This window comes from Alkalibacillus salilacus (genome assembly GCF_030812915.1).
In the GTDB taxonomy this organism is placed as follows: domain Bacteria; phylum Bacillota; class Bacilli; order Bacillales; family Alkalibacillaceae; genus Alkalibacillus; species Alkalibacillus salilacus.
This window is the reverse complement of record NZ_JAUSTQ010000016.1, coordinates 1-43614: the sequence shown is the minus strand read 5'-3', so window position 1 is coordinate 43614 and position 43614 is coordinate 1. Positions and strand designations below refer to the sequence as shown.

General features: G+C 36.4%; 48 protein-coding genes and 1 other RNA gene. 42 read left to right on the top strand and 7 right to left on the bottom strand.

Going from position 1 to position 43614, the window contains the following annotated elements:
• Positions 1–123: 123 nt before the first annotated feature.
• Positions 124–987, bottom strand: a complete 864-nt coding sequence (locus J2S77_RS13425) for a YitT family protein (RefSeq protein ID WP_306978159.1) — start codon at positions 985–987, stop codon at positions 124–126.
• A gap of 174 nt (positions 988–1161) precedes the next feature.
• On the opposite strand from J2S77_RS13425, the gene J2S77_RS13420 reads away from it, so the two are divergent.
• From J2S77_RS13420 to nth, 16 genes are all read left to right on the top strand, one after another.
• Positions 1162–1500 (top strand): nucleotide pyrophosphohydrolase, encoded by a 339-nt coding sequence (locus J2S77_RS13420; RefSeq protein ID WP_306978157.1) that lies wholly within the window; start codon positions 1162–1164, stop codon positions 1498–1500.
• Positions 1497–2300 carry a 4-hydroxy-tetrahydrodipicolinate reductase gene (dapB, locus tag J2S77_RS13415; RefSeq protein WP_306978154.1) on the top strand — a complete coding sequence of 268 codons (804 nt, stop codon included), beginning with the start codon at positions 1497–1499 and terminating at the stop codon, positions 2298–2300. Before J2S77_RS13420 ends, dapB begins: the two co-directional genes overlap by 4 nt.
• 13 nt (positions 2301–2313) lie before the next feature.
• On the top strand, positions 2314–2730 hold the full coding sequence (gene mgsA / locus J2S77_RS13410) for a methylglyoxal synthase (protein ID WP_306978152.1): 417 nt from the start codon (positions 2314–2316) through the stop codon (positions 2728–2730).
• Positions 2723–3853 carry an N-acetyl-alpha-D-glucosaminyl L-malate synthase BshA gene (gene bshA / locus J2S77_RS13405; protein ID WP_306978150.1) on the top strand — a complete coding sequence of 377 codons (1131 nt, stop codon included), beginning with the start codon at positions 2723–2725 and terminating at the stop codon, positions 3851–3853. The genes mgsA and bshA overlap by 8 nt, the downstream gene beginning before the upstream one ends.
• Before the next feature lie 6 nt (positions 3854–3859).
• Positions 3860–5065, top strand: coding sequence for a CCA tRNA nucleotidyltransferase (locus J2S77_RS13400; protein WP_306978147.1), 1206 nt, complete (start codon positions 3860–3862; stop codon positions 5063–5065).
• Entirely contained in the window at positions 5041–6018 is a 978-nt protein-coding gene (locus tag J2S77_RS13395) for a biotin--[acetyl-CoA-carboxylase] ligase (RefSeq protein WP_306978146.1), read from the top strand. The genes J2S77_RS13400 and J2S77_RS13395 overlap by 25 nt, the downstream gene beginning before the upstream one ends.
• 21 nt (positions 6019–6039) lie before the next feature.
• Positions 6040–6873 (top strand): 3-methyl-2-oxobutanoate hydroxymethyltransferase, encoded by an 834-nt coding sequence (panB, locus tag J2S77_RS13390; RefSeq protein ID WP_306978144.1) that lies wholly within the window; start codon positions 6040–6042, stop codon positions 6871–6873.
• On the top strand, positions 6870–7766 hold the full coding sequence (gene panC / locus J2S77_RS13385) for a pantoate--beta-alanine ligase (RefSeq protein WP_306978143.1): 897 nt from the start codon (positions 6870–6872) through the stop codon (positions 7764–7766). Before panB ends, panC begins: the two co-directional genes overlap by 4 nt.
• Entirely contained in the window at positions 7744–8127 is a 384-nt protein-coding gene (gene panD, locus J2S77_RS13380; RefSeq protein WP_306978141.1) for an aspartate 1-decarboxylase, read from the top strand. The genes panC and panD overlap by 23 nt, the downstream gene beginning before the upstream one ends.
• A 72-nt stretch (positions 8128–8199) precedes the next feature.
• On the top strand, positions 8200–10833 hold the full coding sequence (locus J2S77_RS13375; protein ID WP_306978140.1) for a helicase C-terminal domain-containing protein: 2634 nt from the start codon (positions 8200–8202) through the stop codon (positions 10831–10833).
• Positions 10834–10894: 61 nt separating this feature from the next.
• The gene (locus J2S77_RS13370; protein WP_306978138.1) at positions 10895–11653 is read left to right on the top strand and encodes a hypothetical protein; all 759 of its coding nucleotides are present in this window, start codon (positions 10895–10897) and stop codon (positions 11651–11653) included.
• 88 nt (positions 11654–11741) lie between these two features.
• Positions 11742–12260 (top strand): cell wall elongation regulator TseB-like domain-containing protein, encoded by a 519-nt coding sequence (locus tag J2S77_RS13365; protein ID WP_306978136.1) that lies wholly within the window; start codon positions 11742–11744, stop codon positions 12258–12260.
• A gap of 16 nt (positions 12261–12276) precedes the next feature.
• On the top strand, positions 12277–13458 hold the full coding sequence (locus tag J2S77_RS13360; RefSeq protein ID WP_306978134.1) for a pyridoxal phosphate-dependent aminotransferase: 1182 nt from the start codon (positions 12277–12279) through the stop codon (positions 13456–13458).
• Between the two features lie 12 nt (positions 13459–13470).
• Entirely contained in the window at positions 13471–14763 is a 1293-nt protein-coding gene (asnS, locus tag J2S77_RS13355) for an asparagine--tRNA ligase (RefSeq protein ID WP_306978132.1), read from the top strand.
• A 62-nt stretch (positions 14764–14825) separates the two neighbouring features.
• The gene (locus J2S77_RS13350; RefSeq protein WP_306978130.1) at positions 14826–15482 is read left to right on the top strand and encodes a DnaD domain-containing protein; all 657 of its coding nucleotides are present in this window, start codon (positions 14826–14828) and stop codon (positions 15480–15482) included.
• 15 nt (positions 15483–15497) lie between these two features.
• Positions 15498–16151 (top strand): endonuclease III, encoded by a 654-nt coding sequence (gene nth / locus J2S77_RS13345; RefSeq protein WP_306978128.1) that lies wholly within the window; start codon positions 15498–15500, stop codon positions 16149–16151.
• Between the two features lie 31 nt (positions 16152–16182).
• On the opposite strand, the gene J2S77_RS13340 is transcribed toward nth, so the two are convergent.
• Both J2S77_RS13340 and recU read right to left on the bottom strand, forming a co-directional pair.
• Positions 16183–18822, bottom strand: coding sequence for a transglycosylase domain-containing protein (locus J2S77_RS13340; protein WP_306978126.1), 2640 nt, complete (start codon positions 18820–18822; stop codon positions 16183–16185).
• Positions 18823–18824: 2 nt separating this feature from the next.
• Positions 18825–19442: a Holliday junction resolvase RecU gene (gene recU / locus J2S77_RS13335; protein WP_306978124.1), complete on the bottom strand. Its 618-nt coding sequence runs from the start codon at positions 19440–19442 to the stop codon at positions 18825–18827.
• A 96-nt stretch (positions 19443–19538) separates the two neighbouring features.
• Here recU and J2S77_RS13330 point away from each other — a divergent pair, with 96 nt between their 5' ends.
• The 11 genes from J2S77_RS13330 to J2S77_RS13280 all read left to right on the top strand — a co-directional run bounded on the left by J2S77_RS13330 (position 19539) and on the right by J2S77_RS13280 (position 26784).
• Positions 19539–20498 carry a DUF2515 family protein gene (locus J2S77_RS13330; RefSeq protein WP_306978122.1) on the top strand — a complete coding sequence of 320 codons (960 nt, stop codon included), beginning with the start codon at positions 19539–19541 and terminating at the stop codon, positions 20496–20498.
• Between the two features lie 108 nt (positions 20499–20606).
• A complete protein-coding gene (locus J2S77_RS13325; RefSeq protein ID WP_306978121.1) occupies positions 20607–20738 on the top strand; it encodes a hypothetical protein in 132 nt (43 codons plus the stop codon).
• 50 nt (positions 20739–20788) lie between these two features.
• Positions 20789–21151: a DUF1798 family protein gene (locus J2S77_RS13320; RefSeq protein ID WP_306978119.1), complete on the top strand. Its 363-nt coding sequence runs from the start codon at positions 20789–20791 to the stop codon at positions 21149–21151.
• A 50-nt stretch (positions 21152–21201) separates the two neighbouring features.
• Positions 21202–21609: a cytidine deaminase gene (locus J2S77_RS13315; RefSeq protein WP_306978117.1), complete on the top strand. Its 408-nt coding sequence runs from the start codon at positions 21202–21204 to the stop codon at positions 21607–21609.
• A gap of 65 nt (positions 21610–21674) precedes the next feature.
• Positions 21675–22241, top strand: a complete 567-nt coding sequence (locus J2S77_RS13310) for an SLOG family protein (RefSeq protein ID WP_306978114.1) — start codon at positions 21675–21677, stop codon at positions 22239–22241.
• Positions 22242–22255: 14 nt separating this feature from the next.
• Positions 22256–22558, top strand: a complete 303-nt coding sequence (gene gpsB, locus J2S77_RS13305) for a cell division regulator GpsB (RefSeq protein ID WP_306978112.1) — start codon at positions 22256–22258, stop codon at positions 22556–22558.
• 83 nt (positions 22559–22641) lie between these two features.
• Positions 22642–23026: RNase P RNA component class B (rnpB, locus tag J2S77_RS13300), an RNA gene on the top strand.
• A gap of 92 nt (positions 23027–23118) precedes the next feature.
• Positions 23119–24261 carry a THUMP domain-containing class I SAM-dependent RNA methyltransferase gene (locus tag J2S77_RS13295; RefSeq protein WP_306978111.1) on the top strand — a complete coding sequence of 381 codons (1143 nt, stop codon included), beginning with the start codon at positions 23119–23121 and terminating at the stop codon, positions 24259–24261.
• A 105-nt stretch (positions 24262–24366) separates the two neighbouring features.
• Positions 24367–25422: a type III polyketide synthase gene (locus J2S77_RS13290; protein ID WP_306978110.1), complete on the top strand. Its 1056-nt coding sequence runs from the start codon at positions 24367–24369 to the stop codon at positions 25420–25422.
• Between the two features lie 9 nt (positions 25423–25431).
• Positions 25432–25935, top strand: a complete 504-nt coding sequence (locus tag J2S77_RS13285) for an isoprenylcysteine carboxyl methyltransferase family protein (protein ID WP_306978163.1) — start codon at positions 25432–25434, stop codon at positions 25933–25935.
• A gap of 15 nt (positions 25936–25950) precedes the next feature.
• Positions 25951–26784, top strand: a complete 834-nt coding sequence (locus J2S77_RS13280) for a sulfurtransferase (protein WP_306978108.1) — start codon at positions 25951–25953, stop codon at positions 26782–26784.
• Between the two features lie 59 nt (positions 26785–26843).
• Here the strand turns inward: J2S77_RS13280 and J2S77_RS13275 are convergent, their stop codons facing one another.
• On the bottom strand, positions 26844–27044 hold the full coding sequence (locus J2S77_RS13275; protein WP_167260455.1) for a cold-shock protein: 201 nt from the start codon (positions 27042–27044) through the stop codon (positions 26844–26846).
• Between the two features lie 246 nt (positions 27045–27290).
• On the opposite strand from J2S77_RS13275, the gene J2S77_RS13270 reads away from it, so the two are divergent.
• Positions 27291–28148, top strand: coding sequence for a DUF72 domain-containing protein (locus J2S77_RS13270; RefSeq protein WP_306978105.1), 858 nt, complete (start codon positions 27291–27293; stop codon positions 28146–28148).
• Here J2S77_RS13270 and J2S77_RS13265 read toward each other — a convergent pair.
• A complete protein-coding gene (locus tag J2S77_RS13265; RefSeq protein WP_306978103.1) occupies positions 28142–29134 on the bottom strand; it encodes a C40 family peptidase in 993 nt (330 codons plus the stop codon). The two genes, J2S77_RS13270 and J2S77_RS13265, sit on opposite strands and share 7 nt — an antisense overlap.
• 96 nt (positions 29135–29230) lie before the next feature.
• On the opposite strand from J2S77_RS13265, the gene J2S77_RS13260 reads away from it, so the two are divergent.
• The 6 genes from J2S77_RS13260 (at position 29231) to J2S77_RS13235 (ending at position 32293) form a co-directional block, all read left to right on the top strand.
• Entirely contained in the window at positions 29231–30190 is a 960-nt protein-coding gene (locus J2S77_RS13260) for a thymidylate synthase (RefSeq protein ID WP_370871854.1), read from the top strand.
• A gap of 11 nt (positions 30191–30201) precedes the next feature.
• Positions 30202–30687: a dihydrofolate reductase gene (locus J2S77_RS13255; RefSeq protein ID WP_306978102.1), complete on the top strand. Its 486-nt coding sequence runs from the start codon at positions 30202–30204 to the stop codon at positions 30685–30687.
• Positions 30688–30784: 97 nt separating this feature from the next.
• Positions 30785–30967: a twin-arginine translocase TatA/TatE family subunit gene (locus J2S77_RS13250; protein WP_306978100.1), complete on the top strand. Its 183-nt coding sequence runs from the start codon at positions 30785–30787 to the stop codon at positions 30965–30967.
• 20 nt (positions 30968–30987) lie between these two features.
• Positions 30988–31203 (top strand): twin-arginine translocase TatA/TatE family subunit, encoded by a 216-nt coding sequence (gene tatA, locus J2S77_RS13245; RefSeq protein WP_306978099.1) that lies wholly within the window; start codon positions 30988–30990, stop codon positions 31201–31203.
• 87 nt (positions 31204–31290) lie between these two features.
• Positions 31291–32052 carry a twin-arginine translocase subunit TatC gene (tatC, locus tag J2S77_RS13240; RefSeq protein ID WP_370871853.1) on the top strand — a complete coding sequence of 254 codons (762 nt, stop codon included), beginning with the start codon at positions 31291–31293 and terminating at the stop codon, positions 32050–32052.
• 16 nt (positions 32053–32068) lie between these two features.
• Positions 32069–32293 (top strand): YozE family protein, encoded by a 225-nt coding sequence (locus tag J2S77_RS13235; RefSeq protein WP_306978096.1) that lies wholly within the window; start codon positions 32069–32071, stop codon positions 32291–32293.
• A gap of 48 nt (positions 32294–32341) precedes the next feature.
• Here the strand turns inward: J2S77_RS13235 and J2S77_RS13230 are convergent, their stop codons facing one another.
• Entirely contained in the window at positions 32342–32431 is a 90-nt protein-coding gene (locus tag J2S77_RS13230; RefSeq protein WP_167260439.1) for a YjcZ family sporulation protein, read from the bottom strand.
• 148 nt (positions 32432–32579) lie between these two features.
• Between J2S77_RS13230 and J2S77_RS13225 the strand changes: the two genes are divergently transcribed.
• The 4 genes from J2S77_RS13225 (at position 32580) to J2S77_RS13210 (ending at position 34920) form a co-directional block, all read left to right on the top strand.
• Positions 32580–33242, top strand: a complete 663-nt coding sequence (locus J2S77_RS13225; RefSeq protein ID WP_306978093.1) for a uracil-DNA glycosylase — start codon at positions 32580–32582, stop codon at positions 33240–33242.
• Between the two features lie 61 nt (positions 33243–33303).
• On the top strand, positions 33304–33720 hold the full coding sequence (vrrA, locus tag J2S77_RS13220) for a VrrA/YqfQ family protein (RefSeq protein ID WP_306978092.1): 417 nt from the start codon (positions 33304–33306) through the stop codon (positions 33718–33720).
• An 18-nt stretch (positions 33721–33738) separates the two neighbouring features.
• Positions 33739–34698, top strand: a complete 960-nt coding sequence (msrA, locus tag J2S77_RS13215; protein WP_370871852.1) for a peptide-methionine (S)-S-oxide reductase MsrA — start codon at positions 33739–33741, stop codon at positions 34696–34698.
• Between the two features lie 18 nt (positions 34699–34716).
• Positions 34717–34920, top strand: coding sequence for a DUF6501 family protein (locus J2S77_RS13210; RefSeq protein ID WP_306978089.1), 204 nt, complete (start codon positions 34717–34719; stop codon positions 34918–34920).
• A gap of 434 nt (positions 34921–35354) precedes the next feature.
• On the opposite strand, the gene J2S77_RS13205 is transcribed toward J2S77_RS13210, so the two are convergent.
• Complete coding sequence (locus tag J2S77_RS13205; protein ID WP_306978086.1) at positions 35355–36254, bottom strand: M14 family metallopeptidase; 900 nt, start codon at positions 36252–36254, stop codon at positions 35355–35357.
• 166 nt (positions 36255–36420) lie between these two features.
• Between J2S77_RS13205 and J2S77_RS13200 the strand changes: the two genes are divergently transcribed.
• The 4 genes from J2S77_RS13200 to J2S77_RS13185 all read left to right on the top strand — a co-directional run bounded on the left by J2S77_RS13200 (position 36421) and on the right by J2S77_RS13185 (position 43499).
• On the top strand, positions 36421–36657 hold the full coding sequence (locus J2S77_RS13200; protein WP_306978084.1) for a ferredoxin family protein: 237 nt from the start codon (positions 36421–36423) through the stop codon (positions 36655–36657).
• Between the two features lie 85 nt (positions 36658–36742).
• Complete coding sequence (locus J2S77_RS13195) at positions 36743–37786, top strand: GGDEF domain-containing protein (RefSeq protein ID WP_306978083.1); 1044 nt, start codon at positions 36743–36745, stop codon at positions 37784–37786.
• A 31-nt stretch (positions 37787–37817) separates the two neighbouring features.
• Positions 37818–41375 (top strand): dynamin family protein, encoded by a 3558-nt coding sequence (locus J2S77_RS13190; RefSeq protein ID WP_306978081.1) that lies wholly within the window; start codon positions 37818–37820, stop codon positions 41373–41375.
• Between the two features lie 132 nt (positions 41376–41507).
• Entirely contained in the window at positions 41508–43499 is a 1992-nt protein-coding gene (locus tag J2S77_RS13185) for a S9 family peptidase (protein ID WP_306978079.1), read from the top strand.
• Positions 43500–43614 lie beyond the last annotated feature (115 nt).

The window sequence follows — 43614 nt, the reverse complement described above, 5'->3', positions numbered from 1 at the left end:
CATTTTCCAAATTAAATTGCCACAGCCCTGTTGAATATAGGACTGCGGCAGCATAGGTGTTTTTTCTTGTCTCATTTCCCTGGGTCAGTTCATTAATGAAACTCTAACGTTCGGAGGATTTTTTTAATCAATTGGTTTTTTATTTTCATCTAATGTAAAGCCTTCGCCATGCACATCATGTACTGAGGAAATGGATACGAAGGCATGGGGGTCAACTTCTTGTACAATGGATTTTAATTTAACGATTTCATTTCTTCCTACAACACAATATAATACAAGCCTCTGCTCATTAGAATAGTAACCTGTTGCATGTAGTAAGGTTACACCGCGGTCCATTTTAGTCGTGATATTTTGTGCGAGTTGATCACTATGATTAGTAATAATAGTAGCACCTCGTGCAGCATAGGCCCCTTCTTGAATAAAGTCGATGATTCTGGCTCCTACGAAGACTGCCACTAATGTGTACATACCCTCAACTTCGTCTAAATAAAAAATAACAGAAGAGATAATGACAATCGCATCAAATAAAAACATCGTTCGCCCCATACTCCAACCTATGTATCGATTAACCAATCGAGCGATAATATCGACTCCACCAGTGGTTCCACCGAAACGAAAGATGATGCCTAAACCGACCCCGATAAAGGTACCCGCAAATAACGCAGCCAAAGTCATATCTTCTTGTAATGCAAAGGCAGGGTAAGCTTGAAATATCCATAAATATATAGATACAGCGAAAGTTCCAATTACCGTATATATAAATGTTTGACGACCTAATAATTTTAATCCAATTAAAAAGACTGGGATATTTAATACAATATTCATGACTCCTGGGTCCCATGAGAATAAAAAATATAATAATAATGTAATCCCAGTGAACCCACCTTCAGTTAAATTGTTTTGCATATTAAAATTAACGATCCCAAAGGAAAATATCGCCGAACCAATTAGGATAAACAGTATATTTTTCAACTTAACTCCTTGCACAGTTATGACCCCCTCTATGCCTATATAATTTGACACGCATTCATTATAGTTAATTTTCTACAAATAAACAATTCTATAAACGGTACTCAGTCTGAAAATTGGTATAAATCATTTGTCAAAACATGAATTGTTAGCTAACATTATGTTAGATTATAAAGAAGGTGTGTGCTAAAAATGAGTCATTCTAATACAACACAAGAGATGCAAGATAGAGTACATAAGTTTATTAGCCAATTTGAAGAAGGTTATTTTTCACCACTTACTATGATGGCAAGACTGACAGAGGAGCTCGGTGAATTATCACGAGAAGTTAATCATGTTTACGGAGAAAAACCTAAGAAGTCATCTGAGGCAGATAAAGCATTAGAGGAAGAGTTAGGAGACCTTCTTTTTGTTATCATGACGTTTGCTAATTCACTAGACATTGATATAAATGACGCATTTGAACAAAGTATGTCAAAAATAGAAACACGTGACCAAAATCGTTGGACAAAAAAGGAGAATAAATCATGACTAATACGATCAATCTTATGTTAGCTGGACCACGCGGAAAAATGGGAAGTGAAGCACTGAAATTAGTAGAAAGAACAGATCATTTTCAGTTAGTTGCTTGTCTTGACCGAAAGCATGACGGGATGAATATTAATGATATTGATGGATTGCCTAATTTGGATGCCCCGATTTATACAGATGCTAATCAAGCGTTTGATGAGGTGAATGCTGATGTGTTAATTGACTTAACCAATCCTGAAGTAGGATATGAACATACACGCTTAGCCTTATTACACCGTGTACGTCCTGTGGTAGGTACATCAGGTTTTACCACTGAGCAACTAAATGAAATTAAACGGTTAAGCGAAGATTACCAAACAGGTGTTGTGATTGCACCTAATTTCGCAATGGGCGCTGTATTAATGATGCGATTTTCACAAATGGCTGCAAAATATTTTCCAAATGTCGAGATCATTGAAAAGCACCATGATCAAAAATTAGATGCACCATCTGGTACTGCTGTTAAAACGGCTCAAATGATTGAAGAAGCACGAGAGTCACAAAAACAAGGTCACCCAGAGGAAAAAGAAACGATGTCAGGTGCTCGTGGAGCCGATTATGATGGCTTTAAGATTCACAGTGTTCGCTTACCAGGATATGTGGCTGAACAAGAAGTTACATTTGGTCAAGCTGGACAAACACTTAAAGTAACGCATTCATCTACTGATCGTTATTCATTTATGAGTGGGGTCCATTTTGCAGTTGAACAAGTAATCGAGCATGATGAGTATATTTATGGCTTAGAAAATTTAATGGAATAGTGGGGGAGAAAGATTGAACATCGCACTAATTGCGCATGATAAGAAAAAACAAAACTTATTAAACTTTGTTACGGCATATGAACCTATTTTTAAAGAGCACTCGTTGTTTGCTACAGGGACAACTGGACAAAGAATCATTGATGAAGTCGGGTTGGATGTTTATCGATTGCAGTCAGGTCCATTAGGAGGCGATCAGCAAATCGGTGCAAAGATTGCAACCAATGATTTAGATTTAATTATCTTTTTCCGTGACCCTTTAACGGCTCAACCACATGAACCCGATGTAACAGCTTTGTTACGTTTGTGTGATGTATACCAAATACCAGTCGCTACAAATGCGGCAACAGCAGAAATTATAGTTAGAGGTTTATCAAATGGTTGGTTAGACTGGCGTACGCTTCGAGATTCGGTAGGGGAATACCATGACTAGGCGTATTGGTATTGTTTGTTATCCAACGATTGGTGGTTCTGGTGTTGTCGCAACAGAATTAGGAATTTATTTGGCTGAACAAGGTTATGAAGTTCATTTTATATCGACGACGATGCCATTTCGCTTAAAACGGTTATATCCTAATATTTATTTTCATGAAGTAGAAGTAGCTAATTATCCAGTGTTTAAGCATCCACCTTATGATTTATCATTAGCTAACAAAATAGCCGAAGTGGCTGATCGTGAAGAATTAGATATCATTCATGCTCATTATGCTGTACCTCATGCGATTTGTGCATTATTTGCTAAACAGATGATGAGCCGTGACGTGAAGATTGTGACGACATTACATGGAACTGATATTACGGTATTAGGAATTGATGATAGCCTACAGAATATGATTCGTTTTGCGATTGAACAATCTGATGCAGTAACAGCTGTTTCCAATAGTTTGAAACAGCAAACAGAAGAAGCTTTTCAAACGAAGGCCAATATACAAGTTATTCATAATTTTATAGACCTAGGAGATCGTTTGTCTCAAACGAGCGACAATCTTAAAGAAGAATTAAATATTCCAGAACATGAAAAAGTCATCATTCATATTTCTAACTTTCGAAAAGTCAAACGAGTAGAGCAAGTCATTGAAGCCTATTATTATATAAAAGAACAAGTGCCATCTAAGCTATTATTAGTTGGAGATGGCCCTGAATATAGTCGAGTACGTCAAAAGGTCGTTGATTACAACTTAGATCAAGATGTTATTTTTCTTGGTCGACAAGATAACATCCAAGATTTAATTAAGGTTAGTGATTTGAAGATACTGTTATCCGAAAAAGAAAGCTTTGGACTAGTGCTGCTTGAAGCTATGAGTCAAGGTGTCCCCTGTATCGGAACGAATGTTGGTGGAATTCCTGAAGTCATAGAAGATGGCAAGAATGGTTTTCTCTGTCCATTAGGTGACTTAGAATGTGTTGCGACTAATGCAATAGCGCTTCTACAAAATGACGCCTTATGGGAAGCGCAATCTTTACACGCTCAACAAACAGTAGAAAACCATTTTCAAACGAAACATATTGTTAAGCAGTATGAAGAACTTTATGATCACGTTTTGAATAAGGAATGACATGATATGATTAATCAGGCGTTTATGAAGGCAAAGCCCATTATTGATACATTTGAAAAGTACGGCTATGAGGCTTATTTTGTTGGTGGGGCTGTACGCGACTATTTATTAGGTGAACCGATTGGCGATATTGATATTGCCACGAATGCGACACCAACTGAAACCCTGTCCATATTCGAAAAAACAGTGCCTGTAGGGATTGAACATGGAACAGTTTTAGTATTGCATGGAAATGAAGGATATGAAGTGACAACTTATCGGGTTGAAAGTGATTATTCTGATTTTCGTAGACCTGAATCTGTGACATTTGTTCGAAGTTTAACGGAAGATTTAGCACGTCGAGATTTTACAATTAATGCGATCGCTATGCATCCATCTGAACAACTCATTGATCCTTTCAATGGACAAGCAGACTTACATAATCAATTGATAAGTACAGTGGGGCTTGCAGAGGAGCGCTTTAGTGAAGATGCACTTCGGATGATGCGGGCGGTTCGTTTTTGTAGTCAACTAGACTTCACGGTGACTGAAACTGTAAAACAAGCTATTAAAACGTATCACCATTTACTTCAAAATATTGCAGTTGAACGCATTCAAGTTGAATGGTTTAAACTATTTGCTGGTAAAAATGTGAAGCAAGGTTTAGATATGTTGCTCGAAACGAAAATGTATGAATCATTACCATTATTAAAGGACGAGCATAACGTTATTCAGCGATTAAGTGATCATGTCAAATCTTCTATTAAACACCCGGAAGTTGTTTTAGCTTTATTATCTCTACTATCAGATTCTTGGACGTTATCAGATTGGGTCAAAGCTTATCGTTGTTCCAATCAGCAGAAGCGCGAAGCAAATGAGTTGGTTAAAGCATTTAAGATCTATCAAATAAACGGAATAACAAATCAGTTATTATATCAATTAGGACGGAATCGTTTCTCGCAATTTTTAGAACTACTACAACAATTCGAATTCTATGAATGGTCATTAAAGGGGCTAGAGTCTATGTACAATCAATTGCCTATTCATTCAAGAAAAGATATGGCAATCGAGGGTAATCAATTATTGAATTTACGACCAGATAAACAAAAAGGTCCGTGGATTGGTGAATATTTACAATTAATTGAACGAATGATTTTGAGTGGAGAACTATTAAATCAATACGAGGCAATTGAGAGACAGGTGAAACAATGGAAGACACAAGAAAACGACTAATTGAACTACTCTATAATCAAACAGGTGATTATATATCAGGTCAAGAGCTGTCTAAACAGCTTAACATATCACGCTCAGCTATTTGGAAGCATATGAATGAGCTGAAGAAAGCGGGCTATCAAATTGAAGCTATTACAAATCGAGGGTATAGAATTGTCAGTGTACCCCATGAAATGTCTGAAGCTTCGTTAAGATGGGGGCTAGATACGACTTGGTATGGCAAAGAGATTAATTATTTACCATCCGTAACGTCAACACAATATCATGCTCATGATCTAGCTCGAGAAGGATGTGACCATGGCACAGTAGTAATTGCTGGCGAACAAACAGCTGGTAAAGGGCGTTTGAAACGATATTGGGATTCACCTGCAGGTTTAGGTCTATGGTTTAGTGTTGTCTTGCGCCCTACAGAATTGACACCTAAAGCTGCGACTCAATTAACATTAGTAGCAGCTGTAGCTTATGCTAAAGCGCTTAAGAAATGGTCAATTCCAGTTAAAATTAAATGGCCGAATGATTTATATATTGGTGATCAAAAGCTAGCCGGAATCTTAACAGAAATGCAAGCTGAACAAGATGAAATTGACTATATCGTCTTAGGAACGGGGATTAATGTTAATCATACAACCGACGACTTTCATCCATCAGTTCAACATACAGCGACTTCACTTAAGCAATTTTTAAATAAAACTGTTGACTTGAATGCTCTCTTTAGAGATATGGCTTCGAATTTTGAAACAGAATATGATCACTTCCTAAACAATGGTTTTCAGTCCATTAAGGAAGACTGGGAACAATTAGGGTACAAAATTGGTGAATGGTTAACCATTCGAACCAACACTGAATGGTCTGGGAAGTTAATTAGCTTAAATGATGATGGAGCTTTAATTGTTGAGGACGTATTAGGTGAGCAGCATATATTATATTCAGCAGAAATCCTGTGGCGCTCATAAACCTTATTAGGAGGCGATTCGATGACGATCAAACGCATGTTAATGGATAAAATGAATAATCAAGAGCCAATTGCAATGGTGACAGCGTATGATTTTCCTTCAGCTCAAATGTGTGAATCAGCTAATACAGATATTATTTTAGTCGGTGATTCATTAGGAATGGTTGTATTAGGCTACTCTTCTACGATTAAAGTAACCATTGAGGATATGATTCATCATGGGAAAGCTGTAAAAAGAGGGGCTCCTGGTACATATACAGTGGTAGATATGCCTTTTATGTCTTTTAATGTCTCAGAACGGGATGCAATCATGAACGCTAAAGAATTATTTCAAGCAATTGAACCTGATGCGTTAAAAATTGAAGGTGGTGTGGACGTGGCACCAACAGTTGAACGAATCACAAAAGCTGGAATTCCAGTTGTTGGCCATGTTGGTCTAACACCCCAAAACGTCAACGTCTTAGGTGGTTACCGAGTGCAAGGACGTACTGAGGCAGAAGCCAAACAACTTGTTGAAGATGCTAAAGCATTAGAAGAAGCAGGGGCTATTGCTGTAGTCTTAGAATGTGTACCAGCTAGACTAGCTGCTAAACTAACAGAGGAATTGTCTATACCAACTATAGGAATTGGTGCAGGTGTTGAATGTGACGGTCAAGTTCTCGTCTATCATGACTTACTACAATATGGGGTATCAAGATTACCCAAATTCGTTCAGTCCTATGCCAATTTTAATCAAGATGCATCTGAAGCTGTTAGTCGCTATGTTCGAGATGTTAAAAACAAGACCTTTCCAGCCGAAGAACACACCTTCCAAATAAAAGATGAGGTTTTAAAAGGGGTGTATGGAGGCAAATGAAAACAATTAAGACGATCCAAGCTATGCGAGAAGTAGCAAATGATTATCATCATCAGAATCAGACTATTGGTTTTGTACCAACAATGGGGTATTTGCATGATGGGCATTTAGCTTTGGTTAAAGAGGCTAGAAAACAAAATGATATTGTCGTTGCTAGTGTTTTTGTCAATCCATTACAGTTTAACCAATCAACAGATTTAAACCATTATCCAAGAGATTTTGATCGTGATGAAAGATTACTAAAAGCTGAAGCAGTCGATTATATATTTTATCCTAATGTTGAGGAAATGTATCCTAAAGAATTATCAACCGAACTTAGTTTAGCAAAACGTGGCGATGTACTCTGTGGTGCGACAAGACCTGGCCATTTTGAGGGGGTATTGGTCGTCCTAACTAAATTATTTAATATTATTTCACCTCATCGTGTCTATTTTGGACTAAAGGATGCTCAGCAAGTTGCAGTTGTTGACGGATTGATTGAAGATTTTAACTTCTCTACAGAACTAGTTCCAGTTCCAACGACTAGAGAATCTGATGGACTAGCTTTAAGTAGTCGAAACGTCCGATTAACTGAGGATGAACGGTTAGAGGCGCCAATCATTTATCAAGCCTTACAAGCTGGACAATCTTTAATCGTGAATCATCAGGATTGGAAGCGGGACGATATACTGCATCTGATAAATGATTATCTTCAAGATATCCAAGGAACGATTGATTATATTGACTGTTTGTCTTATCCTGGACTATCAAGTGACATTCAAGCAGAACATGATATAATTATAGCGGTTGCAGTTCAGTATCAAGATGCAAGATTGATCGATAATGTTATTTTGAGGCCTGATGGAAAGTTTAAATATGGAGGCGAAATGAATGCAACGGAGAATGCTAAATAGTAAGATACATTGTGCAACAGTTACAGAGGCGAATTTAAATTATGTGGGAAGTATTACAATTGATAAGAAAATCTTAGAAGAAGTCAATATTCTACCACACGAACAAGTACATATCGTTAACAATAATAATGGTGAACGTTTTGAAACATATGTGATTGCAGGAGAAGCTAATAGTGGTGTCATTTGTTTGAATGGGGCGGCTGCTAGACGTGTTCAACAAGGTGATATCGTGATTATTATGTCTTATGTGACTCTATCAGAAAATGAGTTATCCCATCATCATCCTAAAATAGCATTTATGGATGAAAATAATGCTGTTCAAGAAATCGTGACGAAGGAATCGCCGATGTCTCTAATGTAACTCCCTTATTAAACAAAAGGGGGTTCTTTTTGGTCTTAATTGAACTGAAGCGATAAAGAAAGGTGAGCGAATGTGGTAGAACGTTATATCGTTGTTGACTTAGAAACAACAGGGCATGCTGTGAGTAAAGGCGCAGAGATTATCGAAATAGGAATTGTGATTTTTGAAGGGAAAGAAATTGTTGATGAATTTAAGTCAAAAGTAAAGCCAAATGACAATGTACCATCCTTCATTTCACATCTAACTGGTATTTCTAACGAGGATCTAGTTGATGCGCCCACTTTTGAAAATATAGCTCCAAAACTGCATAAAATGTTACAAAATGGTTATTTTGTTGCGCACCATGTTCCTTTCGATTTCGCCTTTCTTAATGAATCATTTGAACAAGTTGGGATGGAACCTTTAACTTGCCATACTATTGATACTGTTGAATTGGCAAGGATATGTTTTCCGAAAGCTCCAAGTTACAAATTATCGGAAATAGTTGATTATTTGGGGATTGAACATTATTCACCTCACCGAGCTTTATCAGATGCCTATGTAACTGGGCAATTATGGCTAAATATACGAGAAAAATTAGAAACATTACCTTATTACACTTTACAGCAACTAAAGCCTTTTATTCCATCATTGCATAGTCGACTAGAATCTTGGTTTGATAACTTATTGGAAGAACGACGCTATAATTACACAAACGATTCTTTTAATGACTATCATTTGTATGATCAAAAACAGGAAAAAAGGATAATAAACTCAAATTTTAATGACTGGTTAGAAGCTAAAGAAAGAACCTTACCTTATGAGTTAAGAAACCAACAGAGAGAGATGGCTAAGACCATCTATTCACATGTTCATGAAGCGTCTCATTTGGTTGCTGAAGCGGGTTCAGGATTAGGAAAAACTCGGTCCTATTTATTACCAATTATTTACAATGGTCTTAATGGGTACAAAACGCTGATTTCAACAAGCACCATCCAATTACAACAACAAGTTGTCCATGAAGCTAACTTAATGACTCAACAGCTTGAATTACCATTAAAAACGGTTTTGCTAAAAAGTCCTAAACATTATATTCATAATAAACGTTTTCAAACCTATCTAGATCATTTTGAAGATTATTCTAATTATGATGCGGTTTTAACTGCGTCGATGTTGGTTGTATGGCTAACTGAAACTCAAACAGGCGATGTTGATGAATTAAATCTTCCTACTAACGGACAACAAATATGGCATTATATTAATTGTGAGAATCCTCATACATCAAAAGAAGGTTCTTATTTCCATGATGCCTTGAGAAATTGTGAACAGGCTGAATTAATTATAGTTAATCATGCTTTTCTAATTCGTGATGCGATTCAAAGTCAACAGCTTCCTAAACATGATTCAATCATAATCGATGAAGCTCATCAATTAGAGAATACAACACGTCACCAATTAGCAAGACAATTAAATTATGTTCATATTGTTCACTTATTGCAAGATTTACAACCAATCTTGCCCTTCGATTTAATCGAACAAGCTAGACAGAGTGCAGACACATTCTTTAGAGCAATCTATCTTGCTGTTGATTTCTTGCACGAAGACGACATGTTAACGGATACTGGAAAAGCTCAGCTAATCTTAGATGAATCAAATGAGATGCTATTAACTGAAGGTGATATTAAAGAACAGTTTCATCATTTATCAACAATTCTCGGCCAAATTATTGATTTTACAAATCAACATGCCCTACAGAAGGATTGGCATCAACTGCTAATACACGAAGCAATCCAACAAATCACACGGTTCAAACAGACACTTAAACAATTTTTTGAAAGAGCTGAAAGCCATATAAAATGGGTTGAAACCAATCAATATGGAGCTAAGAATGCTGCAACTCTTCACATTGAACCAGTTTCAGTTAGTGAAACACTTCAATCGTTGTTATTCAATAAACAACCTGTTGTATTAACAAGTTCGACGTTACAAATCAATCATGACTTTAAACCTTTTTTAGTACAAACTGGTTTGCCTGAGCAAACAGCATGTGTTGAATTTAGTGCACCCTTTGATTATCAAGCACAAGTAAGAGTGCTAACGCCTAATCATTTACCAGATGTTACTAAAACAGATTTAACAACTTATACATCTGGCGTTTCTGATTTTATCATTCAATACATGGATACTATTCAGCAAAAAATGCTGATCCTATTTACGTCATTTGATATGTTGCGATTAGTTTATAAGCAACTCAAACGATCTAATACATTAGAACATGTCACAGTAATTGGACAAGGTGTCACAACTGGTAGTAGAGAAAAGTTAAAGAAAATGTTTGAAACAACAGATCTTATCATATTACTTGGTACTCATTCGTTTTGGGAAGGATTTGATGTTAATGATCAATCTTGTAAGACAGTTTGTATGGTGAGACTTCCGTTTGAAACACCGTCTAGTCCTATGATGCAAGCTAAACGAAAATCCCTTTCCGATCAAAATACAAACACATTTTATCAATTAGCATTGCCTATTGCCGTACAACGTTTTCGCCAAGCTTTTGGGCGTATGATTAGAAGTGAACAAGATCGAGGTGTTTTTTTAGTGCTTGATCAACGAATTTATACAAAACGGTATGGCCATACATTTTTAAATGGATTACCACATGTCGAGTCGATTCATGCAACGCCTGAACAAGTGATTAATGATGCAAAAATATGGCTAACATAAACGCTAACACTTTGTAACAACCTAAGCGTTAGATTACATAACGGTTAGGTGTTGAGTATCAATGAAAATGACTTCGATATTTATGGCTTTGTTGCTTATGCTACCAACGAGTATCTCTGACAGTGAAAAAAGTGAGTGGGTGTTTACTTCCACTGAAGCTGGTGATACTGTGTTGTTACAAACAGACGAAACAATGGCTTTAATTAATACAGGAAATCCTCAGGAATTTGAAGAATTGAATAAATCAATTGAGCTAACAAATCATGATACGATCAAGAGTGTTGTGATGACCTCTGCAGAAGCGAACAGTTGTGATAATTTAACTCAGTTAATTGACAAATATGAGGTGCAATATGTTTATATGGTTCCGACTTTTGATGATAAATGTTTAGATGAAATTGAAAATGTAAACGACATTACATTGCAACAAGAATCAACTTTCACTTTAAGTCGACGTTTATATATACAATATCGAACGTTGGATCATAACCAAGGGAATGTGTATATTTCAAATGGTGCTATTTCTATGTATTGGTATGAATCAGCAGACGATTACGACATTACACATGCAGACATTTCTTATTTTCCTTCATACTTGGAAAAAGAGGATATTGATTTAAAGACGTTATATAAAATTGAACCTGAGGTTGCTATTATTAATGAAAACAATGATATTCAGCCCAATTCATCTATTTATCAACACCTTCAAGAGCTTTGGGTTGATACGTATTTTTTATCAGATGATATAGCAATCCATGTATTAGATGATAATCAAGATTTTTCGGTGAAATTAGAAAAGTTAAAACAAAATGATTCATAAATTTTTTGTAAATGGTTCCCTCATGCAGGTGAAAACTTGTTATAATATAAAGCATGTATGGGATGAATTGTATGTAGGAGCTGAGAATGTGTCATTAAAAGAATGGTTCCAACAAAAATGGGTGTTGCTCTCCCTGTCAATCATGATGACTGTGTTAATAGTGTTTATTGTTGTTTCATCTTTTTTATATTATGATATTCAAGGTGGGCAAGGAGAGCAACAACAAACTTATATAGATATCGCGTTAGAGACTGCGCCAATCGAACAAGTTGAAACTGATTACGTTTATCACGGGGATGAAGCCTATACAGTAGTGTTAGGACAATCTGAAGAAGAATCTTTGTATGTCTTTGTACCTCAAAAGGATTCACTTAACCCAGATGATGTTTCCTGGACTTCAGCCAATGATGTTATGTCAAAAGAAGAAATTCGCAATAAATGGCAACAATCTTGCTCTAATTGTGATTTGTTAAGCATCACACCCGGCATGATGAATGGCCGTTATATTTGGGAACTTATTTATGAGGAAAATGACAGTATGGTCTTCAGAACCTATACGTTTGAAGAAGGAGACGTGTACGATTCAATATCCTTTAGTCAAAACTAAGATAGGAGCGATACATATGGAATTAGCCGATCGAGTTCAATCATTAACGCCATCTAGTACTTTGGCCATTACTTCTAAAGCTAAAGCGCTAAAAGCAGAAGGTCATGATGTCGTAGGATTAGGAGCAGGTGAACCTGATTTTAATACACCATCATATATATTAGATGCTGCTAAGCAAGCAATGGACGAAGGAAAGACGAATTATACACCAGCTGGTGGTTTACCAGAACTAAAACAGGTGATCAGTGATAAGTTCAAACGTGACCAAAACTTATCATATGACTTAGACCAAGTTATTGTTACAACTGGTGCTAAACACGCTTTATATGCTTTATTTCAAGTGATATTGAATCGTGGTGACGAAGTGGTTGTACCAAGTCCTTATTGGGTGAGTTATCCAGAACAAATTAAGTTGGCAGAGGGTCAGCCTGTCTTTGTAGCAACTAAAGAATCCAATCAATTTAAAATGACACCAGAACAATTAGAAGAGGCTGTCACAGACTATACTAAAGCTGTGATTATTAACTCCCCTAGTAATCCGACTGGTGTGCTTTATTCAGAAGATGAATTAAAAGCACTAGGTGAAGTTGCTTTGAAGCACAATCTTTTAGTTGTATCTGATGAAATTTATGAAAAACTGATATACGGTGCTAAAGAACATGTATCGATGGCTCAATTGTCTGATCAATTGAAAGATCATACGGTTGTCATCAATGGTGTCAGTAAATCTCATGCCATGACAGGTTGGCGCATAGGTTATGCAGCTGGGAATAAACAAATCATTCAGGCAATGTCTAATTTAGCATCCCATGCTACTTCGAACCCAACTTCTATTGCGCAATATGCTGCAATAGCGGCTTATACTCACGATGAAAAAGAAGTCATCAAAATGAATCAAGCTTTTGAAGAACGTCTAGAGACATTGTATAATTGGTTATTGGACATTCCCAAGTTAACATGTGTTAAACCTGATGGAGCTTTCTATTTATTCCCTAATGTTCGACAAATCGTAGATGATTCACCTTTCGATTCTGTTGATGAATGGGTCAAACAATTACTTGAAGAAGAAAAGTTAGCGATTGTTCCAGGTTCAGGTTTTGGGGCTGAAGATAATGTACGATTATCATATGCAACATCTTTAGACGATTTAGAAGAAGCAACGAAACGATTAAAACGTTTTGTTGAGAAGTATAGTTAGGAGGCAACAAACGTGAAAACAACTATAGCAAATGTACACAAGCATTTAAATGAAACAGTCACAATTGGAGCGTGGCTACATAATAAACGTTCAAGTGGCAAGATCTCATTTTTACAACTACGTGATGGCTCAGGATTTATCCAAGGTGTTGTTGCAAAGGCTGCAGTATCTGAGGAAGAGTTTGAGCTATCAAAAGAAATATCACAGGAATCATCTCTTTATGTGACGGGTACAGTTGTAGAAGATAGTCGCAGCCCACTTGGTTATGAATTACAGGTTACTGGTCTTGAACTTATTCAAGAAGCTGTTGATTATCCAATCACACCGAAGGAACATGGTACTGAGTTCTTAATGGATCATCGCCATTTATGGTTACGTAGTAAGAAGCAACATGCGATCATGAAAGTCCGTAATGAAATCATTCGCTCAACTTATGAATTCTTCAATAATGAAGGATTCGTTAAAATTGACCCGCCAATCTTAACAGGGGCATCAGCTGAAGGAACGACTGAATTATTCCACACTAAATACTTTGACGAAGATGCTTATCTCTCACAAAGTGGGCAATTATATATGGAAGCAGCAGCTATGGCTTTAGGACGAGTCTTTTCATTTGGTCCGACATTCCGAGCTGAAAAATCAAAAACACGTCGTCATTTGATTGAATTTTGGATGATTGAGCCAGAAATGGCATTTATGGACCACGAAGAAAGCTTACAAATGCAAGAAGAGTACGTCGCATTTGTCGTTCAATCCGTCTTAAAGAACTGCCAAGTTGAACTAGACACACTAGAACGTGACAGATCTCAACTTGAAAAAATCACGGCTCCATTTCCGCGTATAACATATACCGATGCGATTCAATTATTAAAAGACCAAGGCTTTGATGATATCGATTGGGGAGATGATTTCGGTGCACCACATGAAACAGCTATTGCCGAATCATTTGATAAACCTGTATTTATTACACACTTCCCATTACACATTAAGGCATTTTATATGAAACCTGATCCTGATAATCCTGATGTTGCTTTATGTGCTGATTTAATTGCACCAGAGGGATATGGTGAAATTATTGGCGGTTCTGAACGTATTGATGACTATGAATTAATGGCTCAACGTTATAAAGAACATGATTTAGAAGGACCTGCTTATCAGTGGTATTTACAGTTACGCCAATATGGTTCTGTTCCTCATTCCGGTTTCGGCTTAGGCTTAGAGAGAACTGTTGCTTGGATTACAGGAATTGAACATATTCGTGAGACAATACCATTTCCACGCTTATTAAATCGTTTATACCCATAGGAAATAGATGACTCATTCAGTGGGTCATCTTTTCTATTCTTGTTATGAAGGGAGTGGATAAAATGGAAGTACCGTTTTCTTATCAGAAATTATTAGCTGATCAACTTAGCATTCCGTCCCAGTTGCTAGTTGATTATAAATCATTATCATTGAACGAAACTGACGTGATTGTCATTATGCAAATCATTCATATTCAACAAACTGGAACGCTATTGCCCACATTTGATCAAATTGCCCAACGTATGACGATTAATGCGAATGAAGTAGCTAATGTCCTAAAAAAACTACGCAATCAATCCCTTTTAAATATTGAACATGTTAAAGATGAAGACGGCCAAGAACAAGAATGGTACTCATTATCCCCTTTATTTTCCAACTTATATGAACAAGGGGAACCGTCATCAAGAGAGGAAGAGGGGAAACTGTTTCAATTATTTGAGCAAGAATTTGCTCGTACATTATCACCAATTGAAATTGATACGGTGAGTCATTGGTTAGATGATGACCAGTTTAAACCAGCACTGATTAAAGCAGCTTTAAGAGAAGCTGTCTTAATGGGGAAATTAAACTTCCGTTACATTGATCGCATTTTAAATGAATGGAAGAAAAAAGGCATCAAGTCAGCACAAGATGCTAAACAGGAATCACCGCAACAAAATCGTCAGGCACCGAAAGAAAAAAGAGATACTTCTGTTTACTATAATTGGTTAGAAGAGTAGGGGAGGAGAGAACTGGTGTTAACCAAAAAAGACATTCGATATGTATTAGATACATTGCAAGACATGTATCCAGATGCTGATTGTGAGTTAGATCATGAGAATGAGTTAGAATTACTCATAGCTGTTGTCCTATCAGCTCAAGCAACTGATGCTTTAGTCAATAAAGTAACACCTGATTTATTTGCAAAATATAAAACACCAGAAGACTATATTAATGTCTCACTTGAAGAATTACAACACGACATCAAGCGAATTGGCTTATATCGTAATAAAGCGAAAAATATTCGTAAACTATGCGCGGATTTAATTGAAAAACATGATGGTGAAGTCCCAAACAATTATGAGTCGCTTATTAACTTAGCAGGGGTAGGGCGAAAAACAGCCAACGTTGTTATGTCTGTTGCGTTTGGTATGCCAGCCATTGCTGTCGATACCCATGTCGAGCGCGTGTCTAAACGCTTAGGTCTATGCAGATGGAAAGATTCTGTATTAGAAGTAGAGAAGACACTCATGCGAAAAATACCAGAAGAGGAATGGAGTGCGACCCATCATCGCATGATCTTTTTTGGCCGCTATCATTGTCAGGCTAAAACACCTCATTGTCCAGAATGTCCGCTGTTATCCGTTTGCCGAGAAGGTCAAAAAAGAATGAAAAAACAGGATGTCTAAATTTAGACATCCTGTTTTTTTATGATTTTATTTAGTTGGAGTCTTGGTTGTTGTCATCAGAGTCTGATGTATCTTGATTATCATTCGTATTATTTGAGTCATCTGTACTGTCGTCATTGTTATTACTGTTTTGGCCATCATCATCAGTTTGACCGTCATCACCTTCGTTACTGCCAGATTCACCATCGTTATTACCTTCTGAATCATCGGCATTGTCAGACTCGTTATTATCACCATCAGATTGATCATTTGATTCTTCGTTATTTTCGTTGTCCTCATCGCTTTCGTCTTCATCTTCGTTGTCTTCTTCTTCATCCAAGAACTCTTCCCAGAAATCTGAATCTTCTGCAGGTACTTCGACTGATCCTGTTACTGGGTCACTTTGATTATCAGAATTTGATTCATCGTATGCTGTAATTTCAAAGGTATACGTTTGACCCATTTCAATATCATTGAAAGTATAACTTGTATCGCCGTAGCCACTAATCGAATCAACCTCTTGATCGTTAGCTGAAATACTAATATCAAACTGGACATCACCGCTTGATGGGTGGGACCAAGAAGCTTCAATGTTTTCTTCTTCAGCGTTAAAGTCAACTTCTAATGACTCAATTGGATCGATTTGTTCGTACTCATCAGATGTTTCTGATGGTTCATTACCTTCGACGAAGAGTTCAGTGATAATCTCGCTTTCTGGTGTGTATTCACTTGGTAACTTAGCAGGACGAGATCCTTCTTCAACCCCAATCTCTTTGACTGAATTAGGTTTTGTAAAGTCTGCTGTATCTTCGCCTTCTGATAATTGAGTCATTAACGTTTCAAAAATTGTGAAACGTGGATTAGTGTTATCAATAGTATTCTGTTCGTCATATCCAGTCCAAACAGAAATCGTATAGTTTGTCGAATACCCAACAAACCAAGAATCAGACGTATCATTAGTTGTACCTGTCTTACCAGCAACTGGAAGAGAACCTAAATTGAGTCTTCCTGCGGCTGTTCCGTTAGGATGTTCAATCGTGTCTTTAAGCATGTCAGATATCATATAAGCAGTGTAATCTTCCATCGCTGGTGTGCTTTCACGATCTGGTTCCATTGTCCGGCCATCAGGAAATTCTATTTTCGTGATGGTATGTGGCTCATTGTACATCCCCTGATTACCGAATGCTGCAAATGCACCTGCCATTTCATAAGAATTTGTTTGTACTTCGTTAACACCGCCAAGTGGCATTGATTCTGTAACTTCATTTTCAATGGAGGAAATGCCTAAGTTACGAGCAAACTCTCCAGCAGCACTTTTATCAAATTCTTCACGAGCATTCATAACAGCTGGAACGTTTAACGAGCGATATAAAGCTTCACGCATCGTCACCCAACCGTAATAGTATCCATCACCATCACCATAGTTTTGAAAGGCGCCATCGCCGTCTGACCATGAATAGTAAGTTTCAGACTTACTGTCATTATATTGATGATAGGTAGAAAACTGGTTTTGTTCTATAACAGGACCGTAACTAACGATTGGCTTGATCGCTGAACCAGGGCCACGCTCACTATCCGTTGCATAATTATGGTTGAATGGTTGTGTTCGATTACGACCGCCACCAATGGCAAGCACTTGACCTGTTTTTGTATCAAGAGCAGTTACACCTGCTTCTAATTCATTGTTTGGAAAGGCAGAGCTATCATGACTTAACAATTCTTCAACTTGTTGCTGAGCATCTTGATCTAAACTCGTGTGAATTGTTAATCCTGCTGTGTGAATATTTAAATCTTCTTGATCAATTAATTTTTCAGCTTCTTCATAAACTGTTTCAACAAAGGCAGGATAATTTATTTCACTTGATTCATTATTCTCTTGAACCATGTCTGATACATTTACTTGTTTCGCTTCTTCCGCTTCTTGTTCAGTAATTTTATCGTGGTGAACCATTAAATCCAGTACTGTGTTTCGGCGTTCCTCTGCATACTCAGGATTCTCTAACGGATCATAACCATTAGGTCTTTGAGGTAAACCTGCTAATAAAGCCGCTTCAGAAAGAGTTAAATTATTTAAGTCCTCTTTGCCATAATAAAATTCTGATGCTTGTTGAATGCCATAAATTCCGTTACCATAATAAATTTTATTCAAATACATCATTAAGATTTGTTCTTTAGAATATTCTTGCTCTAATTTGAGCGCTAAATATTGTTCTTGTACCTTCCGCTCAAGAACTTTTTCGTTCGACAGCAAAAAGTTTTTAATGACTTGTTGGGTAATCGTACTAGCCCCTTCTGCTCCAAATCCTTCAGTAATATTTGCAATGACAGCACCTCCGATTCGTCGCAAGTCAATGCCACTATGCTCATAAAAGCGAGCGTCTTCTGTTGCTATTACTGCATCTTCAACAACAGGGGACAGGTCGCTATATTCAATAACGGTACGGTTTTCAGTTGCTAAGTTCGCAATTTCTTCACCATTACGGTCTAAAATCGATGTTCCTGCTGGTACTTGTAATTCTTCTTCATTAAGCTCAGGTGCATCGCTAATATATGAATAAACGACACCAGCACCAACTAAGGTCATGACTAGTCCAATGATTAATAATGTTAAAAAGACTTTTTTCCAATTGATTTTTCTATTTTGTTTTTTCTTTTGTTTATTGGCTTTCCGACTCTTGACTTGATCACTCATAATTATTCTCCTCCGTAAATATAAACGTCATCAATTATTTGTAAATAATCAACTTTGGCTTGTAGGCGGAATGGGATGACGAAACCATGCTCAGCAATGTAGTGATATGGGATTGATTTTCGACCACCATTTCCTTGTTCATTCCAAATAGATAAAAAAGGAGATAAAGGTAATAAATACGTCTCGTTCATATTTGAAAAGCGAACAATTAAAAAAGAAATTCCGCCATGATCATGAATACGTTTCATGTGTTCAACTTGGTGGTTATGAATATTACTTAAAGGTAATGATTGTTTATTTTTAGTTTCTTTAGCCTCAAAGTCAATATGACGTCCTTTATAGAGTCCGTTGAAGTCTGTTGTGGATGGTTTACGGTAATAAGCCTCTTTAATAACAGCTGCGCTGCGTTTAGGGTAATCAACATCCACGACTTGGATTGGTGTTGGTTTTTTATGGATGACAGCTTTTTCGGACTCTAAATAATATTTATTCGTTTCATTAATATCTTTTTCGAGGGTCATCCCTCGGTTGGCATAAGCGTCTTTAGTTTGGCGTTTTTGATTATGATTTCTTTTCCGTTTAATTTGAGATGACTGACGACTGCCCTTAGGATATTTCAAACTTAATTCCTCCTCAGCATTTATTATACCAAATTTTAAAGTAAAAAGAATTGGATATACTGTGAATATGTTGAATACTGATAAAGGAATGATGATATGCGACCTTTAGTCGTTTATGACCTCGAGGAACAGACAGCTAACTCTAACATTGATAATATAGCTCGAACCTATGCATATTGGCAGTTTTATGTGAATCATCCCGAAATAAAATGGTCATTCTTAGCATCTATTGTATCTCGCAATGCTGGTTGGAATATGACGGATTTAACATTACCAGTTTATAAAACATTACTGTCGGACCAAGATCGTAAAGCGTTATTTTTGACCTACGAAAGTATTAATTGGTTTATCTTTCGTGATGCTTATCCTCAGCTTCTAATTTATGAACAATCAAAACTACAAGGGAGACCCTTATTCTTTTTACTAAAATACTTTGGTGTTTCTTCATTTATGGAACAAGAGTGGTATCACTTTTACCAAACTAAAGATACTGAAAGACTATTAACTGCTCAAATTATTAATGAGCAACAATTAATTCAACAGCCGATTATAAAAAACAACCCTTATCAACGTAAAGTATTTAAACAATTACCATACTATATACAATCAATCTTACATCTTAATTCGATTTTAATTCCTACTATGCAAGGAAAAGTATATGGACTTAATGTTCCACCGTTTCAAAATGTAACAAATCGCATTCGATTCGGAAAACAAGTAGCGAATATCTTATTCTATCCTTATTTATATCCATTGTTTTATGATTTCTCTAACCAAGTTGGAATTATAGGCAGTCGTAAGGCCTATGAACAATTTATATTATTCGATGAAGAAACAGTGAGTGAACCACTACGTGATTGTTATACCCGAATTGAACATTCTATAACATATGACATGAGTGATTGGGTAAAAAATACGAAAATTAAACGTAAATGGTGGAAAGAAGAAAAGAAAGTTAATATTAAACCTTTCTATAAACAGTTTGTCCATAAAAGACAGCTATTGGCTCAAGTGGCGAATATCTCAGAACCTCAAAAGACACATATTGTCAATTAAGAATGTTTTACTTCTAGTTTTGTCTATTAGGTTCGATTATCGTCAAACAACAAGGATTTCCCGTTTGTAATCATGAATAACATGATAAAGTAGAAAGGGGGAAAAGGTATGGAACAGTTAATCACGAATCCATATGTTGATAAAGGTGAGCTATTATTGTCACTAGATGAATTAGAACAAGCATTAGATCAATTAACAAATCAAATAGAGGATAAAATTCAGAAAAAAGGAACTGAATAATAGAATTTACTTATATTTCATGATACATTAGAACAAGAAAGGTGGATATTATGCAAGCGTTTTTCGATTTGACGAAAGAATTAAGACATCAGTTGTTAGAAAATTGTTTAGATCGATATGAAAACGGTTATAAATTCAATCGTAAAATATACGATGAGTTTTACCAGGTTAAAAATGAATCACTTACACAATTTGAAAAGATTGAACAATGGGAAGAGGATGCAAACGCGATCGTTCATCAAATCCCGTTATTTCCTAACCAGATCAAAAATACAAAAGATAACTTAGAAATTATGATATTGCATAGCTATTTTCATGATGTACGGAAGAAACGATTTATGGAACTCTATCAATCGGTTATGTATAACTTAGATTTAGTTTTAAATGACGTTAGTATTACAGATCATTCTTAAGTCGTTTTCCTAAAAATAAAGATATAGATGCATAAAGAGGAGAGGTCAAGATGGAGAAAGAGCAACTAGTAAATGCAGCGCAAGAAATGTTATCAAAAGCGTATGTGCCGTATTCTAAATTCCCAGTGGGTGCGGCATTGTTAACAAAGGACGGGGAAGTTTTTCAAGGCTGTAATATTGAAAACGCTTCCTATCCAGTAACATGTTGTGGCGAGCGCGTCGCTATTTTTAAAGCTGTATCTCAAGGCGTGCGTGATTTTGAAGCTTTAGCTGTTATGGCTAATACAGACCGTCCAGTACCACCTTGTGGCGCTTGTCGTCAGGTCATGAGTGAATTCTTTGAACCGTCAATGCCTGTTTATATTACGAATAAGGATCTAGAAGTGAAAGAAACGACAGTTCAAGAATTGTTACCGTTCTCATTTACACCAGCGGATTTAGAGTCTGGTCAAAGTTAATATAACTTTAATGTTTTTTTGAAAGAGCTAGTTAACACTAGCTCTTTTTTTGATATACTAGTATTATGAATTCAATTGCAATTATAGGATATAAACCACATGAACTGAATATATTTAATGAACAAGACCAAAAAATCACTGTCATTCAAGAGGCGATTAAACGCCAACTAGTGCCTCTAGTTGAACAAGGATTAGAATGGATTGTGATCTCAGGCCAACCAGGGGTAGAAATGTGGGCATTTGATGTTGTTCAGCAACTTAAAAATGACTACGACCTAAAAATAGCGGTAATTCCGCCATTTCAGAACCAAGATCAAGTATGGAATGAAGAAAAACAGCAAAAATATCAAACAATGCTGTTAAAGGCTGACTTCTCACAACCATTAACCCAAAAATCTTATGAAGGGCCTTCACAATACCAAACCCGAGACAAATGGATGCTTAATAAGACGGATGGTTGTTTGATTGTCTATGAAGATGAATATGGCGGTTCTCCTAAATATTTTCATCAACTTGTATTACAGTATCAAGAAAAAAAAGATTATGAGATGTTCCAGATCAATGCGTTTGATTTAGAAGAAATAGCCCGTGATATGCAAGAATCTGGACAATTCGAATATGATCAATCGTAGGAGGGTATTTATTTATGTATAAACCACAGCTTACTAATCAAGACATTTTAGATAAGGAATTCAAAACATCGATGCGCGGATACAATCAGGATGAAGTCGACGAGTTTTTAGATATTGTGATTAAGGATTATGATTACTTCGAAAAAGAGATCAGTCGCTTAAAAGAAGAGATGGAACGGATTACAAACGCTTCAAGTGGTTCACCACAATTTGAAACAACAACAAACCAAAGCCGTTCTCAAGTCAATGCTGATGTTCTACAAAGGTTATCTAATTTAGAAAAAGCTGTATTTGGTCGTGGTGGGCGAAGTGAGTAAGAATAATTTTGTTAATATTTACAGTCGAATTATTTAGTATGATGTGTTAAAATGTTTTGTTCAGGCATAAATAAGGAAGATCAATGTTAAAGTAATTGCTCAAGTACAGCTTGAGAGGAAAGTCCATGCTCACACTAGCTGAGATGCTAGTAGTGTTCGTGCTTGACGAAACCATAAGTCAAGGTAGTTACCTTATAGGTAGCTAACGGCAGGGCTGTAACCTACGTCATTACGATAGGGTTACAATACCTTTAAAGTGCCACAGAGACGAGCTCGATTGGAAACAATCGAGGTGGAACGCGGTAAACCCCGCGAGTGAGCAACCCAAACAATGGTAGGGGCACTTCTTGCAAGGAATTCAACTTAGCAAGAAGACAAGCATTTATTGCTTGTAGATAGATGATTACACTCGGCGTACGAGGTTGACCACCGTTAGCAGTACTAAGAGACAGAACATGGCTTACTAAACATTGATTGGTCACCTTATTTATGCCTTTATTTCATTTAATTTTAATAAATCGTACATAATATAGTAAGATATTTAATGGTTTGTGAAAGGAATGACTCTCGTGACAAATCAACTCACTTTAATAGCGACAGCGGCTATGGGCTTAGAAGGTCTTGTTAAGCAAGAATTACAAGATTTAGGCTATCATGACTTACAAACTGAAAATGGGAAAGTTATTTTTAAGTCAGACTTTTCGGGAATTGCACGCACCAATCTTTGGTTAAGAACGGCTGATCGCGTCAAAGTTCTAATCGAGGAGTTCAATGCCTATAGCTTTGATGAATTATTTGAACAGACAAAAGCTTGTCCCTGGGAAGATTGGCTACCAGAAGATGCTTTTATTCATGTTGTTGGTAAATCACATAAGTCTAAACTCTATTCAGTGCCTGATTGCCAATCGATCGTAAAGAAAGCAATTGTTTCTCGTTTGCAAGAGCAATATCACATTCATTCACGTCTAGAAGAATCAGGTGTGCGTTATAAAGTGGAAGTCGCTATACTTAAAGATCGCGTGACACTTTCACTTGATACAACAGGGGCTGGTTTACACAAACGTGGCTATCGAATAGATCAAGTAGAGGCACCTCTGAAAGAAACCCTAGCTGCAGCATTAGTCAAGTTGACGAATTGGACACCCGATAAGACATTGGTCGACCCGTTCACAGGTTCTGGTACTATACCAATCGAAGCCGCGTTAATTGGTCAGAACATTGCACCTGGGTTTAATCGTGATTTTTCTGCACAAGAATGGGACTTCCTACCACAATCCATCTGGGATGAGGCTTTAGAAGAAGCGGAGGACATAGCCAATTATGATCAACCATTATCCATAACGGGTTCAGATATCGATCATAATGCGATTGAAATAGCGACCAATAATGCACTTGAAGCAGGGTTAGCTGATTTAATTGAATGGAAGCAAATGAATGTTAAAGATCTTCGTCCCAAATCTGATGTAGGCTATCTTATAGGTAACCCACCATACGGCGAACGACTAAATGATCGTGATGAAGTTGAATCCCTTTACAGCAGTTTAGGGGGTATCATGAAGGATTTCCCTAAATGGAATGTTTATATCTTAACCGCTCATGAAAAGTTCGAAAAGCATTATGGAATACAAGCTTCAAAGAAACGAAAATTATTTAACGGCTTTATAAAAGCAGACTATTATCAATTTTTTGGTAAAAAATCTTAATAAACATTAACCATCTAGTGCGAGCGCTAGATGGTTTTTCATAATCAGAGATGATTAGAGGGAGCGAATAAAGGGGATTATAAGAATAAAAAGGTGGTTACACTTATGGCTATAATTTCATCAGTTGGTACAAGTTTCCCGCGTCACCGATTTAATCAATCAGAAGCAAAACAATTCGTCTCACAATATACGAATGAATCATTACAAAAATATCTAGCTGTGTTTGATCAAGCAGAGATTGATACACGTTATTTTGCAGCTGGTCGAGAATGGCTTCATAGTGAGAATAAATTGAGTGATCGGCATCAATTATGGATTGAAGAAGGTTTGAATCTTGCTCAAGAAGCAGTTGAGAATTGCCTTCGTCATTATGAACATCCCTATGAAATTGACGCCATAATTAGTGTGACTAGCACAGGCATATTAACGCCTTCATTTGATGCTCATCTCATTAATGAACTACAACTTTCATCGTCTATAAAGCGCATGCCTATGTTTGGATTAGGTTGTGCAGGAGGGGCTATTGGTTTAGCAAGAGCTTATGATTATCTAAAAGCTCATCCAGATGAATCGCTTTTATTAGTGTGTTGTGAGTTAGCATCGACTGCATTTCATCCAAGAGATTTAACGAAAAAGGATATAGTCGGGGCTGCAATCTTTAGTGACGGGGCAGCCGCTGTACTATTATTAGGTGCTAATCATGAGCTCGTAAAACAATCTGATGGCTGTAATGTTCAAATCAACACGACTGACTCAAAGTTACTACCAAAATCTCTTGATGTTATGGGTTGGGACGTTAAGGATGATGGTTTTCATGTGGTGTTTAGTCAAAAGATTCCGAGGTTGGTGAATTCTTTTTGGGCACCTCAGGTTCAAGAATTTTTGGAACGAAATAATTTAACCCAGGATGATTTGAATTTTGTTATTGCGCATCCAGGTGGCAAGAAAATCATTGAACAATTAGAAGGTATAATACATGATTCACTTAAACTAGATACAGCAAAATCCGTCTTAAGACAATTTGGTAATATGTCTTCACCCACTGTATTATTTGTATTACAAACCTATCTCAATCAGGAGATAAAACAAGGTGAGAAGGGCCTCTTAACTGCTCTAGGGCCAGGATTTTCTTCAGAAATATTACTGTTGGAGGTCATATAATTGTTTTATGTGAGTATATTCATTTATCTGATCGTAGTAAGGTTATATGAATTAGGATTGGCCCGCAAAAATGAAGCTTATCAGTTGAAGCATGGAGGAATTTTGATTAGTGACCCTTATTACCATTGGATTGTATTTATCCATTTGTTATTTCTAATTAGTTTAATTGTTGAAAGTTATACCTCGCATCAGTGGCAACAATCAACCCCTTGGCTATTGTTCGCTATATTTATAGTTTTACAATTATGTCGTGTATATGTCATTAAAACTTTAGGCCGATTATGGAATACAAAAGTTATTATTAACCCTACAAACGGTGAACGGGTTACAAATGGTTTATTTCGTTGGATTAAGCATCCTAATTATTGGATCGTATTTTTTGAATTTATTTGCTTGTCACTGATGTTTCATGCTTATATGACTGCTGTTATATTTCCTTTATTACATGTTGCGCTGATGACAAAAAGAATTCCGTTAGAAAATCGTGCGTTAAGTTTGTATGATGAAAAGTAAAAGGGAGGGGTTAAATTGATTATTTCAGTGCAATCAGCATATGAATGGAATTTAAACCAAGATCTAATCTTTGTAGACTGTCGTTTCGATTTACAAGATCCTGAAAAAGGAAAGGTATCTTACACACAAGAACATATACCAGGCGCAGTATATATGGATTTGGAGAAGGATTTGAGTGGTAAAGTTAAAGAAACAGGAGGTAGACACCCACTACCAGACCTTAATCATTTTATTGATATACTGAAACAATCCGGAATTAACGATCAATCAATTGTGATTGCTTATGATGAGAACCATGCATTTGCCTCACGTTTCGTCTGGTTATTAAAAGCAATAGGTCATAAAGAAGCTTATGTATTAGATGGTGGGCTCTCGGCTTGGAAAGAAGCCGGGCTTTCAACAACAGAAGAAGTTACTGTTAGTAATAAAATTATGATAGAGCAAAGCTGGGAATTAGAACAATCGTTAATAGCGACACAAACCGATGTTCAACATTACATTTCAAAACGAGAAGTTGTACTAATTGACTCCAGAAGCCACGATCGCTATACAGGACAGCATGAACCAATTGACAAAAAAGCAGGTCATATACCGACAGCCATAAATTTTGATTGGACAGATTTATTTGAAAATGGATTTTTTAAACATACCGACAAACTACAAAAACATTTTGAATTACTCAATGATAATTCTCAAATTGTTGTTTATTGTGGTTCTGGGGTCACAGCAGCACCTAATGTTATAGCACTTTGGCAGGCTGGATTTACCAATGTGCAGTTGTATGTCGGTAGTTTTAGTGACTGGATTACGAATGACAATAATCAAATAAAAACTGGGGATCAACCATAATAGACAAAAAACGGCAATCATTCAAATGAATGATTGCCGTTAGTATATGATGATTCTAGTTATTTTTTATTAACGTTAGAAGCTTGCGGGCCACGGTCGCCTTCAACAATTTCGAATTCAACGTCTTGACCTTCGTCTAATGTTTTGAAACCATCTTCGTTAATTGCAGAGTAGTGTACGAATACATCGTCGCCACCTTCTACTTGGATAAAGCCATATCCTTTTTCTGCGTTAAACCATTTTACTGTACCGTTTTGCATTTTAAAAAGCCTCCTAAAAACTTTCCATCCAAACTTGATTTTTTATGAATGGATTATTCACAACCGACGATCAGTAAAAAAAAGGGTAACTCCTATAGAAATGAAGGATCACAAATGCATCTCTCACTTCTATAGAAGTTACCCGAATTTCTTTATGATACTTCACGTCTCAATTGCACTTTCAGTATATCCGATATAAAATACAAAGTCAAGAGATAAGTGTATGTAAAGTTGAGGAGTGATCGTGTGACAATCAATATTGGTTTAACTGGGTGGGGAGACCACCCTGATATTCATGAACAAGACGTCGGTTCTAGACACAAATTGGCTTCTTATGCCGCTTATTTTCCAGTCGTTGAGTTAGATAGTTGTTTCTATAGCATCATGACTCCTGAGAAAATAAGGCATTGGGATCTCCAAACACCAAGTAATTTTTCATTTGTTGTTAAGGCATATCAGGCGTTCACTGGGCATGATCGTCAACCATATACACGAAAAGAAATTAAAGCGATGTTTCATTCATTTCAACAGCAAATTGACCCTTTAATCGAATCAGGTAAATTAAATGCAATTTTATTTCAATTTCCACCTTGGTTTGATCTCCGTCAAAGCCATATAAAACGGTTGAGATTTATCCGAGAGCAATTCCAATCTTACCCAACTGCGATTGAATTTCGAAATCGCACGTGGTTTCATGAACAAATAAAAGCAGACACAATCAATTACTTAAAAGAAGATAAATGGATCCATACTATTTGTGACGAACCTCAAGCAGGTCAAGCTTCGGTTCCAGTTGTCCCAGAAATTACTCATGGAAAACAATCCTTAATACGATTTCATGGTCGTAACGTCTACGGTTGGAACCAAAGTGGCCAAGACAATTGGCGTGAAGTCCGGTTTTTATACAATTATAATGATGACGAATTGAAGTCATGGCGTGATCGTGTACAAAATTTATCTCAACAAGTAGAGCAATTAACCATCTTGTTTAATAACAATTCGGGACATCATGCTTATGCCAATGCAAAACGGTTTCAACACTTATTAGGTATCAACTACACGGGTTTGAATTCAAGACAAATCGACTTATTTTCGGATCAATGAACAATCCTTGCACCTAAATATCGTTGCTGCCAGTAACTGTCGGATAAATTACTAATGGTTACACCTGAAGATGTCCCAGCATGGATAAATTGATTATTTCCGATGTAAATGCCGGCATGAGATGGACCAGGTTGATAAGTTTCAAAAAACACTAAATTTCCGACGCTCGGTTTTGAAGCAGGAGTGGTAGCATTCCAAATATCGCTAACCGTACGTGGTAAATAACTTCCTTGCTGACCATATACATACTGCAAAAATCCACTACAATCAAACCCGCTTCTTGATGTTCCGCCCCAACGATATGGAGTTCCTACTAATGAACGTGCTGTAGAAGTAACGGAGCGGTTAGATTGTGTTTGAACAGTTTCGGATTTTTGTTTTGTATTTGATTGTGATTTAGACATATGACTGACTTGTTGTGTTTCTTCACGGTGTACAATGGTTGGTGGTTCTAATTGACTTAAATCTAATTTATCTTCTCTAAACTGATTAAATTTTTCAAGTGCTTCTTTCGTGTTAGGTCCAGCAACGCTGTCGACTTCTTCATCGTATAACCGTAATGCTTTAAGTGCGTTTTGCAGTCGTTCAACTCGTTTTGATTGCTCGCCGAATTTAATTTCCTCAGCTACATCCGTGATAGATGTGATATAATGGTCGTAAAAAACTTGGTCTAACATATTAGCTGTTTCCTGATTCAGCTCACCATTAGCATCTAAGTGATGATCTGTTTGGAATTGCTTCACAGCATATTCGGTTAAAGCATTATATTGAGCGGTCTCCTTTTTAGGATAATATTCTATTGTTTTTAATTTTCGATGCAAGGTTAAAACTGCTTCACCATGGTCACCGTAACTTAAAGGCGTTGACTGTATGGAAGCTGTTTCGCTTGCGTGCACTGGCGAATAAAAAGCAAATGGAGACGCTAAAGCTAAATTTCCTGCTATTGCACCTAGTATCATTTTTTTAGTAGGTGTTGCATTCACCATAATAATCACACCTTTCAAGTACTCTAATATGACTATATGTCAGAGATTGAGGGGTATACATTACAGTTTTGTAACGAAATGAACGGAGGGGTAACAATGACTATTAAAAACGAGGAAGCCTATTTGAAATTAAGTGAGTATACGCTTAATCATGGTCAAGACCGTCATGATCGAACAGGAGTAGGGACGCGTTCAATCTTCGGCTATCAAATGCGTTTTAATCTTCAAGATGGTTTCCCTTTGCTTACGACTAAAAAAGTGCCATTTAAATTAATTGCCAGTGAATTGTTGTGGTTTATTAAAGGGGATACAAATATTCGATATTTGCTTCAGCATAACAATAATATTTGGAATGAATGGGCTTTTAAGAATTGGGTTGAAAGTGATGCTTACACAGGTCCAAACATGGATGATTTTGGCGTGCGTGCTCAACAAGATGAGGAATTTAATAAAATTTATCAAGAACAAATGCAATTGTTTAAACAATACATATTAGAAGATGATGACTTCGCGGAACGGTTTGGACACTTAGGCGAAGTGTATGGTAAGCAATGGAGAAACTGGCAGAGTTCTCAAGGCGAGACGATTGATCAATTAAAGCAAGTGATTCATGATATTAAAACGAATCCTAATTCCAGACGATTAATTGTATCTGCTTGGAATCCTGAAGATATTCCATCTATGGCTTTACCGCCATGTCACACATTATTTCAATTTTACGTAGAAGATGGCCGATTATCTTGTCAACTTTATCAACGAAGTGGTGATATCTTTCTTGGTGTACCATTCAATATAGCCAGTTACGCTTTACTGACACATCTCGTGGCACATGAATGTGGACTTGAGGTTGGTGAGTTCATCCAAACATTTGGTGATGCTCATATTTATCACAATCATTTTACACAAGTACGGACACAATTAGAGCGTGACATGCTAGCGCTACCAACATTACAAATTAACCAAGATAAACAATCAATTTTTGATATTGAACTAGAAGATTTATCGATTTCAGGTTATGAACCACATCCTAGTATTAAGGCACCAGTAGCTGTATAAGGAGGTTCTTCATGACTTATTCATTGATTGTGGCGATGGACGAAAATCATGTGATTGGTTTGAACCAAACAATGCCATGGCACTTACCTAATGATCTAAAGTATTTTAAATCGGTTACCTCGCAGTCGACGATTGTTATGGGAAGAAGAACATTTGAATCGATTGGCAGACCACTTCCAAAACGTCATAATATTATTTTGACAAGGCAAAAGGATTTCAACCCAGAAGGTTGTACAGTTATTCATAGTTGGGAAGAGTTACAAGAAGTTGTTTCATCCAATGAACATGTATTTATTATTGGTGGAGCAGTACTTTTTGCTGAGGCATTATCATTTGCGGATTACATGTATATAACGCATATCCATTCGACTTTTGATGGTGATACTTACTTCCCGGAAATTGATTGGTCCAAGTGGGAATTAGTTGAAAGAACAGAAGGGGAGACGGACGAAAATAATCAACATGCACATACTTTTTCTGTTTATAAACGACAATAAGTGAACATTTTGTAACAGTCTTCTCGATATGTTTGCAAAATGAGCTGAAATAAGCGACAATGTAGATAGTAATAGTATGGGACAGGTAGGTGTATGTATGACAGTCGGTGTACCAGGATTAATTTTAATTTTAATTATCCTTCTCATTATATTTGGACCGAAGAAATTACCTGAATTGGGTCAATCGCTTGGCCAATCATTAAGAGAATTTAAAAATTCTACACGTGGCATAACTGATGAAGATGATTCGGATTCGAACAAGACGACTGATCGTCAATAAACTATAAATGGAGTGATATTATGGGCATCGGTAGCATCGGTTTACCGGGATTGATTTTAATCGTGTTAGTGTTATTGCTTGTTTTTGGCCCATCGAAGTTACCAGAGATCGGGAAAGCATTTGGTTCTTCGTTAAAGGAATTTAAAAAAGCAACGAATGATTTAATGTCAGACGATTCAAATTCGTCAAATTCCTCTAACTCGAAGGAACAAAATTCAGATTCTAATAAACAATAATGATCGTTTCACTGAGGTGTAAGGAGTTCCTTACATCTTCTTTTATGATAAATGTTATGGTGAGATTGGTAGTAAGAGGTGAAACTTTTGACGCATGAGGAAGAAATAGATCAAGAAGAAATGGATTGGACAAGTCATTTAGGCGAACTAAGGCGCCGTTTTTTCTGGAGTTTTATTGTATTTGCTTTGTCATTCGGTGTGGGTTTTTATTTCCGCGAAGAGGTTTATAACTATGTAGCGAATGATGTGCCCTTTCAACTGACGGTTCTTAGTCCGTTCGATATTATATGGGTTTATGTCATCATTGGAACGATTGTTGGCTTTCTAATTACGATTCCGTTTTTAGCATTACAGTTATGGTTATTTATAAAACCTGGTCTGACAAAACATGAAGCACGCGTTAGCTTGTTATATGTTCCAGCTATTTTCATCTTATTTGCTTTAGGCTTAGGTTTTGGTTATTTTATTATTAAAGATTTAGTCTTGAATTTTTTACTTGGTTTAAGTGACGGTGTCGTGAATGAAATGTTTACGGTTAATAAATATTTCCGTTTTATTATGCAAATTACTGTACCGTTCGCATTTTTCTTTGAAGTACCGCTTGTTGCTATGTTCTTGACGAGTTTAGGTGTATTAACACCTGACTATATGAAACGGACAAGAAAGTATGCTTATTTAATTCTTATCGTATTGGGGACCATGTTATCGCCACCTGACTTTATATTACAACTCATTGTCGCTGCGCCTTTGATATTGCTTTATGAGTTAGCTATCATGACATCGAGAATTGTTTATAAACGAAGGTTGGAAAAATTAGCCGCTATTCAAGATCAATTAGATAACGAATAAAAGCAGGTGTTTATGTTTGAGATCATTTTATCATTTTGCCATGCAATTTAGAGGAATCCAAAATAAACAAGATGCGCGAAAACAACTTGCTGAAGCAATATTTCGTGACCATGGATTCCCTAAACAATCTGTAAATTACAATGAACTAAGCGAATATTTAGAGATGAATAGTCCGTTTCCGGAGGCTATCCAAACTTTTGATCAGCTTTGGGAAGAATACGAACAACATATCGAAACATGATAACAGGCTTCACCACTAGTGGTGAAGCCTTTATCATCTTGAATTCCATTAGCAAACGTATGCGCTACCAACAATGATTAGTAAAATGAAAAGCACAACAATTAGTGTGAAGCCGTTATTATCATATCCTTTACCCATGATGCATGCCTCCTTCATTGGTTTCACTCCTAACCTATGCAGCTTTCACCCATTGTGTATAGGCTGTTGTAACAATGAAAAAACTTAGTTATCTTGTATGTAAACGTCGTATTTTGCGCTTACCCGGGAAATAAAGGGAGGATATTTAATGATATTACCTGAAGATTGGGAACAAATTTTAAAACCAGAAATACATAAGACTTATTTTCAAAATTTATTAAAGACGGTAGAGCAGGAATATGCAAAGAACGTTATTTACCCTCCATATCTTCAAATATTTCGTGCTTTTGAATTAACACCCTTTGCCAATGTAAAAGTGGTCTTACTTGGTCAAGATCCTTACCACCAACCGAATCAAGCGAATGGACTTAGTTTTTCTGTTCCTAAAGGGCAAGCTTTTCCACCTTCGCTTCGAAATATTAATAAAGAGTTGTGGAATGATTTAGGTTGTGAGTTACCACATGGCGATTTAACTCAATGGGCTGAAGAAGGTGTGTTAATGCTAAATACATCTCTAACAGTCAAACAAGGCGAAGCGAATAGTCACCGAGGTTTAGGTTGGCATTCTTTCACTAACTACGTCATTACACAATTAAGTGAAAGTCATCCCCATTTAGTCTTCGTTTTATGGGGAAAACAAGCTTATCAAAAAGCTCAGCTTATTCAAGCGCGTCACACAATTGTGCATGCGCCGCATCCCAGTCCTTTATCAGCTTACCGTGGTTTCTTTGGAAGCCAACCATTCTCACAAGTTAATCATGCTTTAAAAATACACCAACAAACGCCTATTGATTGGTGTTTGACACATTAGCCTATACAATAAGGGTCATAATCCCGTATAAGTATAGTAGCTGATAAAGGAGTGAGATGGAATGGAACCAATGTATAATTGGCATGATCCTGTGCACGGTGGCTTTATGAATCGCAGAAAACCGAATTTTTTAGAAAAATTATTTGGTTCATCTCATAGTCGTAAGCCCTTGCTGATGCAAGTTAAGTCGAATGAACATTCATTGCATGAAACGCTTTATATGGTTCAAAAAGGGTTAGCACTTGTGCAACAATTAATACCTGTTTGGAAACAATATGGTCCGCTTTTAAAGCATGCACCTTTTATGGTTGATATGATAAAATTAATGATGGAAGATGAAAAGCATGATGAATCTAAGCATTCACTCGATGATCATGATTTAGGTAAAACTAAATATAATGATCTAGGTGTGACTAAAGTAAAGCAAACTAAAGGAAGCCAACACGATCAACTTCCAGAACCTAAATTGTATATCTAATTTGTAATTTATGGGGTGATGATTTTGTCTAATAATTTAAAACTAGCAACATTTGCTGGCGGTTGTTTTTGGTGTATGGTTGAACCATTCGACCGCCGTCCAGGAATTGAATCCATTGTGTCAGGTTACACAGGAGGGCATACGGAAAATCCAACTTATGAAGAAGTATGTTCTGAGACGACCGGCCATAGGGAAGCTGTACAAATCACATATAACCCTTCTGTATTTCCTTATGAAGATTTATTAGAGGTCTTTTGGCAACAAATCGATCCAACTGATGCTGGTGGTCAATTTAATGATCGAGGCGAGTCGTACAAGCCAGCTATTTTTTATCATGATGAGGAACAAAAACAATTAGCTGAACAATCTAAGCAAGCCTTAGTTGAAAGTGGCAAATTCAAAGATCCAATTGTCGTTGATATCCTTGAAGCTAAAACATTTTATCCTGCTGAAGAAGAACACCAAGATTACTATAAAAAACATCCTTTCCATTATAAAATGTATAAAAAAGGATCGGGTCGCCAAGGGTTTATTAAAGAACATTGGTCAAATCAGCAAGAAATGGACGATTTAAAAAATCGATTAACTGATATACAGTATAAAGTAACGCAAGAGGATGCAACAGAACCTCCATATCAAAATGAGTACTGGGATCACGAAGAAGACGGTATTTATGTTGACATTGTCAGTGGCGAACCATTATTTTCTTCAAATGATAAGTATGATGCGGGCTGTGGTTGGCCAAGCTTCACGAAACCAATTGCGCCTTTGGAAGAAGACCTTGATACGTCTTTAGGCATGCGCCGAATAGAAGTTCGTAGTCAGCATGCAGATAGTCATTTAGGCCATGTGTTTGACGATGGACCTCAAGAGGCAGGTGGTATGCGTTATTGTATTAATTCGGCAGCGCTTAAATTCATACCGAAAGAACAGCTAGATGAACAAGGTTACGGAAAATATAAAGTATTATTCGATTAATTAACAGGAGTGATAACAGTGATTCATAAAACATGGGAGCAAAATAATCCTATTAAACAAATTAAATGTATTCATACCAATGCTGAAAAATTTACAGTTGAAAATGTATTAACAACGGGTAAAACATATGACGTAAAAAATGAATCCGAAGAATTTTATTTTGTCATTGATGATAGTGGTAAAATGGGTGGCTTTTACAAAGATTATTTTCAAGAGGTTTAAAATCAATAAATTGGGACAAAAGAACATTCAATTGTGTAAAATACGATTGTTTAAATATCATAAAAGTTAATCACTTACGAAGCGGATTCAAAACACGTAGACGCCTGCGGGAACAGCACGTGTCTCGAGACCCCGCAGGCCACGCTTTTAGGCCGAGGGATGCACCTGCGTCTGCAAGTCAACGCTTCGAAGTAGGCTTCCTCGGTGCAAGTAGCAAAGAAGCATACTCGATGTAGTTGCCTGGCTCGAGCAGTGCCCCGGTAAAGGAAACGCGGCGATTGCGTTAGCAGAGCCGATGTTGAGCTTATGTCACGTAGAACCAAGCGAAGTGTTTTGATGGAGCGTCATTCAAGCAAAAACCCTAACGATTTATTTTTTCAATTAAATCGTTAGGGTTTTACTTTGCGTTACTAACTTTTGATTCAGCCTCTTAATTATACCTTCATGTTGGCTAAAATAATACTTAAGGCTTGAGGATAGAGCTGATTTAAATCACTTATAGGTAATGGATTTATGCCGCTACCAAGTTCTACTGTAAATCCGGGTTTATTAAAAGTTTGAATAAACCAGTCTTTATAACCTGCATGACTATCAACGTATTGGATGGGTTCATAACCACTAACATCACCGTAATGTTCAGCGATTCGTTTGGATTCAGATGGTTCTAATCCTTCATAACCCCAGTAAATCACTTCACCTTGAGTGTGAAACGCTAGGACACGATCAAATTGTTTATTAATCGTCAACTCATAAATAGCTATCGCTTCAGGTTCTGTTAGAGGTTCAAAGCCTGGAAAATCTCGAGGGGATGGTTGTTTAGGTTTTCGTTGTTGTTCGATTTTCCAATGAGCTGGGAACTGATTATTAAGGTCAACACCTCGAATGTTGGCTTTCCAACCTGCAAAATGGTGTGATTGTTGGTTAATCGATAATACGTCACTTTTGAGTGGTTCTGATTGAGGTAAACCTTGATTAATTAAATCGACACCATCAGGATTAACAAGAGGTACAATGGATAACTTAATCTGATTATACATAGACCGTACATCTATATGGTTAATCGACTCATTATTCTCATAGGCATCAATATAATCAGCAAGAAACCGCATTAAGACATTGGTTGTAATCGATTCATGAGCGTGCATTGAACCATTTAAATGGATGGACTTGTCACCTGCTCCAATTACGATTTCATAAATAGTCTTCCCTTGAATTGACGTCCCAATTTTATCAATTGAAAAGATGGGGTGTTCAGTGTGTAACGCCATTAAATCATGCTCTAACCTCGAATAAGTGTAAAGAGATTGATCTTGAATTAGTTGTCTGGCCCGCATTGATTAAAACCTCCTAATCGGTTCATAATATGTATGTTAAGGTTTAAATTTGCACAAAATTTGAAAACTCCTTATAATGAAAGGGAAAATTTCTATTAAGACGTAGTTAACAGCGTTAATAAATGATATGATGGATTTATACACAACAGTTAAAGGAGGATTTATCTTGGCATTTGTTATTTCATCACCATGTAAAGATGAAAAGGCAGCAGAGTGTGTGGATGTATGTCCAGTTGATTGTATTGAAGAAGGTAAAGACATGTTCTATATAGATCCAGATATTTGTATTGATTGCGGAGCATGTGAGGCCGTATGCCCGGTTGAAGCAATTTATCATGAGGACGAGCTTCCACAAGAAGAACGGGAATACATCGAAATCAATCGGAAATTTTTCCAAGGTTAACAGATACATTAGGAAGAGACTGGATATCGTATCTAGTCTCTTTTTTTTACACTGACTGAATTCAATTTATTAGGAGATTAAAAATATGTTCAATAAAAAAGATGAGTACATCGAAAATATTTTTTCATATGCACGTTGGTTATTATTAGTTAGTTTAGCCTTAATTTTTATGCTACAACAAGGAGAAGAGATTTTCACAATTGATCAACCAATTTTTTGGTATAGTATAGGCATTGCTGCACTTTATACTTTGGTTGTTCATATTAGTTTGAAAGCCTTGGCGACATACTCCAAATTGAAGTTGATTATTGTTCATATAGGATTAATCTTGGATTTTGTTTTTTATACGATTATATTACTAATGGCAGGGGTTCAATATTCGTTAGTCTTGCCACTACTTTTCATATGGTTGCTACATATTACACTTGTTTGGAGTATGAAGGTCTCAATGTTGATGACCGTGCTAGTTATGGCAAGTTATAGTGTTATTAGTTATTATATTAATGGGATAAATGATTTTATTACGATTCCGTTTATTATGAATCTAGTATTTATATTATTAATTGGAATTTTAACTAGTTCAATGACTATTCGAAAAGAAGCTAGCTCATTTGATCACATCGATTACAAGGAAGAGGCAATGAAAGATTATGTTTCAGGCCTCTATAATCACCGCACATTCCAAAACACTCTAATGAAGCTCGTCAATCAAAGGAAACCTATCACTTTAATTAAATTCAATATCGATGATTTTCAAACGTTAAACGATCGCTTGGGTTATGAGTGGGGTGATCGAGTACTAGCTGTTATCGGCTCTACACTAGACTTTTGGGTCGAACCACAGAAAGGTTATAGTTTTAGATATAATGGGGATGAATTTACAGTGATTCTATTCGATCAAAAACGTTCTCATTTAGAACAAGAGATTGAAAGATGGAATAACTATATCTACGAACATGTTCAAATGCTTGAACCTTTGCAAGGTGAAAATGTCACATTAAGCTATGGCGTTGGGACGCTAATGGAAAAAGACGATCATAATGAGTTCTTACGGAGAGTGGATCGTTGCATGCAACAAGCAAAGGCTACAGGTAAAAATCGAGCTGTTTTTGATGAGACATTTCAATAGAATCGTATAAGTGAAGATGGGGAGTTAGAGAATGACAACAGGAACACAGATGGCATTAAATCTAGACACGTTATTTGAAGTGGCTAAACGTAATGATGAGAAAATAGAGCAACAAAAAATTATGGATTTATATCAAAAGTGGTTAAATGTTGAAACAGTCATTGGCTTTACTGGACATTTTTCAGCAGGAAAGTCTTCCATGATTAATCATATATTAAATCAATCCATATTACCATCAAGTCCGATACCAACAAGTGCTAATATTGTAGAAATTAAGCACGGAGATGAACATGTAACATATAATTTGAATCAAAATCGGTATGCTACGTCATCATCTATTGATATGGAAGAAGTACATCGTCTTTCAAAAAATGGAGAAGAAGTTCAGTCTTTAACAATTGAAACAGACTTACCATCTCTAAAAGGAACAACATTAATGGACACTCCAGGTATTGATTCTGCAGACGATCAAGAATTTGCTAGAACTCTATCTCGTGTTCATTTAATTGATTATTTCGTATATGTTGTCGATTATAATCACGTACAGTCAGAGATTAATTTTCAGTTTTTATATGAATTAGAGAAAAAATCAGTTCCATATATTATTGTCGTGAACCAAGTAGACAAGCATAATGCTGAAGAAATGACGATGACCAATTATTTGAACGCTTTACGCGAAAGTTGCGACGTTTGGGGACTTAATCCAGACGCGATTTTCACAACGTCTTTAATTGATATTGGTCATGAATATAATCAATTGGATGAACTAAAGTCTTATGTCGATCGTTTGACTGATACCATGCAAGATCAGCTTGATTCACGCATAAAGGTAGAAGTTGAAACGGTGATTGATCAGTTAGCAAACCGATACTATGATGAGGCAAATCAAACCTTAAATGCTGCAAATGAGCAAACCTATCAAAGACAATATGACGAACTAAAAGAGCAACTTAGCTTATTAAATTTAGATCAACGACAATTTATCACACAGTATAAACAAACGATTGGAAAAATAGTGAATGAAGCTTACGTCATGACATCAGATACGCGGGAACTTGCAAAGGCCTATCTTGAATCATTACAGCCAAAATTTAAAGTTGGTGGTTTGTTTTCTAAAAAGAAAACTGATGAAGAAAAGGAAAGACGTCGAGATCAGTTTATTAACCAATTACAAGAAAAAGTCACGACTGAAATAAGCTGGCATATTCGTCATGAGTTAATTGAGACATACAATCAACAATCTCTAAGCAACATTGAATTAAAACAGGCCCTTCAACAATATGATTTTCAAATTAATGAAGCTATTTTATTAGAATCTCACAATTCCTCCGCAGAAATTACGGGTCATTATGTACTTAATTACACAGATGGTCTGCAATCAAAGTTAAATCAAGCTATTAAAGAACATGTGACCCCTTTGTTAGAACAATTGTTCACTGAGATAGCGAAATCAACTGAGGATAAGCAAGAACAATTGAATGAGCAACTTAAAGAGATTGAAGAACACTTGGAAAATGCAAAAAGGTCTAATCAGGAAACATTAGAGAAGAAACAATTTATTGATCAACTAAAACGGGAGACTTGGATGACTACTAGTGATCATAGTCTTCTAGAAGATGCAATTAAACACAAAGAAGCTAATCAAACTAAAGTGTTAATTGATGATATTATATCTGATTCAATAATAGATTCCGTAACAAGTTCTGAATCTGAAGCACCTCAAAATCAATCAACTATAGAGATAGAGAAGATTCAAACTGAGGCCAAAACGATATTATCTCGTATAGAAACGATGCCTATGTTAACGGAATTTTATGACTCGATTCAGAAAAACCTTACGCAATTGGAACAACAGCAGTATACTGTTGCTTTGTTTGGTGCCTTTAGTGCCGGTAAATCATCATTTGCCAACGCTTGGGTAGGCGAAGCGATACTTCCGGTTTCACCAAATCCAACAACAGCGGCCATTAATAAAATTGCTCCGCCTAATCGTACTAGGGAACATGGAGATGTTATTGTACAATTCAAGACAGAAAATACATTGTTACATCAAGTTTCAAAAGTGCTAGAACCTATAACAGATAAACAGTTTAATTCCATCGAGCAGTTATATTCATTCATAGATAAACAACAACATAACTTACAAGCACTACTTTCTAAGACAGATTGGTCATTTGTAGAAGCATTCTTTATAGGGAAACAGCAGTCAAGACAATATTTAGGTGAATCCATCACTTCATCTGTGCAAGCGTTTGAGCCCTATGTTACAGATGAGACATTATCTTGTTATGTTGAAGAGATAACGGTTTATTATAATTGTGATTTGACACAACAAGGCGTCACTTTAGTTGATACTCCTGGTGCAGACTCTATTCATGCAAGACACACAAATGTATCGATGCATTATGTGCGCCATTCTGATCTGATTGTTTATGTTAATTACTATAATCATGCTTTTGCACGAGCGGACCGTGAATTCTTATCTCAGTTAGGACGTGTTAAATCATCCTTTTCATTGGATAAGATGTTCTTTATTTTAAACGCAGCTGATTTAGCAAAAGACAATCAAGAATTAAATGATGTGAAACAATATTTATCTGAACAATTACAACAATACGGTATTGAATCACCTCAGATTTTCGCGTTATCTAGTAAAAGATTAAATGAAGATGTAAGTCAAAAGTATTCCGATTCTTATGCTGTCGCATTTTTTGAACGTTTTCAACAATTTATTGAGACAGACGCTAAGCTATTAACTGCTCAAACATTATCACAAGAAATTGGAAACCTCGAAGCGTTTATTGCACAAACTGTTCAAGAATTACAAGAAAACCAAATCGAACAAGAACAACGAATCCAGCAATACGAAGAGCAATTCAAGAGCCTAAAACAATTTTTATCATCAATGGATAAGACCATTTATGAACAACAAATCAATCAACAAATAGACGAACTCATTCATTACTTAAATGATCGCGTTATGATTCAATTAAATGAAATGATGAAGGAGGTTATTAATCCGACTACCATCACTCAAAAAGGTAAGCGTGGTCAAACACAATTAAAACAAGCGATAAAACAACTTGCGATCAATGCTGAAAACCGATTAGAAACAGAATTTCATTCAACAAATATGGTTTTAGATCGCCATTTTCAACAAGTGCTTCAATCAATCAGCCAAGATATTAATCGATTCGTTGATTCGGAGACAGATTTTGAACGATTAAATATTGCTGAGCAGGCCTTGGAAGATGGTACGCATGAAATGTTTTATTCCATTGTTAATATGAATTCACTTGATTATTTTGTTTCCATGTATAAAGATCAAAAACAATTTTTTGTTGAACAACATGTCAAAACTTTATTTGAAGAACTCAAAACGCATGTACAATCCAATTTAAATGAAATTCAAGATCAATTTCTCTTATCATTTAAAGCACATTATCAAAATCAAATTGAACTCACATATCAAACAGAGACAAACCGCTATTTAACCAATATACGTCATATGATTGACTCTAAAGCCCAATTGTATCATGATGCAAACCAAGCGAATCAATTAAGAGAATTACATCATGAAATCATTTAAAAGTTTTAATTTTATTCGACATATTCTGAAAAAAATTATAATATGAAGGTATTAATATTTTACTTAGCTAGATAATCACCTTATAAATCTAGTTATATTTCGATCATAGAATCTTAATAGTCGGAGGGAATTATGACAACAAAAAAAGCAGTACAAGCGAATGATATTTTTAATCTAGCATCTTTAACAGACCCGAGGTATTCTCCGGATCACAAGGAAGCTTTATTTGTTAAAACAACTTTGAATGAAAAACGAAATCAATATGAATCTAATTTGTTCCATTACAATGTGAAGGAAGATCGACTCACTCAATTCACATTTGGAGAATCACGGGTAAGTCATCCGCGTTGGTCACCTAAGGGCGATTCAATCATTTTTATTTCGAATCGTGATGATCAGAACCAAGTCTATTGGATGTCTCGTTACGGTGGTGAGGCCAAGAAGATAACAGATGAGAAAGAGGGAGTCTCGAAGGCTGAGTTCTCACCAGATGGCCAATTCATCATGCTACAAACCTCTGTTAAAGCAGAAGATTTAAATCAACGAGAAGAAGAGAACGAAGAAACAGATGATCAAGATGATGATTTACCAAAACCTGTGGTGATTAATCGAATGAAATATAAAGCAGATGGAGCAGGACTTTTAAAGAGGAAATATCAAGTGATAAAACGATTAAACCTTGAAACAGAAGATATTGAAACTATTAAAGAAGGGGAGCAGAACTTCACTTTTCAAACATGGGTTAATCAATCTCAGATTGTTTATACCACGGATTATTCTGAAGACGAAGATTTTAATTTCAATCAAGAAGCTTATTTGTACCATCTAACAGCTAAAACTGAACATCCATTATTCACAGAAGAAGGAACGCCTTCAGGGTTTAGTGTTTCGCCAAATGGAGAACATCTATTATTCGCTCATATGGGACGAAACTATGAAAATGCAACACATGTTGAACTATATGCTTATCACATCTCTTCAGGAGTGACAGCTTGTTTAACAGAATATTTTGATGCACCTATTGGTGATTTTATTGTTGCAGATACACAGCAACAGCCAGTTTTAAGACCTGCTGTTTGGGCGAGTAATGAAACGTTTTATTTCCCAGTATCGAATTATGGCAATGTTCTATTATATTTTGGACATGTCGATGGATCATTATATCCAGCTATCAACGAAAACCTACATGTCGTAGGCTATGATATAGATCCGAATAAACAAACTGCCTTAGTGACTATTAGTTATCCAACAAGCCCGAGTGAGTTATATGAATTATCTTTAACTGATGGGCGATTAACACAAATAACAAATGTGCATCAAACATTTATTGATGATACGGAATTGGTTGAACCAGAATCCATTCAATTCCAAAGCTATGATGATTGGACAGTACATGGTTGGTTGATGAAACCAGCTAAGTTCGATGAAGCCGAATCATATCCATTGATTGTTAATATCCATGGCGGCCCGCATGCGTTTTATGGAAATACATTCTTCCATGAGATGCAATATTTTGCTGGCCAGGGTTATGGCGTTCTTTATGTAAATCCTCGCGGCAGTCATAGTTATGGTCAAGAGTTTGTAGACGCCGTACGTGGGGATTATGGTAATGGTGATTACCAAGATATTATGGCAGGTGTCGAACATGTCTTAACAAACTATGCTTGGATTGATGAGAATCGGTTAGCTGTCACTGGTGGAAGTTATGGCGGCTTTATGACGAATTGGATTGTCGGCCATACGAATCGTTTTAAAGCAGCGGTTACTCAACGAAGTATTTCCAACTGGACAAGCTTCCGTGGTGTTAGTGATATCGGTTACTACTTTTCGGATTGGCAAATCCAAGCTTCATTCTATGATATTGAAACAATGTGGAAGCATTCACCGATTGCGTATGTTGACCAAGTTCAAACACCACTTAAAATTATTCATAATGAGAATGATTTCAGGTGCCCAATGGAACAAGCTGAACAACTTTACATTGCTTTAAAATACCAGCGCAATGAAACAGAATTTGTTCGTTTTCCAGAAGCAGATCATAACCTATCCCGCACTGGTAAACCAAACTTAAGAATCGAAAGACTACAGCATATTATTGATTGGTTTAACCAATATATCAGCTAAAAAAAAGCCATTTCCTCTTATGAACTATACCCCAGTTAGTGGACTTAATAAAAAAAGTCCCTAGCTGGGGTTTGTTATGTTATGGACATCCCCCCCTGTTATAATGGAATGAATC

Excerpts from the sequence above, each read along its gene's own strand:
- J2S77_RS13420 (WP_306978157.1), top strand. The coding sequence starts at position 1,162 with ATGAGTCATTCTAATACAACACAAGAGATGCAAGATAGAGTACATAAG.
- dapB (WP_306978154.1), top strand. The coding sequence starts at position 1,497 with ATGACTAATACGATCAATCTTATGTTAGCTGGACCACGCGGAAAAATG.
- bshA (WP_306978150.1), top strand. The coding sequence starts at position 2,723 with ATGACTAGGCGTATTGGTATTGTTTGTTATCCAACGATTGGTGGTTCT.
- J2S77_RS13400 (WP_306978147.1), top strand. The coding sequence starts at position 3,860 with ATGATTAATCAGGCGTTTATGAAGGCAAAGCCCATTATTGATACATTT.
- J2S77_RS13395 (WP_306978146.1), top strand. The coding sequence starts at position 5,041 with ATGGAAGACACAAGAAAACGACTAATTGAACTACTCTATAATCAAACA.
- panB (WP_306978144.1), top strand. The coding sequence starts at position 6,040 with ATGACGATCAAACGCATGTTAATGGATAAAATGAATAATCAAGAGCCA.
- panC (WP_306978143.1), top strand. The coding sequence starts at position 6,870 with ATGAAAACAATTAAGACGATCCAAGCTATGCGAGAAGTAGCAAATGAT.
- panD (WP_306978141.1), top strand. The coding sequence starts at position 7,744 with ATGCAACGGAGAATGCTAAATAGTAAGATACATTGTGCAACAGTTACA.
- J2S77_RS13370 (WP_306978138.1), top strand. The coding sequence starts at position 10,895 with ATGAAAATGACTTCGATATTTATGGCTTTGTTGCTTATGCTACCAACG.
- J2S77_RS13360 (WP_306978134.1), top strand. The coding sequence starts at position 12,277 with ATGGAATTAGCCGATCGAGTTCAATCATTAACGCCATCTAGTACTTTG.
- J2S77_RS13350 (WP_306978130.1), top strand. The coding sequence starts at position 14,826 with ATGGAAGTACCGTTTTCTTATCAGAAATTATTAGCTGATCAACTTAGC.
- J2S77_RS13340 (WP_306978126.1), bottom strand. The coding sequence starts at position 18,822 with ATGAGTGATCAAGTCAAGAGTCGGAAAGCCAATAAACAAAAGAAAAAA.
- J2S77_RS13330 (WP_306978122.1), top strand. The coding sequence starts at position 19,539 with ATGCGACCTTTAGTCGTTTATGACCTCGAGGAACAGACAGCTAACTCT.
- J2S77_RS13325 (WP_306978121.1), top strand. The coding sequence starts at position 20,607 with ATGGAACAGTTAATCACGAATCCATATGTTGATAAAGGTGAGCTATTA.
- J2S77_RS13320 (WP_306978119.1), top strand. The coding sequence starts at position 20,789 with ATGCAAGCGTTTTTCGATTTGACGAAAGAATTAAGACATCAGTTGTTA.
- J2S77_RS13315 (WP_306978117.1), top strand. The coding sequence starts at position 21,202 with ATGGAGAAAGAGCAACTAGTAAATGCAGCGCAAGAAATGTTATCAAAA.
- J2S77_RS13310 (WP_306978114.1), top strand. The coding sequence starts at position 21,675 with ATGAATTCAATTGCAATTATAGGATATAAACCACATGAACTGAATATA.
- gpsB (WP_306978112.1), top strand. The coding sequence starts at position 22,256 with ATGTATAAACCACAGCTTACTAATCAAGACATTTTAGATAAGGAATTC.
- J2S77_RS13295 (WP_306978111.1), top strand. The coding sequence starts at position 23,119 with ATGACTCTCGTGACAAATCAACTCACTTTAATAGCGACAGCGGCTATG.
- J2S77_RS13290 (WP_306978110.1), top strand. The coding sequence starts at position 24,367 with ATGGCTATAATTTCATCAGTTGGTACAAGTTTCCCGCGTCACCGATTT.
- J2S77_RS13275 (WP_167260455.1), bottom strand. The coding sequence starts at position 27,044 with ATGCAAAACGGTACAGTAAAATGGTTTAACGCAGAAAAAGGATATGGC.
- J2S77_RS13265 (WP_306978103.1), bottom strand. The coding sequence starts at position 29,134 with ATGGTGAATGCAACACCTACTAAAAAAATGATACTAGGTGCAATAGCA.
- J2S77_RS13260 (WP_370871854.1), top strand. The coding sequence starts at position 29,231 with ATGACTATTAAAAACGAGGAAGCCTATTTGAAATTAAGTGAGTATACG.
- J2S77_RS13255 (WP_306978102.1), top strand. The coding sequence starts at position 30,202 with ATGACTTATTCATTGATTGTGGCGATGGACGAAAATCATGTGATTGGT.
- J2S77_RS13250 (WP_306978100.1), top strand. The coding sequence starts at position 30,785 with ATGACAGTCGGTGTACCAGGATTAATTTTAATTTTAATTATCCTTCTC.
- tatA (WP_306978099.1), top strand. The coding sequence starts at position 30,988 with ATGGGCATCGGTAGCATCGGTTTACCGGGATTGATTTTAATCGTGTTA.
- J2S77_RS13230 (WP_167260439.1), bottom strand. The coding sequence starts at position 32,431 with ATGGGTAAAGGATATGATAATAACGGCTTCACACTAATTGTTGTGCTT.
- J2S77_RS13225 (WP_306978093.1), top strand. The coding sequence starts at position 32,580 with ATGATATTACCTGAAGATTGGGAACAAATTTTAAAACCAGAAATACAT.
- vrrA (WP_306978092.1), top strand. The coding sequence starts at position 33,304 with ATGGAACCAATGTATAATTGGCATGATCCTGTGCACGGTGGCTTTATG.
- msrA (WP_370871852.1), top strand. The coding sequence starts at position 33,739 with ATGATTTTGTCTAATAATTTAAAACTAGCAACATTTGCTGGCGGTTGT.
- J2S77_RS13205 (WP_306978086.1), bottom strand. The coding sequence starts at position 36,254 with ATGCGGGCCAGACAACTAATTCAAGATCAATCTCTTTACACTTATTCG.
- J2S77_RS13195 (WP_306978083.1), top strand. The coding sequence starts at position 36,743 with ATGTTCAATAAAAAAGATGAGTACATCGAAAATATTTTTTCATATGCA.
- J2S77_RS13190 (WP_306978081.1), top strand. The coding sequence starts at position 37,818 with ATGACAACAGGAACACAGATGGCATTAAATCTAGACACGTTATTTGAA.
- J2S77_RS13185 (WP_306978079.1), top strand. The coding sequence starts at position 41,508 with ATGACAACAAAAAAAGCAGTACAAGCGAATGATATTTTTAATCTAGCA.